The following is a 57671-nucleotide window of genomic DNA, read 5'->3' as shown; positions in this document are numbered from 1 at the left end:
TTGCAAAGAATGAAGGTTATGAACAGATAAGTGCAATATTTGCGGAAACAGCTCTTCAGGAAAAAGAGCATGCAAAAAGATTTTTTAAATTTCTTGAAGGTGGTTTTGCCGAAGTAAGTTATTCTTTTCCTGCCGGTGTTATCGGTACAACAAAAGAAAATTTGAAAGAAGCTGCTGACGGCGAAAATGAAGAATGGTCGGAAATGTATCCGAAATTTGCTGATATTGCCGATGAAGAAGGATTTAAAGAAATTGCTACTTGCTTCAGGATGGTTGCTAAAGTAGAAGTAGAACATGAAAAAAGATACAGAGCCTTACTGAAAAATCTTGAAGAAGATAAAGTCTTTGAAAAAGATGAAGATACCTATTGGATGTGCCGTAATTGCGGATATATTCACTTTGGGAAAAAGGCCCTATTGAAATGCCCAGCTTGTTTACATCCTCAAGCATATTTCGAAGTAAAAGCGTATAATTATTAGAATAACTGTAACTGTTCAGATGCAAATTTGATTTTATCTAAAGGATGTCAAAAGAATATTATTCTTTGCATATCTACTTATATAATACTATGAATCTGGCGGTTTCAAAATATATTTTTATGAAAAAAACATTTTTATCTTTTATTTTGGCAATATTGATTTTGCCTTTATTTTCACAGGAAACAAGATTATTAAGATTTCCGACCGTTCATGATAATCAGGTTGTATTTACTTATGCCGGAGATCTTTACACCGTTAGCAAATCGGGTGGTGTTGCACGTAAACTTACTAATGATTCGGAAGGATTTGAAATGTTCGCACGTTTTTCACCGGATGGTTCCATGGTTGCTTTCACCGGTCAGTATGACGGAAATACAGAAGTTTACGTTATGCCTTCGAAAGGCGGCGAACCAAAACGCCTTACTTATACTGCAACTTTATCGCGTGATGACATTTCTGACCGCATGGGGCCGAATAATATAGTTATGGCTTGGACTCCCGACGGAAAGAATGTTCTTTATCGCTCAAGGAAACAAACTTTTAATTCTTTTACCGGTCAATTGTTTAGTGTAAGTACCGAAGGCGGATTATCTTCCGAGATTCCTCTTAATACCGGTAGTTGGTGTTCTTTTTCTCCCGACGGAAAACAAATGGCTGTCAATAGAGTTTTTCGTGAATTTAGAACGTGGAAATATTATAAAGGCGGTATGGCCGATGATGTTTGGATTTTCGATATCGAATCCGGCGAAACAACTAATATAACAAATAATGATGCGCAGGATATCTTCCCGATGTGGTTCGGTGATAAAATCTTTTTCTGTTCGGATCGCGACAGAACGATGAATATTTTCTGCTATAATGTAAAAACGAAAAATACTCATAAGGTTACTAATTTTGATAATTATGACGTAAAATTTCCTTCGGCAGGAAATAAAGAAATCATCTTTGAAAACGGCGGTTGTCTTTATACCCTTGACCCGAATACAGAAAAACTTAGTAAGTTGAATATTATTATCAATGATGATTTTGCAACCGGAAGGAATAAAATGAAAGATGCATCGAAAAATATTGGTTCTGTCGGTATTTCTCCTGATGGAAGCAGACTCGTTATTGTTGGTCGAGGCGATGTTTATACTGTTCCCGCAAAATCAGGTATTACAAGGAATATTACTCAAAGCTCCGGCGCACATGATAGAAATGCCGCATGGTCACCCGACGGAAAACACATCGCATATATTTCTGATGCCGACGGCGAGTTTGAAATCTATATCCAAAGTCAAGACGGCTCAAAAGAACCCGTTCAGCTTACAAAAAACACAGGGACTTATATTTTCGGCATAGAATGGTCGCCAGACAGTAAGAAAATTCTTTTCAGCGATAAAATGATGCGTCTCAGATATGTAGATATCGATAGTAAAAAGATTACCGAAATTACTCGTAGTCCGTATTGGGAAATAAGATCTTTCACATGGTCTCCCGATAGCAAATGGGTTTCTTTTTCTCAACAGGAACCTAACGATTTTAATACTATACAACTTTATTCCTTAGATAAAAAAGAACTTTATCCTGTAACAAACAGATGGTATTCATCTTATAATCCTGTTTTTAGTAACGACGGAAAATATCTTTTCTTTACGTCCGATAGAGATTTTAATCCGACTTACAGTCGCACCGAATGGAATCATATTTATGACCAAATGTCGAGAATTTATTTCGTTACTCTTGCTAAGGATACTCCTAATCCTTTAGCTTATGAAAACGATGAAGTTAAGGTGAAACAAGAAGCTGAAAACCCCGATAAAGATTCTAAAAAATCCGATACAAAGGATAATAATAAAAAAGAATCCGATAAAAATATCAATGTTAAAGTTGATGTTGACGGGTTGATTGATAGAATAATTTCGCTTCCGTTAAGTGCCGCATATTATAATGTTTCTGCTTGTATTGACGATAATTTGTATTATACAAAATGGGAGGAAAGCGGCAGTACACTTAGAATGTTTAAATTATCCGATAAAGACGGTAAGGATACCGAACTTGGAAAGAATATGCGCTTAGCTGTTTCGGCAGATAATAAGAAGGCATTGATTTCAAATATGGGTAAATATTATGTTGTTGATTTACCGAAAGGAAGTGTTAAATTAGATAAGGCGGTTGATCTTTCGGGTGTGAAAGTAGTTGTCGATAACAAGGCTGAGTGGTCACAGATATATTTTGAAGCCTGGCGACAGATGCGTGATTTCTTCTATGTTGAGAATATGCACGGCGTTGATTGGCCTAAAATGCGCGATAAATATGCGGAACTTTTACCGTATGTAAATTGTAAAGACGATCTGAATTATCTCATCGGCGAGCTTATCGGCGAACTCAATGTCGGCCACGCTTACATTAACGGCGGTGATAAATTCAATCCGGAAAGAATAAATATGGGTCTTCTGGGTGCTAAACTTGAGCGTGATAAAAGCGGTTATTACAAGATTATTAAAATATTAAAAGGTGAAAATTTCAGAAAGGAAGCCCGCTCTCCGCTTACTGAAGTAGGAATGAATATCAGTGAAGGCGATTTTATTGTTGCGGTTAACGGAATATCAACAAAAGACATGAATGATATTTACGAATCTTTGATAAATACCGCAAATACTGAAGTTATTTTATCTATTTCAAAATCGGCAAGCGAAAGCGGTAAACGCGATGTTATTGTTGTTCCGGTTAATGATGAGGCAAACCTGTATTATTATACTTGGGTTCAAGACAATATCAAGAAAGTTAATGATGCAACTAATGGTGAAGTCGGATATATTCATATTCCTGATATGGGTGTCGAAGGGTTGAATGAGTTCGCGAAATATTTTTATCCGCAACTTGACAAGAAAGCTTTGATTATTGATGATCGCGGTAATGGCGGCGGAAATGTTTCTCCTATGATTCTTGAAAGATTGGGAAGGGAAATCACGCGTGCCAATATGAGCAGAAATCAACAAGTGCCTACTCAAACACCAACCAAAATGATGTTGGGGCCGAAGGTTTTATTAATTGATAATTATTCTGCTTCCGACGGTGATCTGTTTCCTTATGGATTCAGAAAACATAATCTTGGAACCATAATAGGCGTAAGAAGTTGGGGCGGAATAGTAGGTATTCGCGGTTCATTACCGTTTGTTGACGGTACTTCATTACAAAAACCGGAATTCACTTCTTACGACAGTGAGGGTTCAGGTTATATTATTGAAGGTTATGGTGTTGATCCTGATATACGGATTGATCTGGATCCGTACAAAGCATATCATGGCGAAGATGCTCAATTGGATAAAGCTATTGAAGTAATTCTTGAACAATTGAAGGATTATAAAGGTTTGCCGCCGATTCCGAGTAATCCTGTAAGATAATATAGTATTCAGATTTTGAGTATCCGGATTCCGGATTTTCATTTTTATTTCTAAAGAAGTGAGAAATTCAATTAATTAATTGGATCTCTCACTTTTTTATTAAAAGTACATAAAGATTCAATTCTTTGAGAATTAAATTCTAAAAACAGTTTCTTCTTTCCTATGTTTTAAAGTATTATGATATTTGTTTCTTTAGTCGGGATGATTTCATTCATCAGAATATTACTTGGGTTTAAAAGATAAGGAACAAGAAAGGTAATGTGTTAAATCAAAAAATCAGTCTTTTCGAATCATACAAAAATATTATCTTTGCATTCAATTAGATAAAATCTGTATGTTAGTCTTAAATGAAATAATAAACAATAAGGAAGCGATTGTTAAAGCATTACACAAAAAACATTTTAATGCCGAACCGTTAATTGAAAAAATTCTTTATCTGGATAAAGAAAGAAGAGATACAAAGAAAAAACTTGACGATTGTTTAGCCGAATCAAATAGAATTGCTAAAGAAATCGGGGTATTATATCAAACCGGAAAAAGAAACGAGGCCGAAACTTTAAAATTACAAACAACCGAGTTAAAGGAAGCGAGTAAAATACTTAATGACAAATTTGATCAGCTTCAAGAAGAAATAAATAAACTTCTTATAGAAATTCCTAATACTCCGAGCGATTTCGTTCCCGAAGGAAAGTCTCCTGAAGATAATATTATTGTAAAAAGCGAAGGAAAAATCCCTGATTTGGATGATAATGCTTTAGCTCACTGGGATCTTGCAAAGAAATATGATATCATTGATTTTGAGCTTGGAAATAAAGTTACCGGTTCGGGTTTTCCGTTTTACAAAGGTAAAGGTGCCAGATTGCAACGCTCATTGATTACTTATTTTCTGAATACTGCTATTGAAAACGGATTTACAGAATATCAACCTCCTTTGGTTGTAAATGAAGCTTCGGGTTTTGGAACCGGACAACTTCCGGATAAAGAAGGTCAGATGTATCATTGTACGGCCGACAATCTTTATTTGATTCCAACTGCAGAAGTGCCAATTACAAATATTTATAGAGATGTTATCTTAAAAGAGGAAGAACTTCCGATAAAAAATGTTGCGTATTCGAATTGTTTTCGTAGAGAAGCCGGATCTTACGGAAAAGATGTAAGAGGATTAAATCGTTTGCATCAATTTGACAAGGTAGAGATCGTAGAAATATGCAAACCCGAAACTTCTTATAAGATTCTTGATGAAATGGTTGAATATGTGGCAGAATTATTAAGAGGGTTAGAATTGCCGTTTAGAATTTTAAAACTTTGCGGCGGTGATATGAGTTTCACATCGGCTTTGACTTTCGATTTTGAAGTTTATTCGGCAGCACAAAAAAGATGGTTGGAAGTAAGTTCCGTATCAAACTTCGAAAGCTTTCAGGCAAATAGACTAAAACTAAGATATAAAAATGAAGAAGGCAAAACTGTTTTAGCACACACTTTAAACGGCAGTGCTCTTGCCTTACCGCGTATTGTTGCAGCTCTATTGGAAAACAACCAAACACAGGAAGGAATTAAAATACCAAAGGTATTGATCCCTTACATGGGTTGTGATTTGATTTAGTTACTATTATAATACAATTTTGTTTTGCGGTTAATTTAATATTAATCGGCTGGATATTATTGTGTCGTTGATTTAAATGATTTATACAATGAAAAAAAGATTTCTTGCAACTATAATCATAATTTTGGTATTACTATTACAAATTATATGGTTAGTCCAATATTACAAACTGGAAGTTGATATTTATTGTGAAGATTTTGAGAAAAACATTTTCAACTGTAATGTAGAGTTGTTTACACAAGATATTATATATAAATCCGGTGAAGAAGAAAAAGAGAATACATCTTTTCAAAATAGGAGAATGTCTCCGGAAATGATTAAAGCATTACATTCTGGAGATAGTAAGCTTGATTTATCAGAGATAATTACTATTAATCAATATGATCCTATTACAGGAGACACTATTATTATTAATAATACTTTAGAACAATATTTAATAACCGGTTTTGCTAAAAGACTTCAAAAAGAATGGAATGAAAAAATAAGTATTTTTCCGGCTTCCGAACAAGATTTTAGAATGGTAAAAAAAGGGTATTACTATTCTTCAGTTATACAAATAATTTATCCTTTTAATATTCAAGTTCAGGCTAAAGTTAAAATTCCGGTCAGGAAAATTATATTGAATATGTTGCCTATTATTGTTATAGCATTATTAATTGTAATTGTCTTTGTTGGTACATATCAGATATTGAATAAGCTATATTTAGAACAGAAAATAATAAATGAACAAAAAGATATTTTTATTAATCAAATGTCACATGATTTTAGATTACCTTTAGCAGTTATAAAAAGTGTTCTTAATAATATTGAAATCAAGTATAATGAAGATGAGGATACAATGAGAGTAACTAATTTATGTCATAATACCTTAAATAATCTTGATGAAATGATTAATAGTGTACTTACTATGTCTAGCATTAATAAGAAAATAGAAGTAAACCAAGTTTTAACAGGAAATGAAATTATAGAAATTATTAATAAAGTTAACAAGGAAATATTTGTTCATAAAAATATAAAAATTGAAATTTATTCATCTATTGTTGATAATAATAAAATAAGTGGGAATGCATTGTTGTTGCGACAAGTGTTTGTTAATATGTTTAATAATTCTGTGATTTACTGTGAGAAAGATCCGCTGATAAAAGTTTCTATATCATCCTTAGAAAAAGGTATAGAAGTATCAATAAGCGATAATGGAATTGGAATTCCCGATGAAGATAAAGAGCATATTTTTGAAGATTTTTATAGGGTGACAACATTTTCAACAGTTAATGGTACCGGTTTAGGATTATTTATTGCAAAGGAGTTTATTAAAATTATGAAAGGAAATTTAAAGTTAAAGTCGTCATCTCCCGAAGGTTCCACCTTCGTAGTGTATCTACCTTATATTAATTAATGTCACATTATTTATTAACTAAAAAATTATTTACCATGAAAACGTTTTTCGTATTATTAATAGCAATGCTTGCCGTATCATTTATGGCTTGCGATTCAAATAAAGATTCAATTAATGAACGTCTGATTTCCGAAAAATCTAAAGGACCGATTAAAATACAATATAATGCCGACTCCATTAATTGCGTTAGTATCTCCGGTCATTGTAAAGCCACAATAATCATTAACTTTGATGATGATAATCTATTACTACCTGATGGTGCTGATTCTAAAGATAGTGTTATTGAGTATCACGCTCTTACTTTGTCTTCCGATATGCATGAAAGTGATGACCTGCTAAATTTTCCGGGAATATATTATGACGCTGCAATGACAGGAATTGGCATCGGGATTTATATTCCGGCACAAAGAGCTCGATGGATAGAAGAAACACAGCAATATGTTTTAAAATTCCAGTATAAATAATCTCTATGAGTGGAATAATAGGGAGATGAAGACTTTTCTCATATTAGTGTACTAAACAATTTTATTTGAGCACGGGTGCGGTCCAAATTGTGTTCGGTATATTTTATCTTATAATAAATATCACCGTTTAAATAATCCATTAAAAACCTTAAAACTTGTTCATAAGTAATATACTTTGCTGAAAAGTTCAAATATTCCATTTCAATTGAACTTAAGAAATCTTTAGCTTCGGATAAATATCCCGATTTGTAAGCATCAAATATTTCTTTATCAAGATAAACATTATCAAGATTAATGTCGTCTTCTAATCCTGCATTTGCATAAGACCTTATTGCATCGCCGAAATCATTTAAACAAGTAGCGGTTAGTACCGTGTCTAAGTCGATAACACATAAAACAGTATTATTCTCATCAAATAAAAAGTTGCTGATTTTTGTGTCATTGTGAGTTACCCTCTTTGGAATTTCCCCATTCTCAACTAAAACCCAAAAAGCGAGCATCTCTTTACGATACCTCTCAATAAAAGCAATCTCTTTTTCAACAGTTTTCTTTCTTCCGGCCGAATCATTTTTCAAAGCTTCATCCCATTGATCAAATCGAAATTTAATATTATGAAAACCCGGAAGAATATCCGTCAAAGGTTCTGCAAAATCCGCTAACAATTTCTGAAATCTGCCGAGCCCTTTTCCTCCCATATACGCTAATTCGGGCGTGTGCGCTTTTTGATGAGAAATTGTATTTTCAATAAACAAACAAACGGTCCAATAATCGCCGTTTTCATCAAGGAAATATAATTCTTTAGATTTGGAAAGTATAATTGTAAGAGTTTCGCGTGATGGATTGCCGCCGTAATTCTCAATTTTATTTTTAAGATGATTTGTTACTTTGGAAATATTATACATCATTGCGGGAATATCTGTAAAAATATTTTTGTTCTTTTTTTGAAGAATATAATTTGGAGATGAATTTTTCTTAGTAACAACTTTATAAGTATCATTGATAAATCCTTCACCTAAAGTATCTATGGATTTAACTTCTCCTTCAATCTCAAATTGATTAATAATTTTATATAGGTCAAAATTAATCATCAATATTTCATTAGAAATAAAATCAAATTATTTACAAATAAACGGTTCCGTATAATAAGCTCCGTAGCCGCACCAAACGCCTAAAGCACCTCCGGTTAAGTTTGTTTTTACTTCACTTGATCCGTCTAAAGTGCGCCAGAAATTATAAGAATTTCTATCCATTGTTGCAGCTTTAACTATAACTGTATCACCAACAAGATATTTACTCCAAACATCATTATGAGTTGTATCTCTAAGGTAACTTGGTAAACTGCCTCGGTAAACAATCACTTCGAACTGCATTCCGTTGAAGAAACTATCATCCCATAATGACATAAATCCCGGCACGAAATAATCATCTTTACCCAATCTTTTAGCAAAATATCTATAATAATTATTTTCCGAAGGGTCATCAGTAATCATAGCATGAATTATTCCTACAGTATCTGCGTCTATATCCGGCTTGAACCATAAAGTATCGGGAATTAAAGGTTTAGGTATTGTAGTTTTTGCAGTATATATCTCTTCATCAATAATAACAGTTAAATTATATGCTCCGCCTACTTGTCCGATAATCTTGCCGCTACCTTGATATCTAACCGGGGGCCAAATAAGCTTTCCTTCCATAATTCCCTGATCAATTTTAAATCGTAAAGTATCAAAAATATTTCCATCATCAACAATAACAGTAGCATCCATAATAAAAATATTCTGTAATAAATTTAAAATATTTGTCGGGTCAGTAATATCCAGATTCAACTCTTCAAAAAAAGCTTGATTTTTTGTTATAACTACCCAAGCGGAATCACCGTTTTCAATGTAGCCTTCGATAACGGGGCGGCTGATAAATTCTCCCGTATCAATTTCTATCTCGGTTGAACATGAAAATGTTAGCAAGATAATTATTAGAAAAGAGATATATGTTATAAACTTTTGCATTTTACTTGAATTGAACGTTAAAAGCTATTGACGGTAAAATAGGGAAGATAGATATCTGATATGCTTTCATTTGCAAAACGCCGGTTTCGCTGTTGCTGGATGTTGTATATGAAATAAAATAAGGATTTTTTCTGCTGTAAGTGTTGTAAACGGAAAAATTCAGATTATAAACTACTTTACGGGTTTCTTTTACTTTCCAGTTTGCCGATAAATCTAACCGGTGATAATTAGGCATTCGCCAAGCATTGTGTTCGCCATATTCAATTATAATATTCCCGTTGATGAAATAAAAAGAATTTGGAATAGTTGAAGCATTTCCACTTGAAAAAACCCAAACGGTAGAAAAATTCCATTTGTCGTTCAATTCATAATTAAGCAGAATAGATACATCATGACGTCTGTCATAACGAGCATAAAACGTTTTCCCGTCCATGATCGCGTCAAAATTGCGGGTAGTCCAACCCAGAGTATATCCGACCCAACCGGTGAATTTTCCTACAGTTTTATTTGCAAAAAGCTCAATTCCATAGCTTTGCCCTTCTCCGGTAACGAAAATGTAGTCGGAATTGGATTTCATGGCGTTGGTAACATTGGCCTCAGGATTTAATTCGAGTAGATTATACATCTTCTTATAATAAATTTCAACGGAAGTTTCTAAAGCATTGTCAAGAAAATTCTGAAAATATCCGAGCGAAACCTGATGTGCAAGTTGGGGTTTAATATATTCCGTTGCAGGATACCAAACATCTGTCGGTAAAGCCATTTCCGACATTGCTAAAAGATTGACGCATTGTTGATTGATAGTATAAGACGCTTTTATCGACTTGGTTTTATCAATTTGAAAGCGAAAGTTTATACGCGGCTCAAAGAGATGATAAGGATAAACAGTTTCGCCTCTTTTATAAAATGTAGAATCAAGATTGTTGAAATCGTAAATATTGTCTATTTCATATCTTGTAAACGGACCGATTTGTGCGAAGTAATTATACCTTATTCCATATAACACTTTCAACCAGCTGTTTATTTCCCATTCGTGTTGAGCAAAAATAGCTATATCTCTTGCATAATAATTTTTCACATCTCCGAGGTCAAAATCAGTATCAACGGAAGAAGCTTCTAATGCCGAAGGTTTGAAGATATGATAAGTATATGAAGCTCCGAACTTAAGTTTATGCAAAGAATCTACCTGCCAAGTTATGTCTGTTGAAACTCCGTAATCGCGAATACCGGAAAACATAGACATTGCGTAAGCGTCTTCGCCGGCTTCCATATTCAAAACATAGTCGGACAATGTGGCGGAGACGTTCATAGTTAAATTGTTATTAAAGAAATGATTCCAGCGTATTGCTCCTATACCGTTACTCCAATTCATATCATAGCTGTAACTTTTGGTGTCTGAGCCGAAGCTTAGCAAATCTTTGCCGTAATATCCGGTTATGTACAGATTATCTTTAGGAGATAGTTTAATAGATAATTTTCCGTTGATATCGTAAAAATAACAACCGATACCTTCGAAATCAGTACCTTTTGCAAAAGGTTTCATAATTATATCGGCGTAAGTTCTTCTGGCCGCAAGCATGAAAGATGAAGAACTCTTTTTAATCGGCCCTTCTGCCTGAATGTGAGAAGATAGTAATCCTATACCGACTTTCCCTTTGTATTTTTCTTTATCGCCGTCTAAAGTTGTAATATTTAAAACGGAAGACATTCTTCCGCCGTATTCGGGAGCAAGTCCGCCCTTGTAAATTTCAGCAGTGTTAATAACATCGGCATTAAAGATGGAAAAGAAACCTGCGGCATGCGAAGGGTTATAAACCGTTGCACCGTCTATTGTAATCAGATTTTGATCCGAACCGCCGCCGCGAACATAGAAAGTGTTACTTCCTTCACCTCCCGATTGTATTCCGGGCAAAAGTTGAATAGTCTTCAGAATATCGGTTTCACCGAAAATTACGGGAATACTTTCAACGCGTTTCATCTCCAGTTCAATCGCACCAACTTGAGTACTTTGTACATTTCTGTCTTCTCGAGTAGCTTTAATTTCAATTGATTCCAAACTAACAGAAGAAGAAATTAAATTGATATTTATTTTCAGATCTTTATTAAGATTGATTTTCTGGGAATGATCTTGATATCCGAGATATGAACAAATCAATGTATAATTGCCTTGGATTTCATTTAAAACATATTTTCCGGTTTCATCCGTTGAAGAGCCATGAAGATTTTCTTTAATATAAACATTGGCACCTAATAAAGTTTCACCCGAGTTTGCATCTTTTACTGTGCCGGTAATATTAAATCTCGCTTGTGAGAAAGAAAAAATCGGAAATAAAAATAATAATATTATAAGATATTTTTTCAAGATGAAATAATTAAGTTGCAAAGATAAATTATTAATTGACAACGGACAATGAATAGTAAACAATTGTTTAAAGTCAATTATTAAAATTTAATAAAAAAGATAAAAGGATAAATTTATACCGGTTTTAAATGTTTACCTTAAACAAAATAATACGGATTATATTTTGTTCCGAAAATTCTATCGCCTGCATCTCCCAGACCCGGCAGAATATATGCGGACTCGTCTAAACGTTCGTCTAATGCTGCAGTAAAGATATCCACATCGGGATGATTCTTTTTGATTTCCTCTACTCCTTCAGGTGCTGCTACCAAACACATTAAGCGTATTTTAGAGCAACCATAACTTTTAAGTAACTTAATTGCATCGGAGGCGCTTCCGCCGGTTGCAAGCATCGGATCACAAAGTATGACTTCTCTGTCTTTAATGTCAAAAGGCAGCTTGCTGTAATAATTTACCGGTAACAAAGTATCATGGTCACGATATAATCCGATATGACCGACCCTTGCTACAGGAATTACATTTAACAAACCATCAAGCATACCTAATCCGGCTCGGAGTATAGGAACAATAACAAGCTTTTTGCCGTCAATAACTTTCGATTTCATTTGTTTCATCGGGGTTTCTATCTCAATTTCCATTAAAGGCAAATCCTTTGTTAATTCATAAGCCATTAACATTGAAATTTCTTCCAGAAGTTCACGAAAGTCTTTTGAGCCGGTTTTCTTCATTCGCATAATAGTAAGTTTGTGCTGTATTAGCGGATGATCAATTATATGTAATCTATTCATTGATATAATGTTTTTGTTGCAAAAGTAATAATAATAATGTAAAATTTGACAAAAAAACCGGTTTGTTAAGTTTGAAATTATTCAATTTTATTCGTCATCATACGATTAGTTGCTCTTTTCCAAATTTCTTTGTAAATTTGTCGGTTAAAAATTAATATTGCATGGAATTCCCGATTCAATCGACCATCATAAGTTTCATAGTAATACTTTTAATTGTACTTTTATCGCCTTTGGTATTAAAAAGGTTTAATATTCCGGGGATAATAGGATTAATTATTTCCGGAATTATTATTGGCCCGTACGGTTTAAATATTATTGATAATAATTCTGCTGTGGAACTTTTCTCTACGATTGGATTGCTTTATATCATGTTTTTAGCCGGAATGGAGCTTGATATAAATGAATTTCGACTTAATAAATACAGAAGTATTGCATTCGGAATTCTTACTTTTACTATTCCGCTTTGCATCGGATTTCCGGTTTGCAGATATTTATTAGGTTACGATTTTAACGCGAGCCTGCTTATAGCTTCAATGTTTTCTACACATACTCTTGTTTCCTATTCAATAGTAAGTAAAATGGGTATCACAAGAAATCCGTCTGTTGCCATAACTGTTGGAGGAACAATTCTTACGGATATTGCAGTTTTGGTTTTACTGGCAATCATAATAAACAAAAATACCGGAAGTCTTAATCCTGATTTTTGGATAAGATTCGGAATAACTTTTATTATTTTCCTTTTGGTAATGTTTTTGATCATTCCGAAAGTTTCAAGATGGTTTTTCAGAAAATTCGAAGGAGAAAGTCACTCACATTTTATATATGTATTAACAATATTGTTTATTTCTGCTTTTTTTGCGGAAATAATAGGTTTAGAGCCTATTATCGGAGCGTTTTTGGCAGGATTGGCATTGAATCCGCTTATTCCGCATAGTTCATCTTTGATGAGTAAGATTGAATTTATAGGTAATTCGTTATTTATTCCGGTATTTCTTATTTCCGTGGGAATGATTGTGGATATAAACGTTATCTTTCAGGGGCCGCGTGCGGTAATTGTTGCACTTACGTTGTCGGCCGTGGCTTTATCAAGTAAATGGCTTGCGGCATTTTTTACTCAGAAAATATTCAGATATACGAAGAATCAAAGAAATTTAATTTTCGGGTTGAGCAGCGCACATGCCGCAGCAACTTTGGCAATCATTATTGCAGGTTACAGAGCCGGTATCTTAGATGAAAACATCTTGAACGGAACAATTATTCTTATTCTAATAACTTGTATAGTTGCATCATTAGTTACTGAAAGTGCAGCAAAAAAGATTTTGATTAATGAAAATTCTTTGATAAAACTTTCCGGATTAAAATCGTTTGATGAACATTTTCTTTTGCCGGTAACCGATAACGGTAATTTTGATGAGTTTTTCAAATTATTGATGTTGATGAAAGACCAAAAGTCAACTAAACCCATTTCAATGGTATCAATCATTCCAAATGATAATGAGGCGGAAAAAAATGTATTGATTGCCCGCCATACTATGGAAAAATATACTGCAAAAGCGAATGAAATTGACATCAAGGTTAATACTATTACAACGATTGACAACAATAGAGTTTCTGCTATCACAAGAATTTCACGGGAAATTATGGCTGAAACTATTGTAGTTCCGTGGATTAAATCGGGAACTTTTTTTAATTTCAATACCGAAAAGTTAAGGCATATTGTAGATACCGTCGATAAGTCGGTTATGATATGTCAAATTGATAAGAACATTATGGTAAATAAGCGAATTGTTTTATTAACGCCTGTTTATTCTGAAATAGAAACCGGATTTGAAAGTGTAATTAAAAAAGTGATAAAGCTTTCTATAGAATTAAGTACTCCTATATTACATATCGGAACTGAGGAAACTAATGCAAATATTAATAATATTATTGACAAAAAACATAAAACGGGATTTGTAAACTTCGAAAATATTAAGAATCCTCTGAACAACTATTTAAATTTGGAAGATTACATTAATGATGATGATATAATAATAATTATTATGTCAAGAAAAGAATTTATTTCATCGTCAGTTATATTTGATAATCTCCCTGTTAAAATCGAACGAATATTTAAAGATAATATCAAAATTGCTATTTATCCGCATCAATCACAAAATGTGGAGGATGATGTGTTGATAAGTTAATATATTTTTAAATTTAAACATTTAAATCGACAAATTATTTGACCTAAATAAACTTATGTTAAACTAAAAATTAATTACTATGATCAAAAAAACATTTTTAAACGGATTATTAATTCTCATTTTGGCGCAACCTATGTTGGGGCAAGAGAATATTACAAAGGATGTTAATCAACTTCCTGCAACCGCAAGAGAGTTTGTACAAACTCATTTTCCTAAAAATGAAATTTCTTATATTATTATTGATAAGGAATTTCTTTCTAAAGATTATGAAGTTAAATTAAAAGGTGGCGAAGAAATTAAATTTAGCAAGGATGGTGAATGGATAGAAATGGAAGCCAAGAAAAAGTCTTCATTACCTGTTTCGGTACTGCCGGATGTAGTTGCTACTTATCTTAATAACAGTTTTCCTAATGTAGGTGTGGAAAAAATCGAAAAAGAATTCTGGGGTTATGATATTGAACTTATTAACGGCCTTGATATTAAGCTTGACAAAAAAGGGAGATATTTGGAAGTAGATGATTAAAAAAGATTATCATCTTGCAATATTCATCTTAATTAATATTAGGATTTATTTGCAAGTTGTATAATTGATTCCGAAAAGAAATAATTTAGAGTTTTCATTAGAATAGATATTGGAAACTCTAATTATTTTGAATAAACAGAAAAAAAACAATAACATCATTTCGCTTCTTGCCGAATGATGTTATTGTTTTTTTATCAATAATTCGATGTCTATTAATTACTTACTTGGTTGTTTTATATTTTCTCCGCAATCTTCAACAATTGCTTTATACCATTTTTCAGGATATTTCGGTTGTTTTGGCCATGCCGGTTGACGGGAATTATATCCGTTGTTTTTAAACACACCGTCTTCTTCAATCTTAATATTTCCGTCAATGTATTTTACAGTCAGGAATATAAAAAGATCTTTCCATTCATTAAACATAATTTGAGCCTTTTCGCCGGAGAAATTTGTAAGCATCTGAATAGCTTTATCTGGATTTTCAGCATAAACTTTTGAAACTTCTTTATCAAAAGCAATTAGTTCTTTATCAAAAGTAGTTTCAAGACGGTTCTGAACTTTTTGAATATCAACGATCATATCGGAATATCTTGAATAAGCGAAATTTGTAACCATATTAGTAATCCAAAATGCTGAGGTCGGAGAATATTCGATCATAGAGCCGTTTCCTTCTCTAAAGCAAAGCGGAGTTTGAGTTATACCACAGTACATAGGGACATAACAAGTTGAATAAGTGTCGTCAACGCCGAACCATAACACTCCGCCTACGGGATTCGGTAACCATCCTCGTGATTGGGTTACGAAAGAAAATCCGGTTTGTTGTGTTGATGTTGCTCTTTCATGAATATATTTTTGTCCGTTATATTCGAAAGACATCGGTCTCCAACGATAAGGACAAGCAAACGGACCGGCTCCTATATCTAAAGTCATATCCATAGATGTACCTTCGTAATGATCGCGCATCATATCCATAACATCATGAACAGTAAGCTTTTTAACAGGTTCAATCCACAAAGGCATTCTGTTTTTCAAATTGTCTCCTCTTGCATAATCTTCATATTGAGCGACAGCATCTTTATTAGCTTTCATAAATCCTGCCCATACACGAGCTTCACAAGCTCTTGCACCACTGAAATCTACAGGAGCGTAAGTGTCGCTGAAACTGAAATCGGCATCTTTTCCTTTGTATAATCCTTTTTTCTTAGCAAAAGAAATTACATCTTTATGATAAGCGGTTGTAACTCCTTTAATCATAAGATCATTAAGATGTTCTGAAGTTATAACACTTTTATTGCCGGATTGCGGGAAAGTAGTAATACGTGCTTGATTAGCATGACCACTGATCATTCCGTCGGGAATCATACGAGCAACCCAAACGGCACCTTTTTCACCCTCACCTTTACCAATAAGTTCCATAATCCAAACCTCTTCAGGGTCAGCAAGAGAAAAAGATTCCCCGGAACTTGTGTAGCCGTAATTTTCCATAAGTTCGGCAATAACTATGATAGCTTCACGGGCGGTTTTAGCTCTTTGAAGAGCAATATAAATCAGACTGCCGTAATCCATTATAGCGCCTGTTTGTGAACCCAATTGTTCCAGTCCGCCGTAAGTTGTTTCACTAATAGCGAGTTGATGTTCATTAATATTACCCACAACATTGTAAGTATGTTTCACTTGCGGAATTTGTCCAAGATATTTACCCGTATCCCATTCATAAACATCGAGCATTGTGCCTTCCGGCCAATCTGCTGCTGGCCAATAATATAATTCACCGTACAAAGTATGAGAATCGGCGGCATAAGTAATCATTGTTGAACCATCTGCGGAAGCACCTTTAGTAATTAAAAAGTTAGTACAACAGAATGTCGAAAATCCTACTAATGTAAGGATTGCAGTTAAAAAAAGTTTTTTCATAAGAAATATTTTTAATTTATACTTATTTTTTTATTTGAATAATGCAAAGATAAGAAATAATTAAAAATTGACAAAAGGAAGCTGATGATTGAGAGTTTGTATATAAGATGAAAGAGTTTTTAGAATTTCAATATCATTTTTAATTGAAAATTCGGGCTTAATCGCATAATGGAATTAGTTCAGACATTAAGACTATATTAATCTAAGGTAATGTTGATTAGATAAATTTATACGTCTTAAAATTTCCTTACTTCTGACGTTGAAACAAAAATCCCAAATATAATCTTGGTCCTTTTACAAAATCATTTCTTAGATGTGATAGATAGGTTATCATATCAATTTTAGCTACTATACTTATTCTCGGGGAAACCGAAAATTCGATTCCGGCAAAAGGAACTCCAAGCATTACGGGCGTTTTTCTCAAGAAAAATACATCTTCTCCATGACCCGTATCCTGTTCTTCGGTATTCAGAATATGTTTGTAAGTTCCGCCGCCAAAAGTAAGTCCGACAAATAATGTAATATTCTTAAGATTCCATTTACAGTCTGCAAGAATGCCGCCCCAGCCCAAATTTACGGAGCTGCCGTTTGCATTATATCCTAAATTTGTTGTATAACCTTCGAATCCTACGCGAAGATGTTTGCCGAAGCAGAATTTCATGGCGCCGCCTATTCCAAACGGAACCCCTTGTATAGATTTTGTTTCGCCGTTTAATTCATAATTTCCGCCGAAAAGATAACCGGTATTCAATAACATTCCGCCGGAGTATCCGGAATATCTCATCTTTTTATGTGTTTCCTGTGCAAATATTTGTGTTGAAAATAATATTGAAATTATTAAAATGATTATTTTTTTTAGCATAAAATTAAAAGAATTAAAACAACATACCGATTTGATAAACGGCGAATGATACAATCCACGCAACCAAGGTTGTGTAGCACATAGAGAAAACCGCCCATTTTAATCCGGCTTCTCTTCGTATTGTAATAAGTGTTGCAAAACAAGGAAAATATAAGAGTACAAATAACATAAAGGTATATGCAATCAGGGGTGAGAATACTTTTTGACCTACTTTCGGCCCTGAAGTGTATTCCACAGTCGTCAAAGTTGTAATTAATTTCTCAGAAGTTTCATCGGCTTGTGTATCCGCTTGATATAATATTCCTAATGATGATACTATTATTTCTTTTGCGGCAAATCCGGTTAAAATACTAACTCCCATCCTCCAATCAAATCCTAATGGCCTTACAGCCGGTTCAATGAAATGCCCTAACTGGCCTATATATGAATTTTCTTTTTGAGCGGAAAGTTTTTGAAGCTCCAACTCACTCAAAATATCTTTCTTATTCTCAAAAGAATCATCCAGATTATTTTCTACAACTTCAATTTGTTTTGCTATAATCCGTGTTTGCTTGTTTTCCTTCGGAAAATATCCCAAAGCCCAAATAATTATTGACGCAAACAAGATTACCGAACCTATTTTTTTGATATACTGAACGCTTTTATCCCACATGTGAATAAGAGTATTTCTTAAAGTCGGGATTCTATAAGGAGGTAACTCAATTACAAATTCATCGGATTCATTTTTAAAAACTGTTTTCTTTAATATCAGGGCTGTCAAAATTCCAAAAATAATTCCAATAACATATAAACTCAACATTATCAGACCTTGTCGCTTTGCAAAAAATGCAGATATAAAGAGTATATAAATAGGCAAACGCGCTGAACACGACATAAAAGGAATTGCCAGCATCGTTATAATTCGGTCTTTTTTATTTTCCAATGTGCGTGTTGCCATAATTGCCGGAACAGAACATCCGAATCCTATAAGGAAGGGTATAAATGATTTTCCGTGCAGCCCGATTTTGTGCATAAGCTTATCCATTATGAATGCTGCGCGCGACATGTAACCGCTGTCTTCAAGAACGGAAATAAACCAGAACAAAATCAGAATATTAGGTAAAAATACGAGTACGCCGCCGACACCTTGAATTATTCCGTCAACAATTAAGTCATTGGCAATTCCGGGAGAAAGATTTCTTGAAATAAAACTTCCGAGCCAATTTATTCCCGCCTCTATCCATGCTTGCGGATAAGCTCCGAGCGTAAAAGTTGTTTGGAACATTATCCATAAAAAAAGAAAAAGCACAGGAAAACCAAGCCATTTGTTAGTAAGAATAACATCTAAGGAATAAGCCAAATTCTTTTTCGGACTGTCACCTGATTTTAAGGTTTCTTTCAGTGCTCCTCTGATAAATCCGAATTTCGCATTAGTAATAACAGAGTCGATATCTTCTTTGTAAGACTTTTCGATTTTGTTTCTGTATTCTTTTGCGGTTTTTAAAATTACCTGACTGTTATTGAATTTTCCAATTTCTTTTTGAGTAATAGAATCGTTCTCAAGTAATTTCAATGCAACATATCTTCCCGGAAAAATATTGGTTTCATCTTTATTAATTTCTAATTCGGATTTAATAGATGAAATTGCTTCTTCAATCTCGTTCCCGTAATTTATATGGATATGTTTTGTAATACCTTTTTTATCTTCGAAAATATCAACGATGCTTTGCAAAACTTTATCGATTCCGGTACCTTTTGTTGATATTGTAGGAATGACGGGAAATCCGAGCATATTACCGAGATTGATATAATCTATAGAACCGCCGTTTCTTTCAAGTTCATCGTACATGTTTAATGCCATCACAATTCGCACATTCATATCAATGAGCTGAGTTGTAAGAAACATGCTTCTTTCTAAGTTTGAAGAATTTACAATATTCAGTACGATGTCGGGCAGATTGTTTGAAATGTATTCGCGGACAAATATTTCTTCCTGAGTAAATTCCGTAGTGGAATATGTTCCGGGAAGGTCTATCATATTGATAGTATAACCATTCCAGTAAAATGTTCCGATTTTGGATTCAACAGTAACGCCGCTATAATTTCCGACTTTCTCTCTGAGTCCGGTTGCATGATTAAAAAAAGAAGTTTTACCGCTATTAGGATTTCCTACAAGAGCAACGGAAATTGTTTTTGTTTTTTCTTTAATTTGATGTTCTATATCTTCAATAATAATTCCGTTATAATTAGCGTCGCTCTCAACAGAATCTTGCAGCTCCATAACCTCAATGCGTTCCGCTTCGCTTCGTCTTAAAGAAACATGCGTATTCATTAATTCATATTCGATAGGATCCAACAAAGGAGCGTTTTTAATTACTGTAACTTCAACGCCCTTAACAAAGCCAAGTTCCATCACTCTGTGACGGAATCCGCCGTGTCCGTGGACTTTAATAATTACGCAAGATTTCTTTGTTGTAATATCTGCTAATGAAACGTATTTCTTTTCATCCATTTAGGCAAAAACTTTTTAATTTGCAAAAGTAGTAAAGAAAAAATTAATTATATATCCCAATTTGTGGGGATAAGAATGTTGGAACGGATTAAATTTTGTACAGATAAATTGTTTTTAAGGCGCCGATTATCATGATTTCTTTTCATGATAATCTTTCTCCGTATTTACATTCCAAATTACGGATTTGTCGGTTGATTCGCCTTTGAGATGTTTTACCGCTTCAATTGCCGTAAGCATTGAGTGATCCATATTATTATAACGATGTTGACCGTTTCTTCCGATACAATAAAGATTTTCTATAGAATCTAAAAAGTCTATAACTTTCGGCAGTTCATAATAGCTGCCGAAATAAGAAGGGTAAGCTTTTTTCTCTTTAACTCTTACGGAATCCACTACATCCTTCTTGTCGATAATATTTATTTGATGTAATTCATCAATAGCAAAATTGATAAAGTCCTCATCGGTTTTTTCCCACAACTCATCACCTTCATTACAAAAATATTCCAGACCTATCCAAACTTTATCTTTGAAATCTTTAACCATATACGGCGACCAGTTATTGAAAATCTGTAATCTGCCTATTTTAACATCAGGCTCTTGAATATAAATCCAGGTATCGGGAACAATATTGTTCCATGTTTTTATTTTGGTTTTATTGGTAATTGTAAGCTTATTGAGAAGAAGTCCGACCGTCATAAAATCTCTATAAGGCAATTCCGAAGCTATTCTTTTTATTTCGTCGGGAATCTCAATTCCATCAATTGCTAAAATAAGGTCTTTTATCGGCATTGAAGAAATAAGATAATCGCAAGAGATAACTTCATCTTTTCCATCTGTTTCCGCAACCACAGAAACAACTTTATTATTGCTTATATTAATTTTTTTTACTTTATGATTCTTTTCAATAATAACTCCTTTTTCGACGATATCGTTTGCTACGGTTTCCCATAGTTGTCCGGGACCGAATTTCGGATAAATAAAGCTTTCTATCAGAGAAGTTTCTACATCTTTTTGTGAGATAGATTTTTTTCTAAACGGTGCGACGAGTACATTTTTTACAATTTCGGCAACAGACAATCCCTTAACTCTTTGTGACCCCCAATCAGCTCCTAACTTAGACGGATGAACACCCCATACTTTTTCAGTATAATTTTCAAAGAACATCTTGTATAATGGCTTTCCGAAGCGGTTTATATAAAAATTTTCTAATGAATTTTCTTCTTGTTTATTGATATTGGAATAAATATACCCGAAAGCCGCTTTAAAAGTTCGAGTTAGTCCCATATTTGAAAATGTTTCGAATTTTAATGAAATAGGGTAGTCGAAAAATTTTCTTAAATAAAATATTCTTGATACTCTGCGTCGCATCAATAACACTCTATCCTCCTTTTCCGGATCGGGTCCGTTTGTATCATATTCTTTTTCCTGCTGTAGTAATTTTTCATCAATTGAGGAACTACCCTGAATAGGAAGTATATCCGTCCATAATTTCATTATTTCATTATTTTTAGAAAAGAAACGGTGACCGCCTATATCCATTCTATTCCCATTATGTTCGATAGTTTTTGATATACCGCCGATATAATTTGATTCTTCCAATATTTTAACTTGATATTCGGAATTATCTGCTAATTCATATCCGGCGGTTAAACCGGCAGGACCGGCTCCTATTACAACAACTTTTTTTCTAGCCATTTTTATTTTTTCTTGTTGGTAATAATTCTTTAATTTTATATACAGATAATTTATTCAATAATATATAACAGAAAGCAAATTTCACACATGACATTGGCAGCCAATATCTTAATTCTATCGGACTGGCAAATATTGTTGATGCATAATAAATTCCGGCGAATATAAATAATCCCCAAAATATTATTTTTTCATCTCTGTCAAAATTTATTTTCTTTTTATTGATGATAGATATTACTCCGATTCCGATTATCAGAATCCAACTTATTAAAGTTATTATTTTAGATAAAGGTGCTAAAAATTTACCGTAAATATCATTTTTACATTCAAGGTTTTGAGTATCTGAAATATTATACCAGTCAAGAATATCTTTTCCGTCAATTATTTTATATTCTTTCATAATACCCGTATGAGTCGGATAAAACATATTTACCATATTAGGGAAATAATAATACCTCATAAATTTAACCGGATAATGTAATATAAGATAACGTCCGTAATCGCTATAAACTCCGCTTCCAAGGGCTATCCACATTGTAGCATAAGGTTTTCTGTTGATTTTAATAGATTCACTAAGGTATTGTTTTAATGGAAAATCCGACTGCCAAAGAATTCTAGCTGTAACTGTTCGTCCGTTATTTGTTTTTTCTGCAATAAGATCTTTATATGGTATTGAAAATGCATGTAAATTTCTGATTTGCGGATTGTCTATTTCTTCCGGTTTTAAATCAATAAAGGGAAGGATATGAAGAGCATTGTTCGCTAATTGCCAACCGTCGAATCCTGTTGAGAACTGATTAAAACCTGTTGTTTTTTTCATGCTGCTCTTGATTTGATTATAAAAGATTACAGAAATCAGTATCATAGAAAAAGCTGCAACCCATCTGATTGATCCTTTTTTCATGAATAGAATGGGAATAAAAACAAATGGAAATATCATTGCGGTATAACGAACATGCAATGAGCAGAATAGAAAAATTAGAAAGAATATCAATGCTACGTAACTTTTCTTTTTGATGATAAAAATAAGTAATGCCAGCATAAAATAGATTAAAACTGCAAAAAGCATATCGCTCATTATTGAGTTTGCCATAAAAAATGCGATAGGATTACATGTAAATAAAACTAACAATGTATACCAAATGGCTTTTTTATTCGGTTTAAAGAAATATTTTAAAGTAAATGAGAAAAATGCTACGGAAATTAAATATATGATCATTTGAGCAATAAAAACCGCATGAATGCTTTTGGATATTGCATAAATCTGTTGCAGAAAGAATGAATATCCAAACGGTCTGTAAAAGGAGAAGAAATCTTTTTGAGCGCATACTACATATCCACCCGAATCCGTCACAGTAGCGGGAAAAGGATAGAATATTTTTAATATTATATATGCCAGAATGCATATACCGCATATTATAATCCAGTCTAAAGCTTGATCTTTACTAAATATAAATGAGTGAAATTTTTGTTCACTTACAATTTTTTTATCCTTTGACTTCATCTTTTACTTTATTATTATTGAACAGAAAATATCTTCTTGCAAAAAAGTTCCATAAATAAACCAAAACGGCAGAAATAATTTTTGATAGCAAATAATATATTTTGAATTTATCTGTAAATAGCCACATAAACAAATCATTAAATCCTAATCCTATTATACCGATAATAGCAAAATATAAAAACTCAGTTTTCCTATTATAATTTCCTTTATTTGTAAATACCCAATAAACGCTAATTACATAATTTACAATTAGTCCGAAAATAAATGAAATAGTTGCAGATAAAATATAGTGAAGTCCGCATATTTCTTTTAGGAAAAATAATAAACCGAAGTCGACTAAAAATGCTGTTCCGCCAACAAAGGTGTAACGAAATAATTGTATTAATATATTATCGGTTTTTTCGAATAATAATTTATTAATAAAATCCTTCAATACTTGCATAAATTAACACTTATTTTGCAAAGTTAATATAATAATTAAATTAATTTTAAATAAAAGACTAAAATTAAAAAACCCTTTTTTTTGTTATTTTTAGTATAATGATTGCTTTTTATTACCTTTGTACAAATTTTCTACCATGGTCACACAAGATACCCTTTCATTTCTTAATGATTTAAAACACAATAATAATCGTGAGTGGTTTCATGCAAACAAAAAAAGATACGAAACTGCCAAACAAAATGTTTTGGATATAATATCATTTTTAATAAGTGAGATAAGTAAATTTGATGATGATATTTGGCCTTTCGATCCTAAAAAAGGACTTTTCAGAATAGCAAGAGATATTAGGTTTTCAAATGATAAAACACCTTATAAAACTAATTTCGGATCTTGTATTTGTCCTAAAGGAAAGAATATTTGGAATCAATCTACTTACTATCTGCATATTGAGCCTGGGAAATCGTTTTTCTCAGCGGGAGTTTATATGCCGGATAAAGATTATCTTAATGATATTAGAAAAACTATTTATTATGATTTTGACCTTTTTGAAGAAATTATAGGCAATAAGGAGTTTGTTAAAAAATTCGGAGGATTGCAAGATGATAATGATAAAATGACCCGGGTTCCTTATGGTTTTGATAAAGATTCTCCGGCCGCAAATTATTTGAAATATAGAAACTATTTTGTTGCTATTAACTTAAGCGATAAAATTATTACCGATGAAAAATTATTTTCAAAGGAAGTTTTATCAGCAGCAAAAGTGATGAAACCTTTTAATGATTTTTTTAATCATATTGTAAAAGATGAAACTAAAGGAGAATGTTAATAAACGCGTTGTTATTGTAGGCGCAACTTCTGGTATCGGGTTATCCCTTGCCAAACTGTATTTGCAAAAGGGATATATTGTCGGTGCTGCCGGAAGAAATTTGTGTTCTTTGGACAGTTTGAAAGAGAAATATCCGGATAAACTTTTTACTGAAATTATTGACGTAACGCAGGATAATGCCGAAGAAAATCTTATTTCATTGATAAATAAAACCGGTGGAATGGATTTGTATATTCATTCGTCCGGAGTTTCTCAACGTAAAGCAACTGCTAAAGATAAATTAAGTCCCGATTTATGTGTAGTTAATACAAATTGTATGGGATTTACCAGAATGATAGACAAAGCTTTTGAGTATTTTGAAGATAAGGGTGAAGGACAAATTGCCGTACTCACATCTATGGCAGGAACAAAAGGCACAGGACTTTCCGCGGTTTACTCTTCATCGAAAAAATTTCAATCAACATATCTTGAAGCGCTGAATCAGTTGGTGAAAATAAAGAAATTAAAAATCAGAATTACGGATATTCAACCAGGAATTGTAGATACACCAATTCTCAACGGCAAGAAATATCCTTTTATGATGCATCCCGACAAGGCCGCAAGGCTTACTATTAAACATATTGAAGGAAAAAGGAAAAGAAAAGTAATTGACAACAGATATGCTGTTGTGGCATTTTTCTGGCGTATGATTCCGTTTTCAATTTGGGTGAATTTACCTATAAAGTATAAGACACCGCGAGGCGAAGAACTTGTAAAGTAAGAAACAATGAAAAAGAGAATCTGAAAAAATTGGGAAGCATCGAAAAGAATTAAAAAAATATTTACCCAACACAAAGAGATATAGTCTAAAACTAAAAAAAGCCGCCGATAAATCTTCGACGGCTTAGATAAGGTCTTTTTTCTGATAAGAATATTCTTATTTTTTACCTAATTTACTTTCAACTTGTTCTTTTGAAAGTTTCTTCGTACAAAAGAACCAATCGTAGCATGTAATGTCTTTATCGGAATTAGCCATTCTTTCATAAGAAGCTTTCATTGTACTTGGAGCAGGAACAATTACGTCATCTCCCGGGCGCCAATCGGCCGGAGTTGAAACGGAAAAGTTATCGCTGGTTTGCAAAGCTATAAGCACGCGCTTGATTTCATCAAAATTTCTTCCTAAAGATAAAGGATAGTAAATCATTGCACGGACAACAGCTTCCGGGTCTATAAAGAATACGGCACGAACAGCTTTTGTTGTGCTTTCGCTCGGTTGAATCATACCGTAAAGTTTAGAAACATTCATTGAAACATCATCAATCAAAGGAAATTGAACATCAATATTTTTCATGCCTTTATATTCGATTTTTTCTTTGATGGTACGCAACCAAGCTATGTGGCTGGAATTACCGTCGACAGATAAACCGATTAATTGACAATTCAGATCGTCGAACTCTTTTTGCATTTTTCCGAAAGTCATAAACTCTGAGGTACAAACCGGTGTAAAATCGGCAGGATGACTAAATAAAATTACCCATTTACCTTTGAAATCTTCGGGGAAATTAATTTTACCTTGAGTTGTTACTGCTGTAAAAGCAGGAGCTTTTTCGCCTATACGAGGCATTACATTTAATTCTGTTTCCATTTTTGTAAATTTTTAATGATTAATAATTATTTTTTTAATAGAATTTCGTCTATAAGTCTTTTTAATTCGCCCTTCGGTAAAGCACCTTGAGTCATTTGCGGTATATCATTTAGCGGAGCAAAGATTAAGGTTGGAATACTTCTAATATTAAATGCCAAAGCTAAGTCTTTTTCTTCTTCCGTATTAACTTTATACACATAAATTTCATCTTTATATTCTTTAGCAAGTTCTTCTAATACTGGAGCTATAGATTTACACGGACCGCACCAATCGGCATAAAAGTCAATTAATGAAGGCTTATCACCTAAATATTTCCATTCATTCGGATTAATTTCATAGTTTGTTACCTTCTTTAAAAAATCATCCTTAGTTAATTTAATTGTTTGCATGTTTTTATCCATTTGATTATTTATTTGCAAAGCTAATACCATAAAAATTTTTTTGACATTTTTTCATGTTGTTATGCGACAATCTTAGAGTTGTTATGTAACAATATTATTTTTTCGTATATTTGCAAATAATTTAAAATGAAATAGATGGATAGGAAAGAATTAATTGCCTCAATCCCTATGATCAATCTCGGAGCTAATTGTTTTGAAGATTTGTCAGATGACATTTTGAACGAATTACAATTTTACAAACACCAAATGAAGTTCAAACCCGGCGAAATATTATTTAAGCAGGGAGCCTATACTTCTTCGGCAATGTTTATTTTGAAGGGATATGTAAAGGAATGTATGGAAAATGGGTTTGGTAAAAATACCAATTTAAGAATAGCAACGCAGGGTGATTTTCTTTCTTTGTCGGGATTATTTTATCCCGGCACATATCATTTTACTGCTCAGGCCTTAAGCGATTGTACTATCTGTGTGTTTGATAATGAGTATTTACGTAAACTTGCAAGTGAAAATACAATGTTTAGTTTTAAGTTGATGGGAAGATTCGCAAGAACTGAAAGCAGGTATTTCTCCGTATTCAACAGTATGTTATATAAGCAGATGAACGGCAAAATGGCGCAAGTTATATTATATCTTTCAAATTTCCCCGAGAACGAAGGCATTTCTGTTTATAATTACTTGACAAGAAAAGATATTGCGGAATTTGCTGTTGTTACACCCGAAAATGCTACAAGGGTAATCAAGGGTTTTGAAGCCGACGGTTTAATACGTCTTGAGGATAAAAAGATTATAGTTTTGGATGCGTTGGCTTTGGAAAAAATAAAGGAATTGGGATAGTGTAATTATTTTAAAGAATTTTTAATTTATTTATCAAGTGATACTAAACTTTAATATTCCGAACAAAAAATAATATGTAAATTTTATGATCCTTTATTCGTTTTACCGGTTTTATCCATTTTATATTTAAATCATTTGTCTAATTTCAAGTTTAATAAACAAATTTATATATCTTTGCAAAGAAGAGTTATTTGAAAAAATGAATTTATAATGCTAAAACACACAAAGTTTTAGCATTATTGTTTTTTTAAGTCCTTATAATTCAGAAGATATTCTTTTAATTAACATTGATAAAAAATAAATTTTTAACTCAATATTTAACTGTTTTTATTGAATAATTAAACCTCGAAACACTGATGAATCCTATCAACAAATTACATGATGCACTAAACAAGCATCAGAAAGTTTTCAAGAATCTTGAAAGAAGCAAAATGATCGAACACGCTATTGATAACCGTGAGGCGATAGTTTGTGAAAGCGGTGCACTGGCTACTTGGTCGCGCCCCGAATCCACAGGAAGAAGTCCGAAAGATACGGTAATGGTTAAAAGAACAATCTCTGAAAAGAATATAGATTGGACTTCTGCTAATAATCTGCCGATAGACGAAAAAGTTTTTGATATGGTTTTTGAAGATGCTATTCAAATGCTTCTTGAAAAACCTCAGGCTTACGTTACCGAGAGAGTTGTAGGCGCCGATTCCGACTATGCTTTACCAGTAACAACAGTTACCAGTTCTGCATTACATTCGGTTTTTATAGACAATATGTTTCGTCCAATTCCTGCAGATATTCATAAAAGTATTTTTTATAATAAAGACTTCCTTTTATTATGTTTGCCGTACAATAAATTAGATAAGAAAAAATACGACGGTTTACTTAGAAAACTACCCGACGGTACGACTTCAGATATGATTGTTGCTATGGATTATGATCGCCGCTGCGGTGTTATTGTCGGTTCATCTTATTGCGGTTCAATGAAAAAGATGATCTTTACCGTTATGAATTATTATCTTCCTTTGGAAGGAATTTTACCTTTGCATTGTTCCGCTAATGAAGGTAAGGACGGCGACTCCGCTTTGTTGCTCGGACTTTCTGGGACAGGAAAAACAACTCTTTCGGCAGATCCAAACAGAGCTCTTCTTGGTGATGATGAACATGGTTGGGATGATAAAGGTATCGCGAATTTTGAATACGGTTGTTTTGCAAAAATGATTGATATTAATCCGAAAAAAGAACCGGATATTTATGATGCTGTGATGCACAAGGCTGAACCTACAAAACACGGTGCAATTCTTGAAAACGCAATGGTTTATCCGAACGGCGAAGTGGATTATTATGACAACCGTTTAACGGAAAACTCCCGCGCATCTTATCCGTTGTCATTTTTGAAAAATATCAAGGAAAGTTCTTGTAGCGGACATCCAACTACTATACTTTTCCTCACGGCAGATGCTTATGGTGTTTTACCTCCTGTTTCAATTCTAAATAAAGAACAAGCAATGCTTTGGTTCCTTATGGGTTACACCAGCAAACTTGCCGGTACGGAAACTGGTATTGTGGAACCGCAAACAACTTTCAGCAGATTTTTCGGAGCTCCTTTCATGCCTAGTAATCCTAATATGTATTCGGATCTTCTCGGTGCTAAAATGGATAAACACAATACTCAGGTTTATCTTATCAATACGGGTTGGACAGGCGGCGGTTATGGCGTAGGAAAGCGGTTTGATCTCGTATATACTCGCAAAATGGTTGATGCTGCACTTAACGGAACACTCAATACAAATGATTATATTGTAGATGAAGTCTTTCATTTACATATTCCGAAACATATCGAAGGTGTTCCTGATGACCTTTTAGTTCCTATCAATACATGGCAAAACAAGGAAGCTTATCATATTGCTGCCAAGAAACTGGCGGAACAATTCGCTCAAGCATTTAAAAAATCTTACGGAGATAAAAATATTAGCGATAAAATTGCTAAGTATTGCCCGGGAATGTAAGAGTGAAACATTTAAGAATATAATAATTCTAAAATGCCGGAATAAAATTACCGGATTTACGGAAATATAATTATAAACAACTGCCAGACTGTTAGATTAGTTGATACTATTTTGACATTTCGGCAGTTGTTTTTTTATTCATTCATCATTGTTGGTTTTTACTATCAAGTACTTCCCAAAATCTTTGCGGCAATCGGATATTTTCAATATTTACAGCATCATTAAATAGCGGCGCAATTTCTTGTGGGGTAAATCCTGCTATTCCGCAGCCAATCTCGGTTACAAGGAATATTTTTTCAGGATGAGATTTTGCAAATTCTATAAAATCATTAATATAGGGTTTTATTAAATCAACACCTCCATGCATGGTTGGAATAGCGTAAGTTTGTCCTTGCAGTCCAACACCTTGTCCCCAAATTGCACCCCAGCGTTCTTTCGCCATTTGTGCCGCACCACCGCCATGATGTCCGTGCAGATTACTACCGAAAACAAAAATTTCATCGGGTTGAAGACTATTAATCATCTGCATGCTTGTCCGGTTTTTTCTATTATTTGTTTCGATTATCATAATGTTATGTTTTATTATAATTGTTGAGTAAACGAAAGTTTATTTTTTAATTAAATGCGTATGATTTTTTAAGATAAATAAATATTTTTGATATTAAAAAGGTCGCTTTATAAAATCAAATTTTTACTAAATTCAGTGAGTACAATAACAAACTCTTCGGGAAGACGGTTAATGGTTTCTTGCGTTATCCATTTAGGAATTTCTTTATAATATGCTTCGGCAATTGAGCCGGCAATTGTTGCCATAGTATCGGCATCTCCGCCTAAAGAAATAGCTAATCTTACGGCGCTTTCAAAATCGGAACTTTCTAAAAAACAGATTATGGATTCAGGAACCGAACCTTGACATGTTTCATTAAATTCATAATCAGGCCGAATCTCATCGCAGGTTCTGCTTAAATTATAGTTAAAAGTTGTTTCTACATATTTTTTTATCTTCTCTTTTGAAGTTCCGGTTCGGGCTAAAAATATACATGCAGCTGTAGCCTGTGCTCCTTTTATTCCTTCCGGATGATTATGTGTTATTTCCGCACTTTCTTTCGCTTTTTTTTAAGTTTCTTCCAGTGTATCGAACAACCAACCAACAGGACTGACCCTCATAGCTGAACCGTTACCGAAACTATTATAAGGCTTAATGCCATTTGTATTTAACCAAAGTTGAAATTTATTACCGTAACCTCTATTAGTATATTTATTACCGTAATATTTAACCGTATCAACTAAGTTGCTGCCGGTCAACAACCAGTCTGCGATAGCAACAGTCATAACTGTGTCATCGGTAAAATCACACTTAGGATCGAAAAATGAAAAATGAATACTTTTATTAGAATTGAACTCAAATCTTGAACCTATAATATCGCCGGCAACAGCACCGAGAAGAATTTTGTTATATAGATACATATTATGGTTTTAGAATTTGAAGATTACTGCAAAGATATAAAAAGTGCGGGTTATTAATTCGGTATTTCAAATGCAGGGTTATAAAATTTAGAAATTTAATAATTTATTTAAATATTTTATAATTGCCACATTATCAAACATATTAATCATCATATGCAACTTTTTGATTTCCGCCCCGCAGTTTACTCAGGAAACTTTAAAACGTTCTTAGTTTCCTGTAATTGTATCGTAATCAATTATTTAACATAAATTAAGTTTAAGTTTATGTATTTTTAACAATAAATAATGTTTTCTGTGTTCTTAAGAAGTATATCTTTGCCGCCAATTATAAACAACGGTTATATATGAATGTGCGTGATAAAATAATAACAACATCCTCTGAGATGTTCTTGAAATACGGACTTAGAAGCGTGTCTATTGATGACATTTGCAACGAATTACGTATTTCTAAGAAAACTTTCTATTCCTATTTTAACCAAAAAGAAGAATTGATTGAAGAAATACTTGAGTCGTTGCGTTGCGGACAGATTAAGTTTATTAAGAAAAAAACAAGTAATGATGATAATGCAAACAGCATTGATAAAATGTTGAAGGGTGCAAGTTTTTTTAATGAGAAACATCACGAGAAATTCGGAAGTTTCTTCTTTGATATGCAAAAATATTATCCCGATATTCTGCAAAAACACATGCAGGAAGCCGATGAAAAAATGTATGAGATTGTAAGAGACAATTTGATTGAAGGAGTTCAAGATAATTTATATCGTAAAGAAATTGATGTTGTTGCAATGGCAATTTTTTTAACTGCTTTAAAAGGTAAGGCTGTAGATAATTTGAAACAATTTAGAAAGTTTACGACCCAACAGTCGATAGATTTTCTGTTGGACAGTTATTTGAGAATTCTTGTAAATGAAAACGGCTTGCAATATTATCTCAAAGTAAAAAATAATAAAGAAAAAGTGAAATAATTTGAAACCAAACAATAAGTTTATCGTCTAACTGTTTTTTTAATTTAATTTTAATTGATAATAATAAATAAGTAAATATATGAATAAAAAAATCTTTTTAGTTGTTTTTGTGGCTATTGCAATGTTTTGCAACGGATTTGCTCAAGAAAGCAAAACATTGTCGCTTTCGCTTAAAGATGCACAACAGTATGCATGGGAACATAACTTGTCTGTTGCAAATAGCGATCTATCTATCCAGAAAGCTAAAAGAGCCAAATGGCAAACGTTAGCTACGATGCTGCCACAAGTTAACGGATCTCTGGATTATCAAAACTATTGCGGTTATGAAATGGTTATGGAAATGGATACGGGCGTGCCCGGCGTAGAACCGATTAGCGTGGCAATACCCTTAAATCCGGTAGGAACTATGGCGGTTACTGCTGCTGTTGCAATTAGCGGTGCACAAATTGTAGGTACTTTACTTAATAATATAGCTATTGAAATGGCTGATATTAATTCGGAGAAAAACAAACAACAAATATCTTCGACCGTATCTCAATTATATACAACAGCTTTAGCGATGGAAGAAACTATAGGATTGCTTGAACAAAGTTTGGAAAACCTTAAAACTTTATATCAAACAACCCAAAATTCGGTAACAGTGGGTGTTGCAGAGCAAGTTGACGCTGATCAACTTTACGTTCAAGTGTCTTCTTTGGAAAATACAATAAACAGCACTAAGCGAACTCTCGAAATGTTGTATAATTCATTAATATTACAATTAGGCGCTGATATAGATAGCAAACTTATTCTCACAGACAAACTTGACGATATAATTGATATTAATTCTACTCACAACCTTATTGCAACTAATTTTAACATGAGTAATAATTACGATTACCAATTATTGCAAAAGAATCTTGCATTAACGCAAAAACAAATTACGATGAGTGCAATGGATTATATTCCTTCTGCAAATGTTTTCTATCAATATTCTGCAAAAACATATTTTGGAAAAAGCGAAGGTATGAATATGACTCCTCCGAGTTTGGTTGGAGTTTCTGTCAGCGTTCCTATTTGGTCAAGCGGAACGAGAACTGCAAAACTTCAGGAAGCAAAATTATCGCATCAGATTGCACAAAATGAATTTATAACAACAAGCGATGCGCTAAAGATTCAAGAACGCCAGTTAAAATATAATTTGCTCTCTGCTTATGAAAACTATGAAACTCAAAGTAAGAACATTGAGGTTTCCGAAAGAGTTTTCGGTAATATCTCTAATAAATATGAGTATGGTAGAGCTTCCAGCCTTGACGTTACTAATGCGAGTACAAACCTTATTACCGCTCAAAGCAATTATATTCAATCGATTATCGATTTAACGAATGCTAAAATAGAATTGAAAAACTTATTAAATATTACCGATTAATTATAATTGATAAATTAGATAATAATTAAACACCATGAATAAATTTAAAAAACTAATGATTTTAAGCTGTATAGCTTTACTTTTTGTCGGTTGCGGACAAAAAAACACAACTACTGAAACACACGTTGAGCGTATTGAACCTGTTGAAACCCTTGTTTTGCACAAGAGTGAGATTGCAAGAATCCTTGATTTCAACACAACTTTACAAGGTTATGAAACTATGAATGTTGCGCCTTCAATGACTGGTCGTATAGAACATATTTATGTTGAAGTCGGCTCAAGAGTTAATAAAGGTGATAATCTTGCCCGCCTGGATCAAAACCAAGTCAGAACGGCAAAGCTTTCCTTGGCTAATCTTGAGGTTGAATATGAAAGAGTTGAAGCTTTGCATAAAATGGGTAGTATTTCTCAGCAAAATTATGATCAGATAAAGTTGCAATTGGAACAGACTCGTGAGAATGTGGCTTTCTTGGAACAGAATACATACGTAAAAGCGCCTTTCTCCGGTGTAATAACAGCAAAATATTATGAAGACGGAGAACTTTATTCAGGTCAACCGATCGTTGTATTAACACAAATGAATGTTCTGAAAGCTTTTATCAATATTCCCGAAACATATTTTCCTTTGGTGAAAAACGGTATGGATGTAGATGTTCGTTCAACAATTTATCCGGATAGAGTATTTCCGGCAAAAATTGAAATGGTATATCCGACAATTGATGCATCATCACATACTTTCCAAGTTAAGCTGATTATTTCTAATCCGCATGAAACACTCAGGCCGGGAATGTATGCTACCACAACAATTTCGATGGGAGAAATTGAGAGTGTGATAGCACCTTATCAATCTGTATTAAAAATGCAGGGAGCTAATGAACGTTATGTTTTCTTAAATGAAAACGGCGTGGCAAAAAGAGTTGTCGTTAATTTGGGTCAACGTTTCGACGATAATATTGAGATTTTGTCAGACCAAATCAAAGAAGGTAGTGAACTTGTTGTTGTTGGTCAAGCAAGGCTCGTTGAAGGAGTCAAACTTAATGTTGTCAATAAAAAATAAATTTCATTTTATTGTATTAAAGAAATAAGCGATGAGTATATATAAAACAGCTATTAATAAACCGATTACCACAGCTTTGATCTTTGTGGCGGTTGTTATTCTGGGTGTCTTTAGTTTACAAAGATTACCCATAGATCAATACCCTGAAATGGAGCCGCCGTATGTGTCGGTTATGACTGTTTACGCCGGCGCTAACGGAAGTGAAATTGAAACTAATGTCACACGTTTGTTGGAAAATTCATTGAACTCTGTTGACGGATTGAAAGAAATCTATTCAACTTCTATGGATAATATGTCGGTGGTAATGTTAGAATTTAACTGGGGAACAAATCTGGATGAGTCGATAAATGATGTGCGGTCGGCTATAGATATGGTGTATGAATCTTTACCGGACGATTGTAACAGGCCGACAATCTACAAGTTCAATTCGAGTATGATGCCCATTATGCAGTATGCAATTACGGCAGATGAAAGCTATGTGGGATTGGAAAAAATATTAGACGATCAGGTTGTTAATGTTCTTAATCGTATCGATGGCATCGGAAGTCTCTCTATTTCAGGAGCTCCAAGTAGATACGTTTATGTTGAATTAGACCCGAACAGAATTAATTCATATAACCTTAGTCTTGAAGCCGTAGGCCAAGCTATTGCATCCAGCAATCTTAACCTTGCATCCGGTTCGGTAAAAATGGGTAACGAACAATACCAGTTGCGCGTTCAAGGAGAATTTGTTGAAAGTAGTGAAATAAATGATATTGTTGTTACTACAACTTATGATGGAAAACAAATTTTTGTTCGCGACTTGGCAATAGTGAGAGATACAATCAAAGATTTATCTCTGGAAGAAAAGATTAATGGAATGGATGGTGTTCGTATGATTGTTATGAAACAATCCGGCGCCAACTCTGTTCAGGTTTGTAAGGATGTTGTTAGTGAATTGGAAAAAATTATACCGACATTACCTCCTGATATTGAGATAGATTTGATTTATGATTCTTCGGAATATATTTCAAACGCGATAAATGGCCTCACGGAATCAATTATGTACGCCTTACTTTTTGTTGTGTTAGTCGTATTATTCTTCTTGGGTAAATGGCGAGCCACAATTATCATTGGTGTAACAATTCCGATTTCTTTGGTTGTCGCATTCATTTATCTGCTCTTTGTCGATAGTTCCCTGAATATTATATCATTATGTTCGTTGACGATCGCCATTGGTATGGTTGTGGATGATGCCATTGTTGTATTGGAAAATATCACACGGCATATTGAACGGGGAGCAAGTCCTCGAGAGGCGGCGATTTACGCTACTAATGAAGTCTGGGTATCGGTTATCGCAACTACACTCGTAATTGTTGCCGTATTTGTTCCTTTGACAATGTTGGGCGGACAAATGGGAGTTATCTTTAAAGAAATGGGTTGGATTGTAACTATTGTTGTTTGTACTTCAACTGTTGTAGCTATTACTCTTACCCCGATGCTTTCTTCAAAATTACTGAAATCTAAAAAAGCTAATGAAGAAAGAAAAGCTAAACGTAAAAAACAACCGCGTTTTACTTACGAAAATACTGTGGTTCGTTTCTTGGATAAAGTGGATGTTTTCTATGCAAAAGCATTGAGAGTGTGTATGAAGCACAGGTATATTACCCTGTCTGTAGCAGTAATATTGTTTGTGGTTTCATTAATTCCTTTAATTAACGGCAGAATAGGTTTCGACTTTATGCCGCAGGAAGATAACGGACGTTTTTCTGTTTATGTTGAATTACAACGTGGTACCCGAGTTGAAGAAACTGCAAAGATAGCTCGTAGTATTGAGGAAAAAATTATGGTACTTGTTCCTGAAACTCAACTTATTTCAACTACAGCAGGTTCAAGCGATGAAGCAAGTATCTCAAGTTTGTTCTCTCAATCGTCAAGTAATACTATTAATATGACGGTGCGTACTTCGAAAAAATACGAAAGAGAGCGTACAATTTTTGAAATCTCTGAAGTTGTTCGTCAAGAGTTGGAATCAATGCCCGAAGTAATAAAATACCAAGTTTCCACATCAGGTGGCATGGGTGGTTCCAACACAGTCGATGTTCAAATCTTCGGATATGATTTCGATAAAACCAATGCTCTTGCCCTCGAAATAGAACAAAAACTTAAAGATGTTAAGGGTGCACGTGATATTAAGATAAGTAGGGAAGAAGACCGTGCGGAATTGCAAATAAATTTCGATAAAGAAAAATTAGCTCTTCACGGACTTACGACTGCAACTGCGGCTACTTATGTTCGTAATCGTGTTAACGGAATGACTGTCGGATATTTGAAAGAAGATGGCGAGGAATATGATATTGTAGTTCGCCTTGAAGAGGATTACAGAAATTCTATTACCGATATCGAAGAATTAACTTTGATGACTCCTACCGGCCAGATGATAAAGTTGAAAGAACTTGCCACTATTGAAGAATATTGGGCTCCTCCCAAAATTGAACGTCAACGCCGTGAACGTATTGTAACGGTATCGGCCACACCTGTTAATGTTGCTTTGAGTGAGCTTGTTCCTGAAATTCAGAAAATTGTTGACACGCTTGATGTCCCTCCGGGAATTGTGATAAATATCGGCGGATCATACGAAGATCAACAAGATACATTCGGCGATCTAACTACATTGTTCTTACTCATTGTGATGTTGGTTTATGTTGTTATGGCGTCTCAATTCGAATCCTTCTCAAAACCGCTCATATTGATGTCATCCGTACTCTTTGCAATCACAGGTGTTGTGGCAGCTTTACTGATTACCAATACCACTTTAGATATGATTGGAGCGTTAGGTATCATCTTGCTTGTAGGTATTGTCGTCAAGAATGGTATAGTGCTGGTTGACTATATCAACTTGATGAGAGATAGAGGCTACGAAATGAGAGAAGCAATCGCACTTTCTGGACAATCCCGTCTGCGCCCCGTATTAATGACGGCTGTTACAACCATTTTAGGTATGCTTCCTATGGCATTAAGTACCAGTGAAGGTTCCGAAATATGGGTACCGTTGGGTATTGTCGTAATCGGCGGTTTAACAGTTTCAACTATAGTAACATTAATAGTTGTTCCTGTACTTTATTCATTCTTGTCGAGAAAAGGTGAACGTAATAAATCCGAAAAGTTGCGTAAAACTTTCGTATTCATGGATCAATCTGACGAGACTAACGGAGCTTTGAAAATTGAGGGCGGAAAGTCGGATAATGATCATAAAATTTAATAATTGATAGAGAATTAAGCCGAATAAACTTATAAAACGGATAAAGCCGGTAACATGGTAGATGGTAATCTCAAAAACCTTTTATCGGCTTTATCCTTAAATTAATAAATTAGTTATTCACCTTATATTAAATAATAATAACAAATATAAAAAATGAAAGCAGTATTTATAGTATTTAACCAAGCTAATACCGAACGTGTTGAATACATGTTGGATCAATTAGAAATAAGAGGGTTTACTTTTTTGGAAGATGTTCAGGGTAGGGGAACATATACGGGAGAACCTCGCCGCGGTACCCATACTTGGCCGGAAATGAATTCCGCAGTTTTAACAGTTATTGATACCGATAAGGTTGAGGAACTGCTCAAGAATGTACGTAAACTTGACAATAGAAACAAGGAAGTAGGAGTACGTGCTTTTGTTTGGAACGTTGAAGCTACTGTGTAGAAGCGAGAAAGCAGAAGAATAAAAGTCAAAAAACAAACGTCATCCGCTGTAGAAGTTTATAATTCGATTACAAAAATAAAAAAGTAAAATAATCGAAAACTAACTATGATAATCCGATGATTAGAGGAAATGAAAACATCATTCTCTATCCTAAGGATAAAATATTACTTAAGTTTATTGTTTTGTAATGATGTATTAATCGTTAAATTTCTTACATCACTTAACAATAAACTTTTTGTATGTTTCATTATTCCATAAAATCATCATCTCTCTGAAATCACTATAATCGTTCAACTTAATACGATCTTCATTGATTACAATGCTTCTTTCAATTTCAATAATGTTTTTATTGGCAGTAATTTTGATGATGACTTTTCCGAACGATTTATCAATAATTTTTTCAACATTTTTTCCAATATATTGATGTCCTGCCGGTAATGTGATTTTATATTTGTAAGTTTCATTAGTCTTTCCGCAAATAACTTCAGTTTTACGTTCAGTATTCAAATACGAAGGATTAATATTAATTCCATATTTAGTTTCCGGAATTTCAAAGGAATAATATCCTGCTTTCATATCGGTAACTGAAATATTATCGGCTTCTAAATCCATTGAAATTTTTTGTTCGCTTAACTTAATATTGCTTGTTTCGCCTTTGATATTCATTACAATATCATTAGCTTTCGCGGAGTCTTTAATTATTGAAAATACAGGAAGTTTTGACGAAGTAACACCTAAACTCAAATTCCCCCCGGCCTTTCCGTCAAGTGCAATATTGATATTTCCAGTGACAGATATTTCAGTTGGAATTTTTTCGCTGTTAGTTGCTCTGAAAGTCTCTACGGTTGCGCTGATGAAATACATAGAATATTCGGGAAATTCAATATCCATCGAAACGTTACTTTTTCTTACCGGCGAAATGATAAGAGGTTTGCCGTCGTTTATCACTCTTACGCCCCAATGTGAAATAACATCCAGACATCCGATTTCATTGCTGTGCATTCTCGGTTTTGTGAAAGTAACGGGTATGGCTTCAAAGCCCGCAGTATTTAACATACACGCCAGCATTACCGCTTTTTCGGCTTCATTACCGCATCTTGATTGCCAAACGGTTGCGGGTGTAGCAAGTTGATAATTATTGTATTTCAAGCTGAAATTATTGTATCTAATATAATCAATAACATAATCTCTTATTGATAAGATATTCTCTAGATTGCTTTTTTCCGTGCTAACTATTTCGGCAATTGCGGTTTTACTCTCGGGAAGATCTGTCGTTTTTAAAGATTCCTGATTCACTAAACTGAAATACGCATTTGTCATATCTTTAAATGTCGAAATAATAAGAACAGGATACAATTCCTCATAAGCCGGCATGTAAGATTCCGAAATTGTTTGTCCCAAATTTCCGACATTCCAATGATAAGTTTTATAATCCCCTTCTTTATTTATAGTAGCTCCTAATCTTAAATTTAGCATTCTTTCTTTTAATTCGATGTTTTGAGCAACCTTAACAAAGACGTCATAATTTTTTACAGGAGCATACTCTACAAAATTTATTATTTCCATAAAATTTGTAATAAATTCGGGTTTGGTATGAATTGTATAATCCAAAACTATAGTTGCATTATATTCAAGTGCCGTATGAGTTACAACCATTTCTTTCATATTGTTATAACGCGCACAATCCGTACAACCGGAAGGCAGAACTTCATTGAAAGCATTCTCAGGAGTTCTAACAATACTGCCGTCTTTTCGGATAGTATAGGATTCGTTTATTTTTAATGTTTGAAATTCAGGATTGTAAACTATAAATGTTTCTCCGAAATCCCTGAAGAATGATCGGTTGGAAATCAATTCTAATTCTTTTCTGTATGTAAAATCCACACTTCCGTCTTCATTAATAACATATTCTCTTTTGATATTATGAAAAATAGCATCCGATTTTGTATCTTGTGCGAATGCGCAAAAAGATGTTATGCTTAAAATGCTTATTATTAATATTTTATTTAATGTTTGCATGGTCTTTGTTTTAAAAAATGATTAATGAAATTATTTGATTAGAATAATAGCCTGATTTGCATAACCGTTCTGAGCATCAACTAAATCTTTAAACGGAATCCATTCTTCAGCTTCGTAGATTCGTTTACCTAAGCTTGCAGTTTGGTTGAAATTTAATTTTCTCTTTTTGAGATCATATTTTCCTGAATAATTGATGTATTCTGATGTAACGCTTTTTTCCTCAGGAAGATATGCGGTTTTTGAATGTTTTGGGAGAGTTATTTCCTCGTTGATAACAATAAGTCTTGAACATCTGTCTCTGAAAGCGTATTCTCTTTTTTCTACTGATGTGTCAAAATTCAAATGTGCCATAGCCCTTTTGAAAACCTGTTTTGCCGAAAAAGGAATAAAAATAATTTCTTTATCTGTTACCGTTGCGTAATTTGGAATTTTTATCTTGTAGGTAATTTCAACAGGTTGTTCCAGATATTTCTCGCTATCCGTATGAATTACGGAAATTATTTCGGCTCTGGGATCAATGCGAAGTATTTCGGATTCAACATTGTTTTTCCATTCGCTGTATCTTGATGAGAAAATTCCTCGTACTGCTGCATCGGATTGGCCTTCCGCAGTGATATGTAAATCGCAAATTAAAGTTCCGTCGGCTTCAATTTCAGATATAGCTGTCATATAAACATAATGATTTTCAGGAGCCGAAATAGGAGTTTCCATCAAATCGGCACCTTCAGGTAATCCGATGAGATAATTTTGTTGTTGCTCGGCACTCGACCATAATTCACGAATATTAGGCACCCAAGTAGGGTCAAGTAATTCAAACTCACCGTTACGTCGTTTTACAATACTGACGCTGTGGTTGAACTGATCGGCAGGAATTCTGTCGATTCTTTCGCCAGCCATTGTCATGGCAGCATAAGATTCGAAGCCGGCAGCACGCAACATCGCAATCAATAAACTTGCCTTATCCTTGCAAACGCCGCATCTGTCGGTAAAATTCATCTCCGCATTATGGAGAGTATATCCTTCGCCCGGTCCCATGGAAATTCCGGAATAACGCATATTATCAGCAACCCAATGAGTTAAAATACTGATGGAATCGGTTTCATTTTTTGCCGGAACCAGCAAATCATTTACAAAAGCTTTTAATTCGGGAGTAGGATCAAAGCTTCCGTAATCTTCATTTACATTGTAAAACCAACGGGATTTTGCTTCCCAATCTTCACTTGTTGAAAGCAGTAACTTAGCTTCAATATCACTTTTGGCAACCGTTGCTGGAGGAAGTTTTTTCGGTTTAATATCATTCATACCGAATACATAAATCTTCCTTAAATTATCATTAGGGTCGTCATGAGATTTTATATCCAATTCTCCGTTATACGCTTTATATTGTAAGAATTTTGATTTCAGAATATTTAATTCGTAAACTTTACTTAAAATAGGTTGAGAGCTCCAGAACGGTACAATATCATAATAATTTCCGCGCATCGGAGGAATATATTTATCATTATCATCCATTAAAAGTGCGTAAGTATAACCTTTCTTGAATGATTTTACTTCCACTGCATCACCCGGTTCTAGATAACCGACTTCAATCATCTTCTGACTTGCACCCCAGTAAATCATTCTTGCCGGCGCAATATAGTCGAGAACAGGATTGGTAATAGTTTCAACATTTCCGTTCTTTCTATAAACCTTAACTTCATTGATTTCCACGTAGGCGGAAAGCGGATCATAATCCACTTTTATCACGCTGAATTCTCTTGCACCTTTATTGTCAAGAATCTTAGTAAGATAATGAGTGTGGTAATAACTCAATCCGGTTTCTTCCATATAAACCGAAGTACTGTCGAAAACAGTTACATAATTGGCGCCGGAATGGTCTTTTGAAGTTCCGGCATCTTCAATCATTTTCTTATAGTCCTGTGAAAAACAGGTTAGTGAAAATAAACAAATTAGCAAAGAAATGATAAATCTATTCATGTTTTACAGTTTAATTATTAATTTTTTTATTTCGTTCAGTTTTAAAAGCGCTTCAATAGGTGTGAGCGAATTAATATCTGTGTTTAAAATTTCATCCCGTATTTGAATCAGAAGAGGGTCTTCCATTTGGATTAAACTTATTTGCAGCGGATTAACGGAAGGATTACCTTTCTTATCATCTTTTTTCGATAATTCTTTTCGTTGCGATTGCTCAAGTTGTTTGAGAATCTCATTTGCTCTGCGAAGGACAACAGGCGGCATTCCGGCCATTCTTGCCACATGAATACCGAAACTATGTTCCGTACCGCCTTTGGCAAGTTTTCTTAAAAAGATAACCTTATTATCGGTTTCACGAACGGTAACATGATAATTCTTAATTCTTTTCTTCGAATTAGCCATTTCATTAAGTTCGTGATAATGGGTAGCAAACATAACTTTAGCCCTTGATGTGGAATGGTCGTGAAGAAATTCACTTATTGCCCAAGCAATTGAAATACCGTCATAAGTGCTTGTTCCTCTTCCTATTTCATCCAACAGAATAAGGCATCGATTCGAAATATTATTCAATATACTCGCAGTTTCATTCATTTCCACCATAAAAGTAGATTCTCCAGAAGTAATATTATCAGAAGCTCCGACACGGGTGAAAATCTTATCTACAATTCCTAAAGTAACAGATTTTGCCGGCACAAATGAACCCATTTGTGCCAAAAGCACTATGAGAGCGGTTTGCCTAAGCAAAGCCGATTTACCCGACATATTCGGGCCGGTGATCATCATAATCTGTTGAATGTCATTGTCTAAATAAACATCATTAGGAATGTAGCTTTCTCCTGCGGGCATTTGTTGTTCGATTACAGGATGTCTTCCGCCTAAAATATTAATTTCGAAACTATCGGTAAAAACAGGTCTGGTGTAATTATTTTTAATTGCCGTTGTTGCCAAACTTTGCAAACAATCCAAAGTTGCAGCAATTGAGCCGTTTCTTTGAAAAGCTTTGATATATTGCAAAAGCTCGTCAATTAATTCTTCGTAAATAGAAAGTTCCAAACTGGAAATTTGCCCTTCGGCCGATAAAATCTTTGATTCGAGTTCTTTCAATTCTTGAGTAACGTATCTTTCGGCGTTAACCAAAGTTTGTTTTCTGTGCCATTCGGCAGGAACTTTATCTTTGTGAGTGTTTGTAACTTCAATATAGTATCCGAAAACATTGTTAAAACTGATTTTCAGGGAAGGAATTCCTGTATTTTCGATTTCCCTTTTTTGAATATTCATCAGGTAATCTTTTCCTGAAAAAGCCAGATCTCGACATTCGTCAAGATTATCATTAACTCCGTCATTGATAACACCGCATTTTTGTATCATAACGGGCGGATCTTCCTTGATGATTTTGGTGATGGAATCAATGGCGTTTTTGCACTCGTCGATTCCGCTTACAATTTGTTTAATATCCTTGGATTCCGATTCTTCGCAGAGTTTTTTGATGTTGCCGAGTGCTTTGAGAGCATTTTTAAGATGAATCATTTCACGCGGATTAATTCTTCTTGTGGCAATCTTACCCGTAATACGTTCAATATCACCGATAATTTTTATCTCTTTTCTTAATGATTCCAATAAATTACGATTGCCTATCAAATGTTCTACGATGTTTAGACGATAATTTATTGCGTCTATATTTTTCAGCGGCATTATATGCCATTTGCGCAGCATACGGCTTCCCGTAGGGGAAACAGTATTATCAATTACTCCGAATAATGTTTTTGCATTACTATTATTGCCGGAGATAAGTTCCAAATTTCGAATAGTAAATTTATCAAGCCAAACATAATCGTCTTCATCCAAACGTGAAACCGAAGTAATATGTTCGGTTTTATCATGACAAGTTTCAAAAAGATAATGAAGAATACCGCCGCCGGCTATGATTGCCTCTTCCATATCTTCGATACCGAAACCTTTGAGAGAAAGCGTATGGAATTGTTTTGTCAGTGTTTCGAAACCGAATTCTTTAGTGAAAACCCAATCATCGAAAGTAGCTACATAATAATTTCCGCTTTGACCGAAATGTTCGTTGAAGAAAGCTTTATATCGTTTCTGAATAATTATTTCATTAGGTTTGAATCCTTGCAGAACTTTATCTATATAATCCGTATTTCCTTGAGATACATAAAATTCGCCGGTAGAAATATCAAGCAAAGCGATTCCGTGTATATTATTTGTGAAATGAATACATGCGAGAAAATTATTTTCTTTTTGGTCGAAGGTTTTATCATTATAAGAGACTCCGGGAGTAACCAGCTCAGTAACACCGCGTTTTACTATTTTTGTGGCTTGTTTCGGGTCTTCCAGTTGATCGCAGATAGCTACTCGATAACCGGCTTTTACAAGTTTCGGCAAATAAGTATCAAGCGCATGATGAGGAAATCCGGCTAACTCCACCGAACTTGCCGATCCGTTTGCACGGCGCGTAAGTACGATACCTAAAGTTTCGGAGCTGATAATTGCATCATCGCCGAAAGTTTCGTAAAAATCGCCTACTCGAAAAAGCAATAAAGCGTCGGGATACTTAGCTTTAATAGAATAATATTGCTTCATTAATGGTGTCTCAACGTATTTCTTCTCTTTCTCTGACATGTGCTTTTTTCATTTAACTTACAAAGATAGTAAATTAATTTTGTATCTTCGCGCCATGTTTAATAAATTTATAAACGCTTGTTTTGCAATTGTTTAGAGGTGTATTCCCGACCCGTTTATCTTTTGTATTGTCTTAACAGTCCTTGTTTTTATAATGGCAATAACATTGACAAAACAGGGTCGGTTGGAAATGATTTCATATTGGGGAGATGGCTTATGGTCTTTGCCGGCGTTTTCAATGCAAATGGCTTTAGTATCGGTTTCAGGAAATGCTATGGTATTATCTTTTCCGATGCAAAAACTCTTAAAAAATTAGCTTTGATACCGAAAACAGCAATATCTGCAATTGTTTTTGTAAGCTTGGTTTCTGTGTAGTAGATCTTATTGTCTAAGGAATAATATTTCCATAGTTTTTTAATCTTCGGATTAATAGTTTAAGCGCAAATTATGCGGAAATATTTTTTGAAGCTCTAAAGTTATTTATTTGTTTTTTGATATTGAATAACCCTAACTTGAACATAATTTATATTTCTTCCGCATATCCTACGTAATTCATAGGTGCTATTTCCATTAATTCCTTCTTAACTTCATCGGAAATATTTAATGTCGAAATAAACTCATGCAGATCTTCTTTGCTTACCTTAGTATTTTTGCGCGTAAGGGTTTTTAAAGCATTGTAAGGATCGGGATAAGATTCTCTTCTCAAGATAGTTTGAATGGCTTCGGCAACTATCGCCCAATTGCTTTCTAAATCTTGTGAAATTTTTTCAACATTTACCAGAACTTTACCGAAACCTTTCATTAAAGACTTATATGCAATCAACGAATAAGCAAGAGGTAAACCTAAATTACGCGTTACAGTTGAGTCGGTTAAATCTCTTTGCATGCGTGATACTGGTAGTTTTTCTGCAAAGTGTGAAAATAATGTGTTTGCCAAACCGATGTTTCCTTCGGAATTTTCGAAGTCAATCGGATTAACTTTGTGCGGCATTGCAGAAGAGCCTACTTCATCTTTTTTGATGGTCTGCTTGAAGTATTCCATTGAAATATACGACCACATATCTCTGTTAAGATCCAACAGAATTGTATTTATGCGCATAATATTTTGACAATATGCCGAAAGCATATCGTAATGCTCAATCTGTGTTGTTGTTGTCTGTCTGTTTATTTCGAGGTAAGTTTCCAAAAAGAATTTGGCGAATTTTCTCCAGTCGAACATAGGATAAGCAATTTTGTGGGCATTTAGATTTCCGGTAGCGCCGCCAAACTTTCCCCAAAATTCGATTTGTTTTAAAAGTTCTATTTGTTCTGTAATTCTTTCGTAGAAAACATAAATTTCTTTGCCTAAAGTTGTCGGAGAAGCGGGTTGCCCGTGTGTATGTGCCAGCATTGGAATATTTTTCCATTCCTCAGAAAGTTGAAATAATTTGTCCGAAATCAATTCGAGTTCCGGCAAAATAACTTCGTTGTGGGCATCTTTTAGCATCATCGGAATTGCAGTATTATTAATATCCTGAGAAGTTAATCCGAAATGAATAAATTCTTTGTATTCCGCAACTCCGAGTTCGTCAAAACTGTCGCGAAGAAAATATTCAACGGCCTTAACATCATGGTTTGTAACATCTTCGATTCTTTTGACTTTTTCCGCAGCATCAACATCGAAAGATTCGTAAATGTTTCTCAATTTAGCAAATTTCTTTTCGGGAAATTCTTCTAACTGAGGCAGCGGTAATTCGCACAGTGCAATAAAATATTCTATTTCGGTTTTTAACCGATATTTTATCAATGCGTATTCCGAAAAATATTTTCTTAAAACCGATGTTTTATCGGCGTATCTACCGTCTATCGGTGAGATAGCTGTTAATGATGTTAAATGATAGTTTTCCGTCATGTTGTTATGATCTTATGATTTCAAGTTCACCGTCTTTATTAAATTTTACAATTGTCGAAGGTTTAATTTCGAAATGTTCTTCCATGCTTCTGCTTACGACATAATCGACCTCCCTAAAAATTATTTCCTGAATATCATTGTAAGTCAGCGGAGTAGGATGTCCGGAAATATTTGCGGAAGTAGAAACTATTGGTTTCCCGAACAAATTGATGAGCTTTTTGCAGAATGTTTGCTTAACAACTCTGATTGCAACGGAACCATCTTCGGCAATAACATTGTATGGAAGATTTTTTGCTTTAGGATAAATTATTGAAACCGGATTTCTTACGCTGTTAATCAGATCTATAGCAATAGGCGGAATATTTTCGACATAGTCGAAAAGTTTCATTTCATCATCAATTAAAATTATCGGACTTTTGTCTTCGGGTCTTCTTTTTATTTTGTAAATTTTTTCCACAGCCTTACTATTCGTTGCATCGCAACCGATTCCCCAGATTGTATCTGTAGGATATAAAATTGTGCCGCCTTTGCGCAAAACATCAACGCATTCGGCAACTATATTCTTAAAATTGTCGTCGATTATCATAAACTAAACTTCTTCCGTCTTTCTTAAAGCATCATTCAGAGAGGTTTTTTTGTCGGTACTCTCATTTCTTTTACCGATAATGTAAGCACAAGCTATTTCATATTCTCCTGCAGGAAATGTTTTTTTGCGGGTTCCGGGAATAACAACGGATCTCGGCGGTACGTAACCTTTGTAAATTATTTCTTTATCTCCGCTAACATCAATAACTTGTGTTGATGAAGTGATTACCGTATTCGCGCCTATCACGACTTCTTTGTCGATAAATGCTCCTTCTACAATAATACTTCGCGAACCGATAAAGCAATCGTCTTCAATTATAACCGGATTGGCTTGTAAAGGTTCAAGTACGCCGCCTATTCCGACTCCGCCGCTGAGGTGAACGTTTTTTCCTATTTGGGCACAAGAACCAACCGTAGCCCATGTGTCGACCATAGTACCGGAATCAACATAAGCGCCGATGTTAACATAACTCGGCATTAAAATTACATTAGGAGCAATGTATGAACCGTATCTTGTAACTGTCGGAGGAACAGCGCGGACATTTAATTCATCGTAATTGCTTTTAACAGGAATCTTATCGTAGAAAACCAAATCTCCGGCTCCCGATTTTTTCAATTCGGCAATAGAAAAATATAGAAGTATAGCTTTCTTTAACCATTCATTTGTCGTCCACTTGCCGTCTATCTTCTCACAGACGCGTAATTTCCCTTCGTTTAATAATCTAATGCATTCAAAGACCACAGCTTTGTATTCCTGTGAATTAGCCTTAGAACGGTCATTCCAAAAGGTTTCGATTTTGATTATTAACTCTTGCATAGAAAAATTTTACAAAAGTAAGAAAAAATCAGTACCTTTGCAAAAAGTTTATGGGAAGATTATTTGCTATTGATTACGGCAAAAAAAGAGTCGGTATTGCAGTCAGTGACGAGTTGAAAATTATTGCAACTGCATTGACGACGGTTAGCAGTAACGATATATTCAATTTTATTGAGGATTATATGAAAGATAATCAGATAGATGCCTTTATCGTTGGCTATGCTGTAGATATGTCGGGCAAAGAATCGCAATCAATGCAATATATTACCCCTTTTATTAATAGATTAAAAAAAATATATCCGAAAATACCTATACATCAGGTTGATGAAAGATTTACATCAAAAATGGCACAAGAAGCTATTTTGATGTCCGGCGCAAAAAAATCTAAAAGACAAGATAAAAGTCTTGTTGATAGAGTTAGTGCGACAATTATTTTACAAACTTATATGCAAACGTTATGATATTACCGATAGTGGCATTAGGACATCCTGTTTTAAAGAAAACGGCGCAGGAAATAGATAAAGATTATCCTGATTTACATGTTTTAATCGATAATATGTTCGAAACCATGTATAATGCGGAAGGTGTCGGATTGGCTGCACCGCAGATAAATAAATCCATAAGAATATTTGTTGTTGATGCTTCTCCGTATGAGAAACATTTTCCTGAAGTAAAAGATTTTAAGAGAGCTTTTATTAATCCGCAAATTATTGAAGAAGAAGGCGAAGAATGGTATTTTAATGAAGGATGCTTGAGTTTGCCTGATATTCATGAAGATGTTGCGAGAAAGAGCAGGGTTCTTTTACGATACGCGGATGAGAATTTTGAAGAAAAAGAAGAGTGGTTTGACGGCGTAATAGCGAGAATTATTCAGCACGAATATGACCATCTTGAAGGAATAGTTTTTACTGACAGATTAAGTAATATGACTAAACTCTTCTTAAGAAAGAAACTTAATGATATTAGGAGCGGAAATATTAATTGTGATTATAAGATGAAGTTCGGAAATAGCTAATAATTAAATATTTTCAAATATATAAATTATTATCTGCTTTTTGAAATTTTACTTACCCATGGAACTCAAAGCTATTCTTCTATCATAAACAACTCATTAATATTCTTCGAGAGTTCCTTAGGAGAAATATTGTCAAATACACGGCCTTCTATGCTTAGGGAAACCGTTCCTCTTTGTTCGGAAACTATTATTGCTACGGCGTCGGTTTGTTCCGTGAGACCAATTGCTGACCTGTGCCTTAGTCCGTATTCGCTTGGTAAGTCAACATTCTTGGATACCGGAAGAATGCATGCGGCGGCGATAATTTTGTTTTTCGTAATAACTATAGCGCCATCGTGTAAAGGAGAGTTTTTGTAAAACAAATTTTCCAATAATCTTAAGGATAAATCCGCATCGAGTTTCTCTCCCGTATTTACAATATTTAATAAATTGTTTTCGCGTGTGATGATAATTATAGCGCCGGTTCTACTTTGAGCTAAACGATAAGAAGAACGGACAATAATATCGTAATCGAGAGTATCTTTTTTTCCAAACCGGTTGAAAATTTTCATTCTTCCTTTCTGTCTGTCGCCTATAGGCTTTCCTATCATTAATAAGAAAGTTCGTATTTCGGGTTGAAAAACAACAATAAGTGCGATAAATCCTACTGAAATAAAGGCTCCGAGAATTTCGCTAAGCATTTTCATTTGAAATACTTCCACAATCTTCCATAAAATAAAAATTGCGATAATTCCGAAAAAAATATTTATTGCTGCTGTTCCTTTGAGCAATCTGTATAAAGCGTATAATAAGAATGCAACTAAAATAATGTCAATAACATCAACTATACGAAAGGCGATGTAACATAAATTTAGTAAAATCATAATTTATAAATTTCGGCAAAGATAGAGAATTAATTAGTAATGGAGAATTGAGAATGGAAAATTAATAGTTTATTGTTAATTGATAATGGTTTGGAATTAATAAATTTGTTCAAAGGGTTAAACATTTTGCGGTTTTTTATGTGATAGCCAACAATATATGTTGTTAACATTATTTAACAAAAAAAACATTAAATACTCAAAAAATCGTAATAAATTTGAAACATTAAAGAATCTAATTATTGAACAATAAAAATATCAGCATTGAAAAGGCATCGCTGATTATTAAACCTAAAGCACGTAGTTTTTTGAATTATATTGACAGATTGGTGTAAATTTGTGGTAGAAATGTATAATTTCTTTTGTAAAATATCATATATATTTGCGAAAATTATTTTTATTAACACTAAACTATTTTATTATGAAAAATGATTTTTACCTTTCAGTTATTTTAATCTCTATTTCCATTTTATTTGCTTATCCATTAAAGTCTCAAATAAAAATACATGATGATCAGCACATAAGCTTAATGAGTTTAACTAAAAGTGGTGGAATACAAATACAACCGAGCGGGTATACTTATTTCTCTCCGCAATTATACAATGCTTGGGCATGGATGAATTTAACATATGCAAAACACCAACACTCAAAATCATATATCGTTCAAATGATAAATGATACAATACATACATTTTGTGTCTTGGGAAATGGAGGAGTATATTACACAAATCTCCTTGCCTTTTCAAATCGAACAGGCTCAGAAAGTAAGAGCGAAATTGAAAATGCTTCTGAAATTATCTCAAAATTAAATGGTAGGTACTTTGCACAAAACAGCACACTAATTAACTATGATTCATTATACAAAGACTTAACTGAGAATAAATATGTATCAAAAGATGCCATTGAAGGACTAATTACAGATTATTCGAAAAAAGAAATCGGATTAATTGCCGGTGATATTGAAAAAGTATTGCCGGATGCAATACGAACTTTCTCTGACGGAAGAAAAGCAATAGATTATAATGCAATAATTGTTGTTTTAGTTGAAGCTTTTAAAGAGCAACAAGAAGAAATAAATTACTTGAGGAGACTTATTGAAAAATCAGATGGAGATGCTGTGATAAAATCTGAAAACATTGACGATAATTCTATAAATCAAATTAGTTACGCAAAATCAATATTGCACCAAAACACCCCTAATCCGTTTAACACTTCAACTAATATAGATTATGAAATTAATGAAGATATTAAAACAAATGCCGCATTAAACATCTATAATCTGCAAGGTACATTATTAAAGTCATATCCGGTTTCTCAAGGAAAGGGTTCTATTCAAATTTCTGCGAATGAATATTCTGCAGGAATGTATTTATATTCTTTAATTGTAAACAATAAAGAAATTGATACAAAGAAAATGATATTAACAAAATAATCAAATAATCATGAAAAATTTCACAATACTTTCAACATTCTTGCTCTTTTCATTCAAAATCTTTTCTCAAGAAACCGTTGTATATATACAGGCTTTATTTGAAGGGAGTCCCCAGTATTTAGACTCAATATTAGTTGAAGATTTAACGACTAAAACAAATGTAATGTTAACGGATTTAGATATTAATACAACAAATTATGAGATTAATCTGAGCCAATTATCTGGTATCGAATGTTACGATAATGCAATTACCTTAGAAATAAATATTCCAGGTTTTACAAGGTTAAATATTGATTCTGAAAACTATGGGAAAGTGTCTTTACAAATATTTGATATTAACGGAAAATCGGTAATAAAAGAAAAAAGTATTTCATTTGCTAATACTATAGATATAACTATAGGTAAAAAGGGCATTTATATTTTGCGATTACAAACCGCAAAAGAAGTCTTTTTATACAAATTATTAGGCGAACAAAACACCGGCAAGATAGATGTTGTTGCTTATGATAATTATCGTGCTGATATTTTAAAGTCCAAAGAAGAACTATTAACCTTAAATTACAAAGAAGGAGATACGGTTAGACTAACGGTTTTTGCAACCGATTTCCATGGTAATCTTGTAGAGAAAATTCCAGAAAACGGCGACAGCTATATAACATATTTAAGTAAACCTTGCGATTGCGGAACGGTAACAGATTATGAAGGTAATATATATGAGACGGTACAAATTGGAAATCAATGTTGGATGAGGCAAAATTTGAGATCATGGAGATATGCGAATGGAATTACTGCCGGAGATATACCGTATATTCAATATTCATGTACAACTCATCCTTTAAATTATGGCGTTGTTGACAATGGTTTATCTTACCTATGGGGTATTGTAAGTGAGCGTATAGTTGTTTCAGATACTATACCTGATATTATTCAAGGAATATGTCCCAATGGATGGCACGTTCCGAGTGATGATGAATGGATTGAGTTGGAAAGATACTTAGGAATAAGTGAAGAAGAATTATATTTTGATGGTGGCAGAGGTACTAATCAAGCATCTATGATAAAAGAACCCGGCACCTTACATTGGATTAGTTATGATTACAATAAAGAATCAACAAATGCTATAGGATTTCTTATTTTAGGATGTAATATACATGAAGTAGATAATGTTCAAGCCTTTTGGACATCCACTATAGACCATTTTGTAAATTCTCATGGTAATGAGGAACCTTGGCCTATTTTTCGTATTATACATGCGGATGATAATAAGATGTATAGAGGAAATAGTATTGCTGCAATTGTTAGATGTGTTAGGTGTATAAAAAATAACTTTTAAATGATGCAAGATGAAAATAAACTATAACAAAATAGCAGTAGTCATATTTTTAGGGTTTACAAGCTCGCTATTATTTTGCCAGAGTTATTGTTCAATGGCGAATGTTAAGAATTATAAATATGAAACCTTTCCTGAAGATATAATTCCGCTGACATCTGGATGGATAAAGAGCGATAAATATAGTGATGAGTTTAATAGTTTTGATAATACAAAATGGAGAAAAATGAATGATTTTGCTCATTCAATGTCTCCATATGCTGCTTTTAAATATTATAATGTTGATATAAATGACGGATATCTTGAGTTATCTATTAAACAAGAAGATCCACCACTTTGGTTAGGTATTTGGTATGATACTGTAAATAGGATAAATTATTATTACTCAAGTGGTTATGGTGAGATGATTGATGCTATCCGCTATGGTTATCTTGAGATTAGTTGTTATCTTCCAAATAGTGAGATTTTGCGACCATGTTTCTGGCTCTGGGGTAGTAATGGACTTGAATATGATGAGATAGACGTTTTTGAAAGACCGGGAACTATTGTAGATAATAAAATTGATCAGAACTTTAATCATAATTTAAATAAACCTAGTCAGTCACATGTTTGGCAAAGTTTGGAATACGACAGAAATATGTTTGGTATTTGGGCTACATTTGCAGTAGAATGGCTACCAAATGAGATAACCTTTTTTATTAATGGTAACATTACAAGTAGAATAGTTCATACAGATAATGAAGGTATGATATCTAATAATAATATTTTTACTTGCGTAGATATTGATAATGCGATTAGACAGAAAATTCAATTAAGTTACTCATTGGTAGATACTATTACGGACTTATCTTTACTAAATGAAACATTTAAAGTTGATTATGTACGTAGCTACAAACTCAAAGAAGGTTTTAATTATGAGTATTGGCCCATGTCATTCAGTATGTCTGATCCGCATATTTTTAAAGTCCATAAAAAGTTAAGACTTGGTGGAACAGGGCATACCGCTAATATCAATACGTCAGAAAACATAACTTTATGGGCTAAAGAGGAAATAGTTTTTGAGCAAGGATTTGAAGTTTCTGCTAATACTAAATTTACTGTCAGAGTTATAGAAACAGACCCCGAATTGTTTATAGAAGAAGGGTCGGCTATTATTCCTGATATTCCGCCGGAATATTAAATAATAGCATTAAAAAGTTAATAATCGGGTCTATTTAACTCTCAACTAATTTCCTAACTTCTACAGCTTCTTTTACGTCATGAACTCTTAGAATATTAGCGCCGTTTAATAGTGCAATTGTATTTAAAACGGTTGTCCCGTTTAATGCTTCTTCGGGAGTAATATTGAGAGGTTTGTAAATCATGGATTTTCGAGATAATCCGGCAAGTATAGGAAATTCTAATTCCTTAAACTTAGAAAGTCTTTTTAGAACAAGATAATTTTCTTCAATTGTTTTGCTGAAACCAAATCCGGGATCAATAATTATTTTCTCAATGCCGGTTAATTTTAATTTTGCAATCTTTTCTTTGAAATATTCTTTCATATCAACAATAATATCATTGTAGATATGATTTTCCATCCGTCCTTCTTTATCGCCATAGAAGTGCATTAGTATATATGCTGCCTTATGCTTTGCAACAATATCAAAAAGCTTTTCATCAATGCCGCCGGATATGTCGTTGATTATAGTACATCCTTCATCACAAGATTTACCGGCAATTACCGCACGGAAAGTATCAACTGATATTTCGATTTCGGGAAAATGTTTTTTTACGGATTTAACTGCCGGCATAACGCGTTTTTCTTCCTCATCAACAGTAATTATTGCACTTCCGGGACGTGTTGAAACTCCGCCGATATCAATAATATCCGCACCGTCTGAAATCATCTTATCGACTATCTTCAATAACAAACTTTCGTCATTGTATCTGCTGCCGGAATAAAAAGAGTCGGGAGTTACATTTACAATTCCCATAATCTTACATCTGTCCATAAAAATTATTTTAAGATTCTGGCGTTATCTATTTATAAAAAAAGTATTACCTTTATAAACTTAAATTTTTTAAATTCTTAAAAAAATAAATTTCTGAAAATCATGGCCGTATCTGATACATTGAATAAATATGATGAGATAATAAAATATTGTAGAACGCTTTTTGTTTCAAAAATGAAAGATTATGGCTGCGCCTGGAGAATTTTAAGACCATCATCTCTAACGGATCAAATCTTTATTAAAGCTCATAGAATTCGCTCAATTCAGTGCAAAGGTACACAAAAAGTTGAAGACAATATCCAAAATGAATTCGTAGGTATAATTAATTATTCCTTAATGGCTTTAATTCAACTTGAAAAAGGTTTTACAGAATCTGTGGATGAGAATCAAGATGAAATACTTGCTTTATACGATCATTACGCTGTCAAAACCAAGGCTTTGCTTGAAAATAAGAATCACGATTATGACGAGGCATGGAGGGAAATGAGAGTAAGTTCCATAGTGGATATTATTTTAATGAAATTATTGAGAGTTAAGCAAATAGAAAATAAAAACGGAATAACATTAGTCTCCGAAGGAATAGATGCAAATTACTACGATATAATTCTTTACTCTGTGTTTGCGCTTATTTTATTAGATTAACAAGAGTCGGAAAGTTAGTTGCGGGTTTCAAGCAACAAATTCCTAACAACAAAATTTATATAACCCAAAACCATAAATTATGAAGCAATATAATACTAAACAAAAAGAAATGAACCCGATAATATCAGTATTAATCTTTTTATTGATTATTGCCAGCGCTGTCGGTGTTTATTTTATTAAGGATTATAATCTGAACTTCTTATTGGCATACCTTGTGCCGTTTATTTTGATAATCGCTTTCGGTAAGAAACTTCCTCGCTCATTGGGTGTTGCAGCGAGAATATTAGTAGGATGCCTCTTTATCTTTTCTGGTTTCGTCAAAGGTGTTGATCCTATAGGAACCGCTTATAAAATCGAAGATTACCTTCTGGCATACAATATGCCGCTATGGACTTTGAAATTTTCGACGGTTTTGGCAATTGGCTTAAACCTCGTTGAGTTTCTAACGGGAATCATGCTTCTGTTCAATATCAAATTGAAGTTTACTTTGATTATCACAACATTAATGATGCTCTTCTTTTCAACAACAACTTTGTTGGATGCAACAATGAACTTGGTAAAAGATTGCGGTTGTTTCGGTGAAGCAGTAAAAATGACTGAATGGCAAACGTTTTATAAGAACCTTACTATCGATTTATTCGTTATAACACTGTGGTTTACACGTAAAAAAATCAAACCGACATTCTATCCTAATGCTGAAATAGGAATAGCTTCTGTTTTTGGTGTTTTATTTGTTGGTTTGCAGTCTTACAGTTTGATATTTCTGCCGCCGATAGATTTTCGCGATTGGAAAGTAGGTAATGATATGAAATCCGAAAACCATGTACCTGTAGAGTATAAGGTGAAATATAGAAATAATGCCAGTCACGAAGAATTAACTTTAGATGCTAAGGATATTCCTTTCAGCGATTCTCTTTGGATGGAAAATTGGACATTCGTTGAACAAGTGGTCATAGATAATAATACTCATCCTCACAATCTTGTGCTTTTTTCTATGGATGGCCAGAATGAAACAGTTAATGTTGTCAGCGATATTAATCCGAATATTTATATAGTTTCAACTTATATTGAAAATGTTGATATTAAGAAGTTTGAGAAATTAATGCCGATTATTGATTACTGTCACCAAAAAGGATATAATGTATATTTCTTAACGGCATCCGATTATGATACGTATGAAGAGCTGGCGGATAAACTTCATTTAGATGCTTATTTCTACAATGCTGATGATATTGAGTTAAAAACAATTATACGCTCAAATCCGGGAGTTATTGCTATGGAAAATGGTATTGTAAAGAAAAAATGGTCTATAAACAATGTTCCTACAATAGAAAAATTAGATAAAGTTTTCGAGTAAATACGCACCGTCAGATGCTAAAATTCATATTAAATAGATTGTGGTATGGCATTTTAGTAATGCTCGGAGTTATTGTAATTGTTTTTGCACTCTTCCAAATTTTGCCGGGAGATGCATCTAAAATGTTGGTCGGACAGCGCAGTGATATCAACACCACTGAAGCAATTATTAAAGACCTTGGACTTGATCAACCTAAATACATTCAATTAATAGGATATATTAACGATATGTCGCCGATATCCTTTTATAATTCAAAGGATAATGACTCTTTTTTTTATTTGGATGATACTAAATACACAAAGTATTTCGAGATTGTTACAATCGGAAAAACATCAATTGTGGCTAAAGCACCGTATCTGAAACGTTCTTATCAAGCACAGAGACCTGTCGGAGAAATGATTTTACAGGCTTTCCCGAAAACTCTTGTACTTGCCGTTGTTGCAATGATTATTGCTCTGGTTATTGGTATGTTTTTCGGAATTATTTCGGCAATTTATAAAGATTCGTTTATCGATAAAACAGCTCTGGTGGGTTCGGTCTTCGGAATGTCGTTGCCGTCTTTTTTCTTTGCGATTTTAATCGCCTGGATTTTTGCATTTTTGTTGGGCGATATAACCGGACTCAACATGACGGGAAGTCTTTATACCATTGATGATTTCGGAAATGGTGAAAAATTAAGTTTGGCAAACCTGATCTTACCCTCGATAGCACTTGGAATTCGTCCTCTCGCTGTTATTACCGAATTAACTCGTG

General features: G+C 33.7%; 46 protein-coding genes and 1 pseudogene (2 of these 47 cut by a window edge). 25 read left to right on the top strand and 22 right to left on the bottom strand.

Annotated features, from left to right (window positions below; genetic code table 11):
* The 5 genes from LBP67_01665 to LBP67_01645 form a co-directional block, all read left to right on the top strand.
* Positions 1-479, top strand: partial view of a rubrerythrin family protein gene (locus LBP67_01665; GenBank protein ID MDR2083688.1) — the 3' portion only. It extends 97 nt beyond the left edge of the window; only the last 479 of its 576 coding nucleotides appear in the window; the start codon falls outside the window, past its left edge; the stop codon is at positions 477-479.
* Positions 480-598: 119 nt separating this feature from the next.
* On the top strand, positions 599-3865 hold the full coding sequence (locus LBP67_01660; GenBank protein MDR2083687.1) for a PDZ domain-containing protein: 3267 nt from the start codon (positions 599-601) through the stop codon (positions 3863-3865).
* Between the two features lie 334 nt (positions 3866-4199).
* The gene (gene serS, locus LBP67_01655; GenBank protein ID MDR2083686.1) at positions 4200-5468 is read left to right on the top strand and encodes a serine--tRNA ligase; all 1269 of its coding nucleotides are present in this window, start codon (positions 4200-4202) and stop codon (positions 5466-5468) included.
* Positions 5469-5556: 88 nt separating this feature from the next.
* Positions 5557-6864 (top strand): HAMP domain-containing histidine kinase, encoded by a 1308-nt coding sequence (locus LBP67_01650; protein MDR2083685.1) that lies wholly within the window; start codon positions 5557-5559, stop codon positions 6862-6864.
* Between the two features lie 35 nt (positions 6865-6899).
* On the top strand, positions 6900-7328 hold the full coding sequence (locus LBP67_01645) for a hypothetical protein (GenBank protein MDR2083684.1): 429 nt from the start codon (positions 6900-6902) through the stop codon (positions 7326-7328).
* 38 nt (positions 7329-7366) lie between these two features.
* Here LBP67_01645 and LBP67_01640 read toward each other — a convergent pair whose 3' ends face one another.
* The 4 genes from LBP67_01640 to upp form a co-directional block, all read right to left on the bottom strand.
* Positions 7367-8416: an aminoglycoside phosphotransferase family protein gene (locus tag LBP67_01640; GenBank protein MDR2083683.1), complete on the bottom strand. Its 1050-nt coding sequence runs from the start codon at positions 8414-8416 to the stop codon at positions 7367-7369.
* A 27-nt stretch (positions 8417-8443) separates the two neighbouring features.
* Positions 8444-9334: a DUF4249 domain-containing protein gene (locus LBP67_01635; protein MDR2083682.1), complete on the bottom strand. Its 891-nt coding sequence runs from the start codon at positions 9332-9334 to the stop codon at positions 8444-8446.
* Position 9335: 1 nt separating this feature from the next.
* Positions 9336-11696 carry a TonB-dependent receptor gene (locus tag LBP67_01630; protein MDR2083681.1) on the bottom strand — a complete coding sequence of 787 codons (2361 nt, stop codon included), beginning with the start codon at positions 11694-11696 and terminating at the stop codon, positions 9336-9338.
* A gap of 137 nt (positions 11697-11833) precedes the next feature.
* Positions 11834-12484: a uracil phosphoribosyltransferase gene (gene upp, locus LBP67_01625; GenBank protein ID MDR2083680.1), complete on the bottom strand. Its 651-nt coding sequence runs from the start codon at positions 12482-12484 to the stop codon at positions 11834-11836.
* Positions 12485-12645: 161 nt separating this feature from the next.
* Here upp and LBP67_01620 point away from each other — a divergent pair, with 161 nt between their 5' ends.
* Together LBP67_01620 and LBP67_01615 are read left to right on the top strand one after the other, a co-directional pair.
* Complete coding sequence (locus LBP67_01620; GenBank protein MDR2083679.1) at positions 12646-14670, top strand: cation:proton antiporter; 2025 nt, start codon at positions 12646-12648, stop codon at positions 14668-14670.
* Positions 14671-14749: 79 nt separating this feature from the next.
* The gene (locus LBP67_01615; protein MDR2083678.1) at positions 14750-15193 is read left to right on the top strand and encodes a PepSY-like domain-containing protein; all 444 of its coding nucleotides are present in this window, start codon (positions 14750-14752) and stop codon (positions 15191-15193) included.
* A 216-nt stretch (positions 15194-15409) separates the two neighbouring features.
* On the opposite strand, the gene LBP67_01610 is transcribed toward LBP67_01615, so the two are convergent.
* From LBP67_01610 to LBP67_01585, 6 genes are all read right to left on the bottom strand, one after another.
* Complete coding sequence (locus LBP67_01610; GenBank protein ID MDR2083677.1) at positions 15410-17107, bottom strand: C69 family dipeptidase; 1698 nt, start codon at positions 17105-17107, stop codon at positions 15410-15412.
* A gap of 247 nt (positions 17108-17354) precedes the next feature.
* Positions 17355-17969, bottom strand: a complete 615-nt coding sequence (locus LBP67_01605; GenBank protein MDR2083676.1) for a hypothetical protein — start codon at positions 17967-17969, stop codon at positions 17355-17357.
* A gap of 13 nt (positions 17970-17982) precedes the next feature.
* The gene (gene feoB / locus LBP67_01600; protein MDR2083675.1) at positions 17983-20460 is read right to left on the bottom strand and encodes a ferrous iron transport protein B; all 2478 of its coding nucleotides are present in this window, start codon (positions 20458-20460) and stop codon (positions 17983-17985) included.
* Between the two features lie 129 nt (positions 20461-20589).
* On the bottom strand, positions 20590-22194 hold the full coding sequence (locus LBP67_01595) for an NAD(P)/FAD-dependent oxidoreductase (GenBank protein ID MDR2083674.1): 1605 nt from the start codon (positions 22192-22194) through the stop codon (positions 20590-20592).
* Entirely contained in the window at positions 22148-23656 is a 1509-nt protein-coding gene (locus LBP67_01590; protein MDR2083673.1) for a hypothetical protein, read from the bottom strand. The genes LBP67_01595 and LBP67_01590 overlap by 47 nt, the downstream gene beginning before the upstream one ends.
* Positions 23640-24098: a GtrA family protein gene (locus LBP67_01585; protein ID MDR2083672.1), complete on the bottom strand. Its 459-nt coding sequence runs from the start codon at positions 24096-24098 to the stop codon at positions 23640-23642. Before LBP67_01585 ends, LBP67_01590 begins: the two co-directional genes overlap by 17 nt.
* A 136-nt stretch (positions 24099-24234) precedes the next feature.
* Here LBP67_01585 and LBP67_01580 point away from each other — a divergent pair, with 136 nt between their 5' ends.
* Positions 24235-24924 carry a DUF2461 domain-containing protein gene (locus tag LBP67_01580; GenBank protein MDR2083671.1) on the top strand — a complete coding sequence of 230 codons (690 nt, stop codon included), beginning with the start codon at positions 24235-24237 and terminating at the stop codon, positions 24922-24924.
* Positions 24902-25684: an SDR family NAD(P)-dependent oxidoreductase gene (locus LBP67_01575; protein ID MDR2083670.1), complete on the top strand. Its 783-nt coding sequence runs from the start codon at positions 24902-24904 to the stop codon at positions 25682-25684. Before LBP67_01580 ends, LBP67_01575 begins: the two co-directional genes overlap by 23 nt.
* A 156-nt stretch (positions 25685-25840) precedes the next feature.
* Here the strand turns inward: LBP67_01575 and LBP67_01570 are convergent, their stop codons facing one another.
* Complete coding sequence (locus LBP67_01570) at positions 25841-26548, bottom strand: peroxiredoxin (protein ID MDR2083669.1); 708 nt, start codon at positions 26546-26548, stop codon at positions 25841-25843.
* Between the two features lie 26 nt (positions 26549-26574).
* The gene (gene trxA, locus LBP67_01565) at positions 26575-26979 is read right to left on the bottom strand and encodes a thioredoxin (protein ID MDR2083668.1); all 405 of its coding nucleotides are present in this window, start codon (positions 26977-26979) and stop codon (positions 26575-26577) included.
* A gap of 105 nt (positions 26980-27084) precedes the next feature.
* Here trxA and LBP67_01560 point away from each other — a divergent pair, with 105 nt between their 5' ends.
* A complete protein-coding gene (locus tag LBP67_01560; protein MDR2083667.1) occupies positions 27085-27783 on the top strand; it encodes a Crp/Fnr family transcriptional regulator in 699 nt (232 codons plus the stop codon).
* Between the two features lie 356 nt (positions 27784-28139).
* Entirely contained in the window at positions 28140-29783 is a 1644-nt protein-coding gene (locus LBP67_01555) for a phosphoenolpyruvate carboxykinase (ATP) (protein MDR2083666.1), read from the top strand.
* Between the two features lie 145 nt (positions 29784-29928).
* Here LBP67_01555 and LBP67_01550 read toward each other — a convergent pair whose 3' ends face one another.
* Together LBP67_01550 and LBP67_01545 are read right to left on the bottom strand one after the other, a co-directional pair.
* Entirely contained in the window at positions 29929-30351 is a 423-nt protein-coding gene (locus tag LBP67_01550) for a hypothetical protein (GenBank protein MDR2083665.1), read from the bottom strand.
* A 107-nt stretch (positions 30352-30458) separates the two neighbouring features.
* Positions 30459-31250: pseudogene (locus LBP67_01545) on the bottom strand (ADP-ribosylglycohydrolase family protein).
* 344 nt (positions 31251-31594) lie between these two features.
* Here LBP67_01545 and LBP67_01540 point away from each other — a divergent pair.
* From LBP67_01540 to LBP67_01520, 5 genes are all read left to right on the top strand, one after another.
* The gene (locus LBP67_01540; GenBank protein ID MDR2083664.1) at positions 31595-32215 is read left to right on the top strand and encodes a TetR/AcrR family transcriptional regulator; all 621 of its coding nucleotides are present in this window, start codon (positions 31595-31597) and stop codon (positions 32213-32215) included.
* A gap of 79 nt (positions 32216-32294) precedes the next feature.
* Positions 32295-33623: a TolC family protein gene (locus tag LBP67_01535; GenBank protein MDR2083663.1), complete on the top strand. Its 1329-nt coding sequence runs from the start codon at positions 32295-32297 to the stop codon at positions 33621-33623.
* 34 nt (positions 33624-33657) lie between these two features.
* Entirely contained in the window at positions 33658-34680 is a 1023-nt protein-coding gene (locus tag LBP67_01530; GenBank protein ID MDR2083662.1) for an efflux RND transporter periplasmic adaptor subunit, read from the top strand.
* 31 nt (positions 34681-34711) lie between these two features.
* Entirely contained in the window at positions 34712-37921 is a 3210-nt protein-coding gene (locus LBP67_01525) for an efflux RND transporter permease subunit (protein MDR2083661.1), read from the top strand.
* 153 nt (positions 37922-38074) lie between these two features.
* Positions 38075-38368, top strand: a complete 294-nt coding sequence (locus LBP67_01520; GenBank protein ID MDR2083660.1) for a hypothetical protein — start codon at positions 38075-38077, stop codon at positions 38366-38368.
* Positions 38369-38584: 216 nt separating this feature from the next.
* On the opposite strand, the gene LBP67_01515 is transcribed toward LBP67_01520, so the two are convergent.
* Genes LBP67_01515 through mutS form a run of 3 tightly spaced genes read right to left on the bottom strand, consistent with a single transcriptional unit; the run spans position 38585 to position 44995 of the window.
* Positions 38585-40387: a DUF3857 domain-containing protein gene (locus LBP67_01515; GenBank protein MDR2083659.1), complete on the bottom strand. Its 1803-nt coding sequence runs from the start codon at positions 40385-40387 to the stop codon at positions 38585-38587.
* Positions 40388-40417: 30 nt separating this feature from the next.
* Positions 40418-42364 (bottom strand): DUF3857 and transglutaminase domain-containing protein, encoded by a 1947-nt coding sequence (locus LBP67_01510; GenBank protein MDR2083658.1) that lies wholly within the window; start codon positions 42362-42364, stop codon positions 40418-40420.
* Between the two features lie 3 nt (positions 42365-42367).
* The gene (gene mutS, locus LBP67_01505) at positions 42368-44995 is read right to left on the bottom strand and encodes a DNA mismatch repair protein MutS (protein ID MDR2083657.1); all 2628 of its coding nucleotides are present in this window, start codon (positions 44993-44995) and stop codon (positions 42368-42370) included.
* 103 nt (positions 44996-45098) lie between these two features.
* Between mutS and LBP67_01500 the strand changes: the two genes are divergently transcribed.
* Positions 45099-45311: a TIGR00366 family protein gene (locus LBP67_01500; GenBank protein MDR2083656.1), complete on the top strand. Its 213-nt coding sequence runs from the start codon at positions 45099-45101 to the stop codon at positions 45309-45311.
* Between the two features lie 207 nt (positions 45312-45518).
* On the opposite strand, the gene purB is transcribed toward LBP67_01500, so the two are convergent.
* The 3 genes from purB to LBP67_01485 are packed head-to-tail and all read right to left on the bottom strand — an operon-like array spanning position 45519 to position 48288.
* Positions 45519-46886, bottom strand: coding sequence for an adenylosuccinate lyase (purB, locus tag LBP67_01495; GenBank protein ID MDR2083655.1), 1368 nt, complete (start codon positions 46884-46886; stop codon positions 45519-45521).
* A gap of 4 nt (positions 46887-46890) precedes the next feature.
* Positions 46891-47472: a threonylcarbamoyl-AMP synthase gene (locus tag LBP67_01490; GenBank protein ID MDR2083654.1), complete on the bottom strand. Its 582-nt coding sequence runs from the start codon at positions 47470-47472 to the stop codon at positions 46891-46893.
* 3 nt (positions 47473-47475) lie between these two features.
* Positions 47476-48288, bottom strand: a complete 813-nt coding sequence (locus tag LBP67_01485; protein MDR2083653.1) for a 2,3,4,5-tetrahydropyridine-2,6-dicarboxylate N-succinyltransferase — start codon at positions 48286-48288, stop codon at positions 47476-47478.
* Positions 48289-48338: 50 nt separating this feature from the next.
* On the opposite strand from LBP67_01485, the gene ruvX reads away from it, so the two are divergent.
* Together ruvX and def are read left to right on the top strand one after the other, a co-directional pair.
* Positions 48339-48749 (top strand): Holliday junction resolvase RuvX, encoded by a 411-nt coding sequence (gene ruvX, locus LBP67_01480; GenBank protein MDR2083652.1) that lies wholly within the window; start codon positions 48339-48341, stop codon positions 48747-48749.
* Complete coding sequence (gene def / locus LBP67_01475) at positions 48746-49303, top strand: peptide deformylase (GenBank protein MDR2083651.1); 558 nt, start codon at positions 48746-48748, stop codon at positions 49301-49303. Before ruvX ends, def begins: the two co-directional genes overlap by 4 nt.
* 71 nt (positions 49304-49374) lie before the next feature.
* Here def and cdaA read toward each other — a convergent pair whose 3' ends face one another.
* Entirely contained in the window at positions 49375-50166 is a 792-nt protein-coding gene (gene cdaA / locus LBP67_01470) for a diadenylate cyclase CdaA (protein MDR2083650.1), read from the bottom strand.
* A gap of 418 nt (positions 50167-50584) precedes the next feature.
* Between cdaA and LBP67_01465 the strand changes: the two genes are divergently transcribed.
* The 3 genes from LBP67_01465 to LBP67_01455 all read left to right on the top strand — a co-directional run bounded on the left by LBP67_01465 (position 50585) and on the right by LBP67_01455 (position 54105).
* Positions 50585-51595 (top strand): T9SS type A sorting domain-containing protein, encoded by a 1011-nt coding sequence (locus LBP67_01465; GenBank protein MDR2083649.1) that lies wholly within the window; start codon positions 50585-50587, stop codon positions 51593-51595.
* A gap of 10 nt (positions 51596-51605) precedes the next feature.
* A complete protein-coding gene (locus tag LBP67_01460; GenBank protein ID MDR2083648.1) occupies positions 51606-52928 on the top strand; it encodes a T9SS type A sorting domain-containing protein in 1323 nt (440 codons plus the stop codon).
* Between the two features lie 94 nt (positions 52929-53022).
* Entirely contained in the window at positions 53023-54105 is a 1083-nt protein-coding gene (locus LBP67_01455) for a family 16 glycosylhydrolase (GenBank protein ID MDR2083647.1), read from the top strand.
* A 34-nt stretch (positions 54106-54139) separates the two neighbouring features.
* On the opposite strand, the gene folP is transcribed toward LBP67_01455, so the two are convergent.
* Positions 54140-54919 carry a dihydropteroate synthase gene (gene folP, locus LBP67_01450; protein MDR2083646.1) on the bottom strand — a complete coding sequence of 260 codons (780 nt, stop codon included), beginning with the start codon at positions 54917-54919 and terminating at the stop codon, positions 54140-54142.
* 102 nt (positions 54920-55021) lie between these two features.
* On the opposite strand from folP, the gene LBP67_01445 reads away from it, so the two are divergent.
* From LBP67_01445 to LBP67_01435, 3 genes are all read left to right on the top strand, one after another.
* On the top strand, positions 55022-55561 hold the full coding sequence (locus LBP67_01445) for a DUF1599 domain-containing protein (protein MDR2083645.1): 540 nt from the start codon (positions 55022-55024) through the stop codon (positions 55559-55561).
* Between the two features lie 79 nt (positions 55562-55640).
* Positions 55641-56918 carry a hypothetical protein gene (locus tag LBP67_01440; GenBank protein ID MDR2083644.1) on the top strand — a complete coding sequence of 426 codons (1278 nt, stop codon included), beginning with the start codon at positions 55641-55643 and terminating at the stop codon, positions 56916-56918.
* A 14-nt stretch (positions 56919-56932) separates the two neighbouring features.
* On the top strand, positions 56933-57671 hold the 5' portion of the coding sequence (locus tag LBP67_01435; protein MDR2083643.1) for an ABC transporter permease. 347 nt of this gene lie beyond the right edge of the window; only the first 739 of its 1086 coding nucleotides appear in the window; the start codon lies at positions 56933-56935; its stop codon lies beyond the right edge, outside the window.

Source organism: Bacteroidales bacterium, from assembly GCA_031276035.1.
Taxonomy (GTDB): domain Bacteria; phylum Bacteroidota; class Bacteroidia; order Bacteroidales; family BM520; genus RGIG7150.
The sequence above is the reverse complement of the archived record's forward strand: the minus strand, read 5'-3'. Positions and strand labels throughout refer to the sequence as shown.

Coding starts and splice junctions, on each gene's coding strand:
- LBP67_01590 (MDR2083673.1), bottom strand. CDS start 23,656: ATGAAGTCAAAGGATAAAAAAATTGTAAGTGAACAAAAATTTCACTCA.
- LBP67_01635 (MDR2083682.1), bottom strand. CDS start 9,334: ATGCAAAAGTTTATAACATATATCTCTTTTCTAATAATTATCTTGCTA.
- LBP67_01570 (MDR2083669.1), bottom strand. CDS start 26,548: ATGGAAACAGAATTAAATGTAATGCCTCGTATAGGCGAAAAAGCTCCT.
- folP (MDR2083646.1), bottom strand. CDS start 54,919: ATGGACAGATGTAAGATTATGGGAATTGTAAATGTAACTCCCGACTCT.
- LBP67_01560 (MDR2083667.1), top strand. CDS start 27,085: ATGGATAGGAAAGAATTAATTGCCTCAATCCCTATGATCAATCTCGGA.
- LBP67_01640 (MDR2083683.1), bottom strand. CDS start 8,416: ATGATTAATTTTGACCTATATAAAATTATTAATCAATTTGAGATTGAA.
- LBP67_01485 (MDR2083653.1), bottom strand. CDS start 48,288: ATGCAAGAGTTAATAATCAAAATCGAAACCTTTTGGAATGACCGTTCT.
- LBP67_01510 (MDR2083658.1), bottom strand. CDS start 42,364: ATGAATAGATTTATCATTTCTTTGCTAATTTGTTTATTTTCACTAACC.
- LBP67_01610 (MDR2083677.1), bottom strand. CDS start 17,107: ATGAAAAAACTTTTTTTAACTGCAATCCTTACATTAGTAGGATTTTCG.
- LBP67_01520 (MDR2083660.1), top strand. CDS start 38,075: ATGAAAGCAGTATTTATAGTATTTAACCAAGCTAATACCGAACGTGTT.
- LBP67_01580 (MDR2083671.1), top strand. CDS start 24,235: ATGGTCACACAAGATACCCTTTCATTTCTTAATGATTTAAAACACAAT.
- LBP67_01530 (MDR2083662.1), top strand. CDS start 33,658: ATGAATAAATTTAAAAAACTAATGATTTTAAGCTGTATAGCTTTACTT.
- serS (MDR2083686.1), top strand. CDS start 4,200: ATGTTAGTCTTAAATGAAATAATAAACAATAAGGAAGCGATTGTTAAA.
- cdaA (MDR2083650.1), bottom strand. CDS start 50,166: ATGATTTTACTAAATTTATGTTACATCGCCTTTCGTATAGTTGATGTT.
- LBP67_01645 (MDR2083684.1), top strand. CDS start 6,900: ATGAAAACGTTTTTCGTATTATTAATAGCAATGCTTGCCGTATCATTT.
- LBP67_01465 (MDR2083649.1), top strand. CDS start 50,585: ATGAAAAATGATTTTTACCTTTCAGTTATTTTAATCTCTATTTCCATT.
- feoB (MDR2083675.1), bottom strand. CDS start 20,460: ATGGATGAAAAGAAATACGTTTCATTAGCAGATATTACAACAAAGAAA.
- LBP67_01525 (MDR2083661.1), top strand. CDS start 34,712: ATGAGTATATATAAAACAGCTATTAATAAACCGATTACCACAGCTTTG.
- LBP67_01555 (MDR2083666.1), top strand. CDS start 28,140: ATGAATCCTATCAACAAATTACATGATGCACTAAACAAGCATCAGAAA.
- LBP67_01605 (MDR2083676.1), bottom strand. CDS start 17,969: ATGCTAAAAAAAATAATCATTTTAATAATTTCAATATTATTTTCAACA.
- LBP67_01615 (MDR2083678.1), top strand. CDS start 14,750: ATGATCAAAAAAACATTTTTAAACGGATTATTAATTCTCATTTTGGCG.
- LBP67_01490 (MDR2083654.1), bottom strand. CDS start 47,472: ATGATAATCGACGACAATTTTAAGAATATAGTTGCCGAATGCGTTGAT.
- LBP67_01440 (MDR2083644.1), top strand. CDS start 55,641: ATGAAGCAATATAATACTAAACAAAAAGAAATGAACCCGATAATATCA.
- LBP67_01460 (MDR2083648.1), top strand. CDS start 51,606: ATGAAAAATTTCACAATACTTTCAACATTCTTGCTCTTTTCATTCAAA.
- LBP67_01550 (MDR2083665.1), bottom strand. CDS start 30,351: ATGATAATCGAAACAAATAATAGAAAAAACCGGACAAGCATGCAGATG.
- LBP67_01515 (MDR2083659.1), bottom strand. CDS start 40,387: ATGCAAACATTAAATAAAATATTAATAATAAGCATTTTAAGCATAACA.
- LBP67_01650 (MDR2083685.1), top strand. CDS start 5,557: ATGAAAAAAAGATTTCTTGCAACTATAATCATAATTTTGGTATTACTA.
- LBP67_01620 (MDR2083679.1), top strand. CDS start 12,646: ATGGAATTCCCGATTCAATCGACCATCATAAGTTTCATAGTAATACTT.
- trxA (MDR2083668.1), bottom strand. CDS start 26,979: ATGGTATTAGCTTTGCAAATAAATAATCAAATGGATAAAAACATGCAA.
- LBP67_01585 (MDR2083672.1), bottom strand. CDS start 24,098: ATGCAAGTATTGAAGGATTTTATTAATAAATTATTATTCGAAAAAACC.
- purB (MDR2083655.1), bottom strand. CDS start 46,886: ATGACGGAAAACTATCATTTAACATCATTAACAGCTATCTCACCGATA.
- LBP67_01455 (MDR2083647.1), top strand. CDS start 53,023: ATGGCGAATGTTAAGAATTATAAATATGAAACCTTTCCTGAAGATATA.
- LBP67_01540 (MDR2083664.1), top strand. CDS start 31,595: ATGAATGTGCGTGATAAAATAATAACAACATCCTCTGAGATGTTCTTG.
- LBP67_01660 (MDR2083687.1), top strand. CDS start 599: ATGAAAAAAACATTTTTATCTTTTATTTTGGCAATATTGATTTTGCCT.
- LBP67_01535 (MDR2083663.1), top strand. CDS start 32,295: ATGAATAAAAAAATCTTTTTAGTTGTTTTTGTGGCTATTGCAATGTTT.
- LBP67_01445 (MDR2083645.1), top strand. CDS start 55,022: ATGGCCGTATCTGATACATTGAATAAATATGATGAGATAATAAAATAT.
- upp (MDR2083680.1), bottom strand. CDS start 12,484: ATGAATAGATTACATATAATTGATCATCCGCTAATACAGCACAAACTT.
- def (MDR2083651.1), top strand. CDS start 48,746: ATGATATTACCGATAGTGGCATTAGGACATCCTGTTTTAAAGAAAACG.
- ruvX (MDR2083652.1), top strand. CDS start 48,339: ATGGGAAGATTATTTGCTATTGATTACGGCAAAAAAAGAGTCGGTATT.
- mutS (MDR2083657.1), bottom strand. CDS start 44,995: ATGTCAGAGAAAGAGAAGAAATACGTTGAGACACCATTAATGAAGCAA.
- LBP67_01575 (MDR2083670.1), top strand. CDS start 24,902: ATGAAACTAAAGGAGAATGTTAATAAACGCGTTGTTATTGTAGGCGCA.